The sequence below is a fragment of the Sphingobacterium yanglingense genome (assembly GCF_004363245.1).
In the GTDB taxonomy this organism is placed as follows: domain Bacteria; phylum Bacteroidota; class Bacteroidia; order Sphingobacteriales; family Sphingobacteriaceae; genus Sphingobacterium; species Sphingobacterium yanglingense.
In genome coordinates this window covers 57,672-115,342 of sequence record NZ_SNYV01000019.1, presented here as the reverse complement: position 1 = coordinate 115,342, position 57,671 = coordinate 57,672, and the positions used below count along the sequence as shown (strand labels likewise).

Sequence of the window (57,671 nt, the reverse complement as noted above, 5' to 3'; positions counted from 1 at the left end):
TCTAAGCCTACATCCGTTTTATTAGCGCGCTCCCAGGTGATATAAGGATTAGGTTCGGCGCGTTCTGAAACGATTTGTACGGCACTATTTCCCATAACATAGCCCGGTCCACTAACCGAATAGGTTCCTAAATACTGAAAAGGATTACCAGCCAACGCACCAACCTGTCCATATGACCCCCGTATTTTTAAGTTGGTCAACCAGTTCTTTGTAGACTCCATGAAAGACTCTTCTGAAATACGCCATCCAGCAGAAAATGCAGGAAAGAAGCCCCAACGTTTATCCGGTGCAAAATAATAATGGCCATCGTAGCGTCCACTGGCTTCAAGCATATACCTGCCTTGATAATCGTAAGATGCTCTATATACTAGTCCCACTTGTTTCGCCTCACTGGAAGTCCCGGAGTTTTTAAAGTCACTATTACTGGAACTACCCATAGATATTTCGTCCATCAAAAGATTGTAATTACGACGGTAGGCCCCTAAGTTGGATGCACGATTATCTTTTGCCTCGAATACCCCCAGTAGGTTGATACGATGTGCTCCGAAAGCACGATCGTACTTTAGATTGGCCTGATAGGTAAATTGCGCCAATTGCTCAACCGACTGATCCAAGAAAGGTTTCGCTTCACCGAATATTCCGTCTTTGATCACATAAGGTGTCTTGGTCACATCAATAGATGCCATATGTAGTGGTGTATTCCACACCTTATTGTTGACAATTGTTGGATCATACGCCACGAGTCCATTGAACTCTAGTCCGGGTACAGAAGGTATAGTCTGCCGTATGGCTATCTGTGAAAAAAGGGTCGTCGTATTTTTCTTACGGTACCCAGATCCGAAAATAGCCGCAGAAGCGTAAGTACCATACATACCATTACTAAAGAAGTTTGGGCCAGTACCGGCATGGCTATATTTGACTAATTCAAAAATACGCAAGGTGCCCCAGTCGGATAAATCTGATGGTGGCGCTATGGTCGAAATCACATTACCATTTACATTGACGCTAAGCTGGGTGGTTGGCGTAAGCTTAGCATCGACATTCAATGCTAGATTATAGCGTTTGGAGTTTGCCGTCTCCCACATCCCTTTTTGATACTGATAACCCAATGCACTGAAAAAACGGACATTCTCGCTACCTCCCGAAAAGTCTAAACTGTGATTTTGCAAAAAAGCATTGTTACTAACTAATCCATCCCATGGTGTACCTGTAGGATAGCGATCTGGGTCTGAACCATCTTTAAACTTCTGTAAAGCTTCATCCGAGTAAGGTTTCTTTCCTCCCTCGTTCTCCGCAGCTAGGTTCTTTAATAAGGCGTACTCATAACCGTTGACGAGATCAGGTAAGACTGTAGGGTTCTGAAATCCTAAATAGCCGTTATAATTCGTAGAAACTTTGCTTTCTTTACCTCGCTTTGTAGTCACGATAATTACCCCGTTTGCTCCAGCAACACCATAAGGGGCTACCGCAGCGGCATCTTTAAGGACAGTAAAGCTTTCGATTACATTGGGGTCTAATTTTTGAAAATTACGAGGCACACCATCCACAATCAACAATGGCTGGCTTGCTCCTGTGGTAGAAATACCGCGGATATATATATTGGAACCGTCCGAACCGGGCTCTCCGGAAGTCTGCTTGGTAATCACCCCCGCGACACGACCACCTAAATTATTACTTAGGTTTGTTGTAGGCAGGCTAGTCACTTCTTCTCCCTTCATGGTAGACACCGCAGCTGTCATCGATGTCTTTTTCTGCGTACCATAGCCGACCACGACAACTTCATCCATATCACTAACTGCCACCTCCATACGAATGGTGCTACCCTGATAACTTGCTAAAGGCAGATCGATAGGCTGATATCCCACCATACGAACAGTAAGCGTACCATTGGTGCTGCTCGTCTGAAGTGTAAACTGTCCCTCCGCATTCGTGGAGGTACTTTGATTTGTATTTTTAATTGTAACGGTCACACCCGGTAGCGGCTCCCCTTTTTCATTAACCACTGCCCCTTTAATAGTACGCTGAACTATCGGGACCTCAGTATTCTTTGTTTTATCCCCTACTGAAGTGGGCAAAGCAGTAATCATAACCGTTTTATCCTCGATAACAAAACTAAGGTTCTTACCCTTCAGCACTTCTTTCATAAACTGGTTTAAGGATAGGTTATTGGCGTGTACCGAAATCGGCCCATGTTGCTTTATATCGCTTTTTTTGTACATCACGACATAACTGCTCTCTTTCTCCAACCGTTTGAAGACCTCTTCAAGCCGAATTGAATTGGCTTTCATATTGACCATTTGTGGAAAAACTTCAGCATGGACCTGTATACAAAAGATAGCAAGAAATGCTAAAGTGATTTTTGTAACCATAATAAATCGAAATATAGTAGCGTATACAATTTCTCTGCTTTGCCTAAGCGCACGGTTAGGCAAATCCGATTTTTTTTTCATAACTTGGATTGAATTAGATTATATTTTAAATAATTGTTACCGACAATTTTAGGATAGGCTAATATCATTCGGAAAGGTGGTGGTGGTACACCTCCTTTCTTATTTTAATAGCCTAGACTGAGACTAAGGAGACGATGCCTGTGCAATTTCTTTCTTCATGTTTTAGTTTTTTATGATTAATACTCGATTATTGTTCAGTTCGCAGTGTAGTCCAAAGTTGGTTTTTAGATAATTGACAAAAGTGGACAACCGTACTCCTCGGCTCATACGTCCTCCCAACTCCACATCGGACACCCCTTTATCACACTTTATATCAATATCGTACCAACGGGCAATCTTTGCCAGATTCGCCTCAAAACTATCCCCTTCGAAATCAAAGTTTCCATTTTTCCAGGCCAGAGCCCCCGACACATCCACCTGCTTTATACTAGTCTGCTGAGTTTTACGAGAAAACGAAATCTCCTGATTAGGAATTAACCGCTTAGTTCCAGAGGAACTGGTAAATGCAATGGCTCCCTCCGCCAGTGTCGCTTTCGTCGAGACCGCATCTGAATAGTTAGATACATTAAACTTGGTGCCTAATACGGTGATTTTTTCCTGACCAAGATGTACATTAAATGGTTTTGTCTTAAGGTGTGCCACTTCAAAATACCCTTCTCCTTTTAAGAAGACTTCACGGCTTGATTTTCCTTCAAAAGGATAATAACTGAGCTCGGAGTCTGAATTGAGCCATACTCGAGTGCCATCTGAAAGAACCAAATGATACTGCCCTCCGCGAGGGATCTGAATAGTTATCTTTTGCCCTTGGGACAATACTCCTCCTTCAAGAGGAGATCCGTCATCATACCTCAATCCATCGCTACCGATGGTCAGCGCATTCTTATCAGAATCTAGATTGAGGGCTTCATCACCGATTTTTATGACTGCTTTATTGGACCCCGGCAGGATATGGTCAAGATCTGACGCTAAAGTCTGCTGAGGTGGCCCAATCTGCTCTAGCAGGTAATAACCAACTCCAAAGAAAAGGAGCAAGGCTGCCGCAATAGAACTCCAAGCCCAGGCATTCAACCTTACACGCTGTCCCTTCTTTTGTACCAGCGGGCTACTTTCCGCTTGTAAAGCATCCACTTTTCTGTTTAGCTCGTGCTGAACACGTTGCATACGCTGCTCACGAAATTCTATTTCGTCTTTTATCCTTATCGATTGAGTTTCTAGAAAATAACTTTGCACTGTATCATCATCTAAGTCGGCAACTAAATCGAGTAAATGGTGAAAATCGGCCTCTGTAATAGTGTTATTAGAAAAGGCCTGAACTAAGCTATGTATTTCGGATCTGCTATCCACGTTAAGATGTCTTAAGTCTATTTTTGATTACAATTAATGACCTATATACGAACGGAATCAAAAAACACACTAGTCAATCTTACATAGAATCAAATATTTTTAATAAGAAACACACTATCAGCGCTTTAATTTTTTCATCCGAATAAAATTTGTCCACATATAGTTTCACTTCTCTAACGGCTACCACGAGCTGATTACTGACGGTAGAAACAGAAATCCCCATGAGGTCGGCGACTTCCTTATAACTCTTGTCGTAGAGCTTGCACTGTATAAATATTTCTTTTTGTCTGGGAGGCAGGGTTTCAATAGCTTGGTCTAATATCTGTCGCTGCTCTAAATGCTCAAAATCCTCCTGCATTGCTGTCGACCGCAGACTAAGATGATACCACATGTCTTGCCTCATTTTCGCATCCCTCACTATCTTCCGGAATAGGTCTATCGCAAGATTATCGGCTATTTTAAGCAGAAATGTGGTAAAGCCACGCTCCGGGACAATCTCTTCATGTAGCACCCATAGCTTCATAAACACGTCTTGCAGGAGTTCTTCTGCTAGTTCAGGATTTTTAAGAAACTGAAGGAATCTACTGTATATAAAGGCAGAATACCGCCTATATATGTCGTTGAAAGCCTCACGATTCCCTTCTTTCAACTTTTGCAATACAGTCAATTCTTCTAAATCTGGCATGCGAGCTAATTCTGGTATATAATTTACGTGATCAAGTTAGGGTACTTTTTTTAATTTTTAAAATTTATAGGAGTACCCAGACAATTAAATGTAAAAAGAAATTATACCAGCTGGCAGAAAGAGACAATGTACTAAACCATTTTTTTAAGGTAGCTGAGCAAATCCGTCTCCGCATCAAGGTCAAATTTTTGTTTGAGGCGATAGCGTGCCATACGTACACTTTTGGGCTCTACGTGTAGCAGTTGCGCGATCTGCTTGGTCTCCATCCCCAAATACAGATAAGCACAATATTTTTGATCCATTGCGGTCAATTTTTGTTTAGCGTGCTCCCCTATATTCCTAAAAAAATTGGGATGCAGTTCTTGGATATGAAACTTCACCTTTTCAAAATCGTTATCCATCACGGATTCCTCTCTGAATAGCTGTCTAATATTCGCGGGCTCTTCTTTGATAAACTTTTCTTTGAGTTGATGCAGCACATTACTCTTGTGCTGCAACTGCAATTGACTGGCCATAATTTCGTCCTGCAACTTTTGTTGCTGCAAGGCCAAAAGCTCCTGTTCGGCTTTTAAACGAGCTTTTTCTTCTTTTTCATATTTAACCTGTAAAGCTGTCTCATTGTTTTCCGAAGCCAACTGCTTTTCTCTCGCCAAGGAATACCGCAGATTAAAATGATAGGAACGGAACATAAAGAAAGCACCTAAAAGACCGATTCCTATAAGCCCAATCAGAAGCGCTTTATGCCGCCGGTGGCTTTCTGCCTGATCAGTAAGGCGCTGTATCTCTTGCTCCTTTTTTTTGAAATCAAACTGTGCTTCCAATCTTTTGGTATTCGAGGCCGACTCTTCATTGAAAAGAAGGTTAGAATAGTGTGCAATCTCTTGTTGATAATGCAGAGCCTGCTGATAATTTCTTTTATTGATACTCACCTTGACCAGAGAATTCAACACATTGATCAATGTATAATAATATGGCTTTTTTTTCTGGACCATCATCGTATAGGCCAATAACAAGTTACTCTCTGCCCCCTGTAGATTATTTTCGTGTATATCAAGTTCACTTAATATTCCATATCCGCTGGCGAGCACACTTTCATTGCCCTCTATATTCTTTGATGCCTGCAGGGCCTCGGTTACCTCGCTCCGTATCTGTTGCCGAATCCCGGCGCGCTCGATATTGTAGTATTTGAGGTAGTAACTCGCTTTATTCACACGGAGTAACGAATAGGTATTCTGTAGAACCTGTCCTGGATACCTTTGATACAACACAATAGCTTCGTCCAACACATTCATTATTGTATCTAAGATCCCTTGCTCCTTGCGCTCTTCATACCGATAAGTATAGCATACAGCCCGAGCGCTGTAAGCGTTGGCCAAGAGATTCTTATTGCCCGAAAGTTTGGCATAGGCTATGGCCTTGTCCGCATAGGCCATGGCTTTGTCTGCTTCATTCCAGTCGACATATACCCCGTACAACAGATAATAAATGCGCGTCACAAGGGCTGCTTCTTGCTCCGGATGCTCAATCTTTGCCAACGCTTGGTGCAATAGTTTTACAGATATATCCGTATTAAATATAGTATTCTGCAACATCGCCTCAGCGTACAATGCATAAGCGAAAGACAAAGAATCGGACTGTGTCTCCGCCACGAAATAGGCCCTGTCCACGTAGGTTCTAGCCACCTCAAAGTCTTCCATATTGGTGTAGATATTGGACAATATCCAATACGCTTTCACTACCTCTAAATTATTTGACGAAATCTTGAGTGCGGTTTCTAAACTTTGTTTTGCTACTGTAACCGCTTCGGTATATTGCTCACTAGAGCGATACCAGTCCGCCATCTGCTGTTGTACCAAGATCTGCTCCTTTATATCAGTAGCCTGTCTTAAAACCTTACGTAAACTATCGATGTAGGTATTCTGCGCCTGCACAATAACAGAAAACAAAATCGCTACAGCCAAAGAAATACCTTTTCCCATACTGCAAATATAAGGAACCTCGTAGACGCTCAGCATCCTTTAGTCATTTTATGCAGCCTCACACAAACACAACAAATAGCTATAAAACAATAAGATACACTTTTTCGTAGACGCTTTGTAGTCGTTCTCATCTAGACCAATAGTCTTTCCGTAGGAGCGCTTTTCTTTGCCTTTTGAGAGAGAAGCTTCATTTTTGACCTTTATTACTAAACAACAAAAATCATGGACAACAAAACATTATCAATCGTATCGTACATCACCCTAATCGGATGGCTAATCGCTTATTTTTCTGGTAAAGAAAAGGCAAATGACTTACTTAAGTATCATCTAAAACAAGCGTTCGGTTTACTCATTGTCAGTATCATCGTCAATGTCATCCTTAGCATAGTTTTAACATTTATTCCGGCACTTTCAGCGTTGAGTTATATCGGAATCCTGTTTTTCGTACTTATGATTCTCGGGATCATCAATGCAGCAAATGAAGTGAAAAAGCCATTGCCTATAATCGGTAAAGCATTCGAAAATCAATTTTCATTTATCGGATAATAAGTAACCTCCAGGGAACTGGATGTTCAGCACAGATGATTTACATTATGAAGAAACATTTTTTATTTTATCTCTTTATTGCTTTTGTATTCCTTATGACTTCCTGTGGATTGGGCGAGAAAAGCTACCCCGAACAGGTATTTGACAAGGTGGCAGTAGCAGCCAATAAGGTTCCTAATGGCTTCAAAGTTCATTTTAGAGAAATACGGGGGCAACTCAAAGCCGGTAGCCTCGTTATAGTCACCCCAGAAAATGAAGTCAAAAAAGTCAATGCCACGGAATATGTTACCAATCACTATGTCGCTATGTTTGAGAAAGACATGCTGGCCATAAAGGAAATGAAAACGGATGAAGAGACGAAACCGATCTTTGCTGCGACGCTGGATCTATTCCAATATGTAGATAATATCTACAAAACTGATATGCTACGGATTGCCAAAATGATTGATGAGGGACAACCGAATGAAGACATCGATACAGCCATTGATGAGCTGGAGGCCAGTAAGAGCAAACTAATCGACGAGCGTTTCAATAAAGTCTATGATCTGATTATGCCCTATGCAGACAAACATGGTGTAGACTATAAAATAATGGATACACCCAATTTTTCAAAATAGATCCATATGACAAACTTCATCAAAGAGGAAAATCTATACACTTTAAAAAGACAATATGGTCTGATTGTTCCCTTATTGGGAACCTTCTTCGGACTAGCATTGGTCGGCTTTGTAAAGATTCCAGAATCATCATTTAAATGGTGGATGCTAGGAATTGGTATCTTATTGGCAATCGCCTATGCCAGAAGATCCTTGGTCATTGACATGGATAAGAGGGAAATTCAAGTGGTAATGGGACTTTTTCACCCCGTTCGAACGATTCCTTTAGAAAATCTCCAGGGATTCACTGTACATCGTTTAAAATACATGGGATTCATTACTATTAATGTCTCTTTAATTGCTAATTATTACAACGAAGAAGGTAAATCTAAAGAACTGGGACTGGCGGAGAGTTTCTTTAAGAGACCAATCCAAAGTATACTGAATGATCTGCATGAAGTAATATATGATGAGAATAAAGGAACAATTGAGGTTTGAAAATAGCCCAAAAGGCATCACATTGCAGCCCAACCGTAAACTTGCTTCTAGTATATGTTGGGCTGCGATTGCTATTGCTTTAACAGGAGCCATCCTGTTAATTTTCAGTACAGAGATTGGTATTGGCGGTAGAATCATATGCATCGCCATTATGGCGGTCTTTGCCATACAGGGATTGACCGATTTTTTGTTTAGAATCCACGTCCGCTACTTTTTTGATCTCAGAACCCAGTCTATATACCGTCAGAATCTTCTTTTGGGTAGACAGCGATTAATGAAACTGGACGAAGCAGTTATCTTTCGTAGTGCAACATGTGGTATTTGGCACTATAGCCTAGGAGAGAAGCGTAAGCAGTTTTTGAAAAATTACAAAATTAGTCCTGACTTTGGAACTGGAAACGAACAGGAAAAATACATCGCTGCATATGAAGATGAAATACTATCCCCGATAATTGCATTATTAGAAAATAGCGCTTACAATGCTATGCACAAATAGCCCTTATTATGCATAGCTTAAAAGACTAATATCTGAATAAAAAACTGAAATCACTTTCGGGTATATACGGCTAATCCGTTCTTTTTTGTTACAAACGAGTCCTGTTTTCCAACCAATAATAGATTCAATATTTTTTATACGGGTGGAAACGCTGTAATATTGTCTATCTCTTCCCAATCGTTGAATTTAGGTGCTTTTAATTTTCAACATCTGCAATCAGATGTCTGAATAATAAGCTTAATATCCTCAAAATCAAACCCACCCCAAATTATTTTTTGTATATTAGTTTGTTATGGAATTAGCAAACATTACAAAACAAAGGCTTTTGGATGCTCAGAACAAAGGATACACAGCTATCATAACGACGTACAACTCCAATCCACTGGACCCCATCTGGACCTTTGAAAAAGTAAAAAGAGAACGATTAAAACAATTTTCGGAAGAGCTCACTGATACCTTTCAGCTTTGCTACCCTATTTCTGAAGCAATCAAAACTATAGATGAGTATGCCTTCATCGGAAAAGTAAAATTATTAGATTAAGATAAGTGGGTAATGCCCACTTATTTTCTTTTTTAAGGTGCCAGGGAATAACAAAAAAACAACATAAAGATAATATCAGTTATCCCTTTTGAAATTTATTTTGATATATCTTTGTCCAAAATTCAAAGTCATGTCAGATTTTTTGACCTCAACGCTCACATTAAAAAGACTAATCTTTATTGCCTTAACAATTGTGTCCGTAAGCCTTATAATTGATTTCCTCAATGGATGGAGGTAAATCACGATATTATATAAAAAGAAAACAGGGGCCAAATATATCATGCCCCCTGCCTTTCTTTTAAACTAGAATATGAACAAATAAATTACATGCAGTAATCCTGTTTTTCAGCGTATACCTACGCGTTTGGACCTCTCCAGTTGTCAATAGCATTCTCCGCCATTGCGAGTATAGCATTTGCCGTCGCCTTGATCAGTTTGCCGATAATTCCACCACCTTGGATTTCCAAAAGCTCTTTTTCTGTTAAATTTTCCATTAGAATATAAGTTATGTATTATTAAAATGACATCTGTAATTTTCTTCCCAAGATTTTGTCGAATGGATTAGGAATACAACCTCCTGGGCTATTGATACCATAATCACCACCTTGTCCATCATTTGGGTTCCAGACACCTCCGTCCAGTTGAATTGTTTCTTCTAAATTTAATTCTGCTAAGTTTTTGTTTTCTAAATTTTTCATAACGTTTATTTTTAATGTTTATTTCTATTTTATATATCAAATATCCTTTAGTACAATGCACAAAAAAAGCATTCAACTTTTTTTATTTTTTTTTAAGCCATTGAATAGCTTGCTCCATTTCCTCCTATAAATCCTAGTGCAGGCATCCCAAGAGGCATAGACGACAAACTCCCGGCATCATATAATCTAGTATCGACATCGGATAGCGGTTGCATACTGACTTGGATAAAAATGCGATAATCAAACTCATAAAAATAAGTCTGCAAAGCACGATCGTACTGGATCGGAGCCCCCGTCTCTCGCAGATATTCTATAATCCGGGCCAACCGGGATACTGAAAGGTCTAATCTTCTAGCCAAGGATTCTGGCTTACCGGTTCTTTTTTGCGATATCAACTTATCTAATAGATTAAGTCTATCAATTTGCTTAAATAGTTGCATAGGAATATTTTGTTTTTTATAAGGTTTCTTCAATAAAAAATTTAATCATTTTTGACACGAAAAGGCAATTGTACTTGGCCTGGAGCATCTCGCTTTCAGCTTTCAGCATATTGCTCCTGGAGCTATTCAAGTCATAAATAGAGCTTTTACCGGCATCGTAACTCTTACTGGTAAATGTGAGAGCTACACGTGCACTCTCAAGCATATCCTGAGCGGCTTCATGCTGATCCCGGTATCCCCAGTAATCGAAATAGAACTTTTCGATGTCTTGCTTTATCGCTAAATACTGCTGCTTGGTCTGAATATCGTTTTGTTGCAAATACAGATTGTTTTTTGCTATTGCATTTTTTACACGTCCTTTACTAAAGATGGGGATAGACAGGCTGATGGCAACCTGTTGTGAGAAGTTATCCCGCATCTGTGGGAAGAAGCCTTTGTCCCCCGCCACCACCAGACTATTAAAGTATAAACTCCCAAGCAAAGCACTTCCTCTAACTACAGGATACAAGTCAGACTTGATAATATCATGCTCCACCTCAGCGGCAGACCGCAGTAGACTCAGCTTCTTAAGCTCCGGATGGTTAGATGCCGCCTGCTCTATTGCTTCAGGCAAAGTGTAGGTCAGCTGAACCGCAGATGCCCCATCCTTTTCTTCGATAATATCAAAGCTACTATAATCATCCAGCTGCATCAGCTGTACCATTGCCAACTTAGCGCGGTCTACATCCAATTTGGCTTGCTTCAACTTTTGTCGCTCTCTCGCAAGGCTAGCCTGAGCTTCGTACTGTACGGTCAATGCCGTCGTACCCGCCTCTGTAGTCTTGACAGCCTTTTCATACTGCAGGTTTGCATAAAATACAGCACTATCTATAGATCGGGCTATTTCCTTACTCAGCTGGATTGCCAGATAATATTCGATCGCTTTAATGGCAATGTTCCGTTTGAACATTGCAATCTCTTCTTCACTGACACTAACCAAAAGAGTAGATTTCTTAATCTGATTCGTCATTTTACCATGGTTGTATATCGTAACATTCGCATCTATTCCCACTTCGCTATTGAGATTGTCATTCCTACGCGTATTCCCAAACACATCTTGCCCCTGCCCAAACTTCGAGAACAGGTTTGTAAAACCTTTGACTTCCAATAGCCTTTCATTCTTCGCGATGCGCAACTCCACATGCTTCACGTCATTATTGACCTTACTATTCTGAATTTCAAGATTATTCTCTTGCGCAAAATCAATACATTTTTGGAGGCCCCATTTTTCTTGTGCCTGTATCCTAAGGCTAAAAAAATGGCCAAACAAAATAATCATCGTAAGTATTATTCGTCTCATCTTACACCTCCAATGCTAAAGTTTGCTTATCCCACATGCCACGATAGATCCCGTCTAATGCGATCAATGCCTCATGATTTCCCTGTTCGACTACCTGTCCGGCTTTCAATACCAAAATATTGTCGGCATGTGCAATCGTGCTCAATCTATGGGCGATCACCACCATTGTCTTACCAGCATCTTTAAAATCTTGTAGTGTTTTCTGGATAATCTGTTCGGATTCAGTATCCAATGCCGAAGTAGCCTCGTCGAGGATAAGTATTTCTGGATCTTTGTACAAGGCACGTGCAATCGCAATACGCTGCTTTTGCCCTCCTGAAAGCATGGCACCGTTCTCTCCAAGATAGGTCTGGAAGCCGTTGGGCAGTTTCTCAATGAAAGGTAAAATTCCAAGACGCTCCGTTATCTCTAATATCCGCTGTACATTAGGAAAATCTTCTCCCAGCGCAATATTATCAATCACATTACCCGAGAAGAGATCAATCTGCTGTGGGACGACAGAAACTATTTGGCGGAGCGAATGATTGGAAATATAGTTAAGATCATATTGGCCGATTGTAATCTTACCTTTTTTCAATGGATAAAGATTCTGCATCAATCCAGCTATAGTTGTTTTCCCGGATCCGCTCTCCCCCACTATCGCTGTAGTCTCTCCTTTTCTAAACACGCAACTGAACCCCGTGAATACATCTACTCGCGAACCGTAACTAAATGCCACATCACTGAAGGCAACATGTCCAACGTGAGCCGGTGTAAGGTCTAACTTGTCTGTAGATTCTTCTCGTTCCAAGTCCATAATCTCAAAAAGACGATCTGAGGCAATCATTGCATTCTGAATAGTCTTATTCATACCAATCAACTGCGTAACAGGTCCTGTAAAATAACCGACCAATGCATAAAAAGAAAGGAGCTCGCCAGGAGTGATAATACGTTCGACTACATACTTAGATCCTACCCAAAGCAGGATAATCGTGAATATACGGGAGAGAAACTCTGCAGAATTTGTCGAAAAAAGGCTGTTCATAACGGACTTATAAACCGTTCTTAGCAAAGTACTGAAACGGTTATCAGTCTTGTTGTTGGCAAATGTTTCCACTCCAAACTGCTTGATGGTCCTGACTGCATTTAAGGATTCTACCAGATGGGACTCCAATTCGGCACCATCCTCCATCAGCTTTCGCTCCACTTTCTTATTCAATCTATTCGTAAGCCAATAAACAGCACAGTACAGTGGAATCACCAGCGCTAGTATCAAGGCCAATTTCCAGTAATAGCTGAACATCAATGCGAATGAAAAAATAACAATAAACACATTGACTACAATCTGTATGGATACATCATTGATAAAAGCCCTGATTTTGACCGCATCATTTACCCTAGAGATAATCTCCCCTACTTTCATGGTATCAAAAAAACGTTGCGGGAGAGTCAGGATATGCTTATAGTATCCCAAAATGAGGTATTTGTCTATACGTTGTCCTGTTTCTAATACCATAATGCTCTTCATAGCTGCAATGAAAATCTGAAACAAGAGAATCAACACCATAGCGATGGACAGAAGATTCAATAGTCTTGTGTTTCCATCAATGAGCACATAATCCGTTATTTTCTCAATGTACAACGACGTAGACAACCCTAATACCGTATATACCACAGCTCCGATCAATGCCTGAATAGCGACTGTTTTATGGGGCTTCACTAAATTCCAGAACCTACCATAGACACTGACTTTTTCATTGCGTTGCTCGAAGTACTCATTCGGTTCTAAAAGAATCAAAACACCGGTCCAAATCTTTTGAAAATCAGCCATACTATATTTTTCGATCTTGCCATATGCAGGATCCATGACCTGTACCTGATTCTTATCTATTTTATAAATGACAACGAAGTGGTGCAACTGTTCCATGACCACCACATGAGCAATAGCAGGTAACGGAACTTGAACTAAGGCATCTATATTCCCTTTAACTCCCTTGGCATTGAATCCCATATCATTCAGCCCTTGAGTCATTCCTAAAATATTGGTCCCCCGGGTATCAGTGTGACATAACTGTCTGATCTTGGCTATAGGGAGATTGAGCCCATAATATGCCGCAACCGAGGAAAGGCAGGCTGCGCCACAATCCTTGATATCCTGCTGTTTTACTAATGTTCCTTTTTTCATATGTAAATGATTACTTCGTGAGCTCGCAAGCTCGGTTTGTCTTTTAAAGACCATTTTGCTCCATGATCCCTCAACTGACGGATCGCAGTGGCTTTTAATCGTTTTTAACCGTTCCGAATTACCTTGTATTCTTATTTTTTTGACATGGCAATCCCATTAGAATAATACCTTATTCTTTACGATTAGCCTATTTCAATATGTTACGCCTAAATTAGATTTGGATTGAACCAGTCATCAACCCGATCAAACAACAGCTGCCATAGTGTTCGATCCAATAAATAAAATCGAGCAGTGTATGTACTTCCTTTCTGGATCTCCCCTTTATACCCATTCTTTAACTCGAGATGATTTTTTTCCATAGAGCATCTGACCTTAAAAAAGCTCTGCCCTCCCTCTGTGGCCATGATATTCTGATCAATATCCTCAACCTTACCGTCGATCATTCCCCATTGGTTGTAATTGTAGGTATCAATCTGAAAACGGACCTTTTGTCCCTTCTTTATTAATCCGATATCACTGGGAGACACCATACATTCGGCGACAAGGTCGTTATCCACAGAGATTTCAACAATCGGTTGCCCTTGTATTAAGAAATTACCCTCATTGACCCCCGATAGGTTGACCAATCGACCAGCTATTGGTGCACGGATAACATAATTCTCTCCTTCAATTTCTATTTGCGAAATATCATTGGTTACTGTAGTCAATTGACGCTGTATATCTCTTTTTTGAGCCTGCCACTGAGCCATTTGCTGCTCTTCTAGAGCTTTGACTTTACTTTTGATATTCTTGAAACTAAAGTAGGTTTTATCATACTCGGCCTGCGGGACGACCCCCTGTTCAAACAACACTTTTGCACGCGCAAGTTCCTTTTGAGCCAATTCCAGTTGCGCCCTCAGTTCTTCTGTTTTTTCCTGTAGCGTGCTTACTTCCTTCTGATACTGTCCTGTCAACAGATTGGAGAAATCACCTCTTACCAATTTGGACAAATCGTGCAGCTGCGCATTGTAATCACTACTCAACCCTACCTGAAGGTGTTTCTTAGACTCAAGGTGCTGAGATGTCACGACTAACAGTGTATCCCCCGCTGCAACCAATTGGTTATTGAACTTGAGATTAGATTTGATAATCTTTCCACTAACGACCGAGGCCAGCTTTGTATTTTCCGATACGGGCCGGACAATTCCTCTTGAAGAAGTTGAGATAGGAATTTTAACAAGGGGCATAATTGCTATCACGCAGACAAGCATAACTAGTATGGAAATATAGATCGTGTTTCTTTTCATTTTTTATGTTCTTTAAGTCAGGTTTTATACCCCTTTCCCTATTTCATCTTTTAGTTCAAGGCAGGTATACATTTACCCTATACCTCCTTTGATGCCCTAAAAGTAAAAGCAGTTTTGAGCAAATAAATAATTCGTTTATGATTCGCTCCTGTGGCTTTACAATCCGTATTCTGACTGATTTAAGAACAAGTGTTACAGCAAAAAAAAACCAAATAGCAACGTATACCTGTAATAAGCAACGAGATACCGTCAAAAATAAATTACAAAAAAACAACATTTAAACACTTGTTTAAATTAAACAAGTGTTTAAATTTGCATCGCTTTTTTTAAAAAATAACAGCACCGCTCTTATTCTATTTGATAATTCAAGTGTATATAAATGGGTTTTAACGAAAAACAAACAGACATTCTCCTTGCAGCAGAAAAACTTTTTACTACCCAAGGATTCGACAGTACCTCTGTTCGTGATATTGCGACCGAGGCGAATGTCAACGTCGCCATGATCAACTATTATTTTGGTTCCAAAGATGGTCTTTTAGACAGTTTTTTTGAATGGCGGATTCCTGATTTTATGATTGATACCGAAGAACTCTCTCTCATGGAATGTTCTTTAGAAAAAATCGATAAAATGATTGAAAAATACATTAAGGCGATGAATTCTCATCGGGAAATCTACCGTTTCATTGCTATTGAGAGTTCTTTAAAAAGGCGTATGCTGCTATCAGAACCCTTTAGTAAACTGAAGATTCATAATCTGAACACAATCTCAACTATCATCAATGAAGGTATTGCCAAAGGGGTATTCTCCGCTAACAACAACCCGACCTTGATACACTCGATGATGATGGGGACATTTATGAACTTCCAGATGAATCAGGTTTTCCTACAGGAACAGCTCGGTATTGAAAGCGACGATGACTATGGCATCTATATCGAAACAACATTAACTCATTTTATACAAACAACAATTAAAGCTTTATTGACATATGAAATATCCATGTAGCATAGACTGCTCAAAAACGAATGAACACAGTTTGGATATTCCATATGATAACTGGAAATCAAATTATATACATATGAAAACTAAGTTGGTCAATCTAGGAGTTTTACTCTTACTCGGTCCTCTAGGATTATCTGCTCAGCACCAACAACATTTGACTCTGGATGAAGTAATCCACATGGCTGCTACGCAGAGCAGCGAAGCAAAATTTTCCGATACAAAGGTGCTGGGACGACAGCTTGAAGTAGAACAGGCAAAATCAAAACAACTCCCAGATGCACAGGTAAATGGACAGTACATGTTCATGACTACTCCAAATTTAGATTTAAAACTGGCGCTGGGCGCTGGAGGAAAGCCCGCAGATATTGCAGCGAATCAGCTCTGGATAGGCCAAGCCTCAGTCCGTATGCCTATCTATACCGGAGGACAGATAAAAGGCGGAATCGATATCGCCAAAGATGCGCGGCAAGCAGAAGAATGGAATGCGGTTGTGACCAAAGAGAAACTCGCTTCGCACGCTATAAACATCTACCTAAACCTGTATAAGGCCCAGCAGACGAACCTCCTGGTAACGGAAAATATCAAACAGTCAGAACAGCGTGTTTCTGACTTCAAGGCGATGCTGGATAATGGACTGATAGCCCGAAACGACCTATTAAAAGCGGAGTTGCAGCTATCGAACTATCAAGTATCCCTTCAAGAGGCACAAAAGAATATCAAGATATTAAATTATCAACTTGCGAACCTTTTAAAAATCGACGAAGAGACCGCATTGGATCAGATTGATCTAACAGAAATCAAAGGTATCACTCCCCTGCAGCAGGCATCCTATACCGAGGCCAGTGTCAATAGATCAGATATCAAATCTCTCGAATCCCAACACCGAATAACTGAAGACCAATTAAAAGTCGCAAAGTCTTCCAATCTACCCAAAGTATTTGCTTCTGCGGGGTATAATGCATTTGGATTGCACAATATTGTCACCGTAACCAATGCTGCATCGCTGGGGATGGGAATCTCCTATGACATTGGATCGCTGTATAAAAGCAAACGAGAAATAAATGTCGCCAAAAACCGAATTAAGGAGATGGATGACCATCTCGAGATGTTAAAGGATAAAGTCAAAATCGAGGTACAACAGGCAAATGAAAATTACACATTGGCACAGAAGCAAAATCTAGTCTATCGACAAGCTGTAGAACAGGCCTCTGAAAACTACAGAATCACTAAAGACAAATATGAGAATGGTATTGCGGATACGGACGACCTGTTGACTGCTGATGTACAACAGCTACAAAGCAAAATTAATCTAGCGATTAGCCAAGCCAATACAATTGAAAAATACTATGACCTTATGTTATCAAACGGGGCATTAAACATTAAATAGCAATGCAGCAAGACATGGAAAATACAACGGAAAACATCGCCAAAAAAAAAGGCACCAACAAAAAATTCATAATTATCCTATCCGCATTAATCCTTTTTGGAGGTGGTTACGGCGGTTACAAATATGTACAAAGCTTATCCCACGAAACAACAGACGATGCTCAGGTTGAAAAAAACATGAGTCCCATTATCCCTCGTGTTGGAGGCTATATCGCTTCTGTATATGTAAAAGACAATGATTTTGTAAAAAAAGGAGACACCTTGTTTACTATTGAAAGTCAGGATTACCAGATCCGGGTAGAAGAGGCCGAAGCGGCAGTCGCTGCGGCAGAAAGTAGCTTTGATGTCTCCAAAGCGGATGTATCGGCCTCCTCTGCAAATGTCGCAATTTCTGATGCAACGATTCAATCCAACGCAGGTAGCATTGAAGCCGCAGTAATCCGGGCAAACCAAGCAAACAACGACTATATCCGCTACCAAAACCTATACAACAACCAGTCTATCACGAAGCAACAATATGAACAAGCGCTGACAGGCAAATTGGAAGCGGATAAGCAAGTTGAAATATTGCAGCAACAAAGAAACGCGAGTGCCTCTCAACGACATGCAATCGTAAGCAAGACTACTGTAGCTTCCAAACAAACCTCTGTCGCCGAGGCCAATGTAAAACGAGCCAAGGCTCAATTGGACGCCGCCAAGTTAAACCTTTCTTACACAGCAGTATTAGCTTCCGTCGATGGACAGGTCTCCAACATCAAAGTACAACAGGGTCAGATGATTAACCCCGGCCAATCTTTATTCTATATCGTTGACAATAGAGAGACATGGGTAGTCGCAAACTTTAAGGAAACCCAACTTCAGAAAATGAAGCCGGGACAAAAGGTTGGAATTAAAGTAAGCGCTTATCCCAATGTTGAATTTGAGGGAGAAGTAAACTCTTTTTCTCCAGCAACCGGGTCAAGATTTTCCTTATTGCCTCCAGACAATGCTACGGGCAATTTTGTCAAAACAGTACAGCGTCTGCCTGTTAAAATAAAACTGACCAATGAAAATACGGCGGAGCACATCGCATTACTACGCCCTGGTATGAACGCAGATGTAGACGTACTTGTTCGATAATTATGGAAAATTCAAATCAACAAGATAGCCTCGTTGAATATGGGTTCCGAAGAGTCATTATCACAATCACAGCCGTGCTCTGCGCACTCCTCGAAATTGTTGATACCACAATAGTCAATGTTGCCCTCAATGAAATGAAAGGTTCATTAGGAGCAACATTGACCGATGTCGCTTGGGTCATTACCGCTTATGCCATAGCCAACGTCATCGTGATCCCGATGACAAGCTGGCTATCGCAGCAGTTTGGCCGGCGGAATTACTTTGCTGCATCGATCATTCTATTTACAATAGCATCATTCTTATGCGGTAATGCAAACAATATATGGGAACTGGTAGCCTTCCGGTTCTTACAAGGAATGGGAGGAGGAGCCCTATTGGTAACAGCGCAAACAATTATCACAGAAAGTTATCCCAAAGAAAAGCGAAGTATGGCACAAGCCATATATGGAATGGGGGTAATTATAGGCCCAACACTAGGACCTCCCTTAGGTGGATATATCATCGATAACTTTTCGTGGCCTTATATTTTTTACATCAATGTACCACTAGGAATCATCGCTACCTTACTGACATTCTCTTTTGTACGCAGTCCAAAATACAGCCAAAAACAATCTGCAAAAGAGGTCGATTGGTTTGGAATGCTATTTCTTATTCTTTTTATCGGCTCTTTACAATTCGTTCTGGAACATGGACAACAAGACGATTGGTTTGATGACCCGCTAATACTAGGTCTTTCCATTCTATCTGTATTTGGGCTTTTATTCTTTATTTGGCGCGAATTGGTCTACGAAAAACCGATTGTGAACCTTCGGGTATTAAAAGACAAAAATCTGCAAGTAGGTGTCGTGATGAGCTTTATTCTGGGCTTTGGGCTATTTGGATCTACCTTTATCATTCCGATATACACTCAATCCATCCTGGGCTGGACCGCTACAGATGCTGGTCTGCTATTGCTCCCCAGTTCTATCATGACAGGAATGATGATGCCTTTCATAGGCAAGATGATTCAGAATGGTGTCCCCCAAAAATATATGGTAGCAGTCGGTCTCAGCATTTTCTTTGGATTCTGTCTCTGGATGTATAGCCTGATGACCAATGATACCGGAGCAGAGCATATGTTTTGGCCACTAATCTTTCGAGGGGTGGGCTTAGGTTTATTATTTGTACCGGTCATGACCCTCTCCTTGTCCACCCTACATGGGAAGTCTATTGGAGAAGGTGCCGCATTTACGGGGATGATGCGTCAATTGGGAGGCTCCTTTGGTATTGCTTTAATCACAACATTCATCGCTAGGGATTCCCAAAAACACCGGGTCGACCTGATATCCAATCTCGACCCAAGCAAGTTTGAAGTACAGCAACGCCTACAACAAATGCAAGCAACTTTCCAGGCTAAAGGTTTCTCGCCGAATGAAGCCCTAGCCAAGGCGCATCAGCTATTAGATCTGAGTGTTACCAAACAGGCAACAGTACTATCTTATATGGATGTGTTTTTATATCTGGGTTTAGCATTTTTAATATGTGTTCCCTTTGTACTGATGATAAAACAGGGAAAGAACAAAGTCGACATGTCTAATGTCCATTAATGACTTCCCACTAGGGGTATCTTTCGCACGGGATACCCCTTAATAATACCTCAGATACTAAATAGCGCTTCTAATAAAAAACATTCCACTCTGGATTGGTAAGGATTTTGCGATAGATGTGTTATAACAACAAATCGTTACTTTATGTCTGTATTAAATAATATTATCCTAGCAACATTATCCATACTTGCAATCACGAGTTGTAACCTCAAACCCACGGAAACAACTACACAAGAGAAAGAAATTATAGAGCGGTCAGTTGATGTCGAAGGGAACTACGTCGATACCGCATATGAAAAAAGAGCTGAAGGTTTTGATTGGGTAGGGATATCAGTACAGCAGCTATCCGATACCGTCATTAATATCAAAGTCCGCTCAAGAGCAGATATAAAAGGACCTACCTGCACTTTGGATGCGCAGGCATCAAAAACGCGTACCAACGTATACCGCACAATGCTGGAGGGGAAGCCTGTTCTTCTATCATTTGATGACGAGAGTGTCAGTATAAAATCAGAACTCGTTAATGACTCTACCATACTTAACTTTTATTGCTCTGGAGGTGCATCTTTGGGAGGACGCTACAAAAAAATCAAGGAAGACCTAGACAGTACACAGGTAGACCGAACCTCATTCATCAAGAACCTCAAATTTAATGGCATTTCTTTTTCAATCCGTAGTAAGCATGATGGAGATAAAGAGCAATTAACAATTACTCCCACAGGGTTGTCCATAGACAACGACATACACAGCCACGATATCACCGGAGAGACAGTACTAGACGCGCAGATTGGAGACATGAACAAAGACGGCTATCCCGAGGTACTGGTATATACGCAATCTCATGGCAGCGGAAGCTATGGAAGCATCATTGGCTACTCTGTAAATAAAGGGAAATCATTAAGTCAGATTTATTTCCCTCCCACTGCAGATAATCCCAAGATCAACAAAGGGTACCTTGGGCATGATAGCTTTAGTTTAGCCGATGGCTATTTGATCCAAAAATTCCCTGTGTACCAAGAAGGCGATACAAATGCAAACCCCACAGGCAAACACCGAGTAATAAAATATGAGTTAACAGATGGAGAAAGCACCCGGGTATTAGTTGTCAGCTCTGTAGAAGAAGTATAGACTTTTAGTCTACAACCTTAACCGTAGCTTCAGACTTAAGGGCTTTTTCAGGCTCATTACCGATCAATTCCGCAATTGTCTCTTCAATCATATTGCCCATACTGTTCAAGGCCAAATCATTTGGCTCTTGTCCAAATGGCTCTTCTATCTCATCTGCTATGGCTTCGAACGCCACGAAAGTATAAGCAATGAAAACCACAAGAAATGGAGTAAACCAACTCAGGCTATCCACTAACCCAAAAGGCAATAATAGACAGTAAATATAAACGGTACGATGGAGCAACACCTGATAACTATATGGAATAGGTGTAGACAGAATACGCTCGCAACCTCCCAAAATATCCGAAAGCCGATCTAAATTCTCATCAAACCGTGCCTGCTGAATCGAGTCTATATTTCCCTGCTCCTTTGAACGTTGTACCCATTGTCCCAGTAGCTTTAGAATGACGGCAGGCTTATATTTCGATTTCGATACGATGTCACAATCGGACTCTGATAGTCGAGACCGCAAATCCTCAAGAGCATCCGTAGAGCGCAATTGATGTTTAAGAGACACAATAAAGGCTCCTATAAGATTTACAAAATAACGCGTAGACTCTTTATCCAATCCCTTCCCTAAGGTCAGTGCTTGCCGTGTCAGAGAACGGGATACATTCAATAATGCTCCCCATAACTTTCTGCCCTCCCAAAAACGCTCATAGCTCACATTATTTCTAAACCCTAGAAAAAGGGCCAATACAAACCCAAATAATGTAAAAGGCACTGGATTCAGAGGTACCTTATAAGAAAACAGGGTACCGTGGAAATAAACAATTCCTAATGATAAAATAAAAAGTAGAGACAGGCGTGGTAATAAGCGAGGCAAAACCGATCCTTGCCAGATGAACAACATCCTAAACCAATTTTCTTTTTTTCTTATGATCATTATAATGTAGCGAATTAATCCGCTACAAAAATACATAGATATTTTAGTTTTAATAAACTGTAGCAATACCTACATGAAATTTAGCACTACGGCCACAATGTCTATCAGGCGAGATATTTTTCCTCTTCATTGTCCAGAATAGCAGGTCGCTCGAAAACAATAAACTTCTGGTATATAGCATGTTTACTCAACTCAGGAGACAATAGATACCCTCCGATATGCAGTTCCAGACCATTAAGCCGAATCTCAGCCAGCCGTGCTGCATCCACTAAAATAAAAAGCTCACGGGCTCTCGCTTCTGTGGAAGCTGCCGTGAAAAACAGTCGATTGAACTGTCTCAAACGAACTTCCTTCCTTCTGAGAAAGCCTATCTCCTCTACACATATGCCCTTATATTGAGGCGAGAGGAACAAAAGTTCTAAACGTAACTTGACCATAGCACTTCCAGCATCAGAAACCTCATTATCCATAGCATAACAGACCGAAAGACGTAAGTCCACAGCGTCCTGAAAGAGAAAAATTCTCCCCGTCCTATTGCTTTGTACATAGGCCAAAAAACCCAAAAGGATTATTACCAAGGTTAATAACACTTCATAAATCATAGATAGTTTTGGGTTTGCCTGGGAGCAAGCCCTACACGAATTTAAGAAACTTTCGTTCGTAAAAGAAATTTCCTATAAAAAAAAATTATGTTTAATAGTTGCCAGTAACCATTACACAGGATCAAACAGTCGTATAAAGTTAATTTTTCTGGCCAAACCGCTTGATATCAACCTTTTTACCCTTCACCAACAGTTGAAAAGATTTTAGTTCTAGTTCCTTCCCTACGACAACCGTTATCGTATATGCCGACTGATTCATGTATACATTTTCAGGAAAATGATTGGCATCTGGAGATATAGTATACTCTCCCTCAGGAAGATGAAATTCGAACCGTCCATGTACATCCGCCTTTATCGTAAATTCCTTCCCCTCCGGACTACGCGCGATGATATGGTATATATCCAATCGGGTATTGGTGGCTAGACTTAATGCAGGATCATAATCCAAAAGTAATTGTCCTTTCACTACTCCGACCTTGTGCAATGCCACCTCCAAACGTGTCGTCTTCCTATCAATCTCGACGACACGGGAGCTTCCCTGATATTGGTTCTTCAGTGGGAAAAACAACATATAGCTCCCATAGGACATTTTCTTAAAAGTCGCCTCCCCTTTTTTGTCAGTCACAAAGAGAATGTTGCGTACCGTAAATTCATAGTCTACCGCCTTCTCATCACCCGCATCAAAAACAGAATTACCATTGTTGTCATAGTAACAGAACACTTGCATATCTCCCGTTTTAATAGCGGGCCGATCCAAATCCTGTCCTTTGAATTGCTGCCTTACCCCTATCTGCAGGTTCGTGTAATCGTATTTATAGTTCGTTACCCCCACATTATATATATACTGGAATACAGCCTGTAGTTGCGTCAATTTAGCAATACGATATTGCCCCTGGAGATTACTGTTAAAAGAATGTCCCCACCCCTGATTAACCTGTCCGCTGACACTTCCGGTCCAATTTATCCGCCGCTGTAATAGATCTCCCTGATAACGCGCGCCCAGCAAATACCGCTTACCGATTTCCTGCCCCATCAGTTGGCTGCTCATCATATCATAAATCTGGAATGCTCCACTCTGATAATTTCCAAAAATTCCCAGTCGCTCATAATTATACGAGAAATCTGTACGCACCACAAAGCGTGTGGACGACAATCCTTTGAGCGATGTTCCTCCCCCCTCGACGGTCAAAAAGAGACTATGCTTCAAATCCTTAGAACGGAGATTTGCACTAGCCAACAGTAGCGCATAACGGGCCGAAAGCTTAACAATATCCTGCTGCAACATATAATCAGCATATTCGTTGCTATAGCTTGGCACAATACTAAGCTGTCCACGGGAAGATAACGGTAACGAAAGTTGCATATCCCATTTAGATGTACCGCTTTTGAAAGACTGAAAATAAGGGTTGAGATGCAACGGACTATAATCGATATAGGAATATCCAAGCCCTACCCCAAGTTGTTTTAACCGACGGTTGACCCGCTGTACCAACTGTATTGTCCCACGCCGATTGCCCGGAAAATATCCACTGCTGTAATAATTATCACTGCTCAGGTCCCAGCCACGAGCCCGTTTATTCATCTTTACCCCCGCCGCAAAAGAAGGCATACTCTGCTCCTTATAGTAGATACCATGGTATTGTTGTACTCCCGCTCCCAAAAAGCCTTCTAGTCTGACCGATTCAGGGTCCGCAGACCGAAGAATATCAAAACGATTGGTCCAGAGAATAGCACTGACACTATCCATTCGATTGTTATCGTATATGACCTGTCCTTCATATCGCTTTCCATCCGTACGTTCTTCTGCTAATTGTAGCCGAGCGAACGCAGTAAATCCGGGATTATCATTCCCATAGCCTCCCAACAGATTAGGCGTCCGCTGTAGAACCCCGAACGACACACGTTGATCTAGCGCAGTATCTCGGTAGGCATAGGTACCACCACGTCCATAGAAGGGAGCTTCTAAGCTCTCTTGTATATTTCCCACAGCAACACTATGTCCCCTTTTTTCATATTCTAAAAAGGTATTATTGACATTCCACCGTGCATCTCCTCCCCAACGATTTATAGCGGCTCCATAACGGATACGTCCTCCCATAAGTCGATATGCTCCCTCGGAGAATAGATTGTAGGACTGTTGCTCATCCAGGATATTGGATACCCGGAACTCGACATAATTGGGCGTATAACCTGAAAAAGAACGATCAGGGGCAAACATTTGCTGGAAGTTGCGGCTGGAAGTAATATTAGCATAAAGTACACTAAGATTACCAAACACATCATTATTATCATAGATACCTGCGACCCGTACCGTATACTGAGATAGCGTCATCATATAACGCTCTACCGGGAAGGTATGTCTCAATAGGGTATCTTGTCCCGAGCGGATCGATACATCAAGTTGCTGAAAGACCACCTTGCCGACACGGTCTGGAGAAGACAAGAGAATCTTTACTGCTTCATCCGTCGTCCCTGTATTGATCACCCGCAAAAGCATCTCAATAGAATCACCAATATTACGCAGATACTGAACGCTAGAATTATCCTGAAGCTGAACGGAGCGTTTATCGGCAACCTCTAGCTGTACTTTTTTTAAAGCAATCTGTGTTCCCGCCTGTTCGTGAAGCAATACGTTGAAGCTCTTACCCTTCAATGCTCCTAGCGCTTGCGCACGCAGTTTGAGCGACAGGAAACGCTTCTTCCCTGGGGCAATACGCACAGCTATACGAGCTGTACTCAGACTCACCAAATCAGAAGGCAGTTCTAAGGTTACGTAGCCTTCAAATGCAGTGGCACTATTATTCTGCAATTCCACTTCAAGACTATTAACCCCCGCCTGTAATGACATACTCGTTGTAATCCCCCATTGTATGGGCTTATCTTCTTGAGCGAAGCCAGACAGCGAAGTGAAGCAAATGAGCAGAAGCACCATTAGCCACTCCGGAGAACACGTATAAGGAAGCCTAAATCGGGGAAACATCTTTACTATTTGGGCATTAAGAGATAGAGCAGAGACACCGTATAATTACCGGGCCGGGCAGTGAGTGACTGTGAGCGTGTCAGATTCGCCTCATACTGTATATTAAAAGTACGGGTCACATTTTTATCCTTCGACTGCCCGGAATAAGCTACCTGCTCTGTAGTAGACAATTGTATCTTAGGATTAGCGGTCGTATTTCCCGCACCTACATTTGGTATTACCTGCAATGACAGTAAAGACAGGGGAAGTCCCTCTCCTGACGACCTTCGTATTTCAGGATCTAAGGACTTAACACGTAATTCGTAATCTGTGTTCGAGTTGACACGGATAGCATTATCTACCATCAGCTTAACCCCATCAATGTAATGCTGCCGCGTAAAAAACTGCAACGATGCATCTATCGCCCCTGCGTCGACCTGTAAGCTATAATCCGGGACAACCTCCACGGCTCCCCCGTTCGTAAGTGTTGGAGGAATATGCAACTTATAATTAAGAACTTGAGTACCTATCACTTTACCATTCACCTCATACAGCGTAAACTTCAGCGGAATATCGTATTCAATATGTGTATTCACGCTTACCCCACTCACAAAGTCTTCAAGATACTTGCCCTGTGCTATTTTGACCATCCCGAATAATAATGCTGAAGAATAAAAATTCTTCTCCGCCCGTAGTGCTTGGTTTGATCTTTCGATCAAATAAATTTCACCACTATTTGCCAAGAAAATATCATTGCGGCTAGCTCCTATTTCATTAAGATTCAAGATCGATTTATTATCGTCCTCTGTCCAGCGAAAGCTAATCTTATCTGCGGGAAAAGGCTTACCACTCTTATTCGGCCCTCCAGAGCTGGGCTGTATCGGTCGTAACAATTGTACAGACAAGGACCAATTAGGGTAATTGATATTGCTCTGGCTCCCCATCTGAAACTGAAATGTATTAAACCTAGCATGGGTACTTTGACCAAGATAGGAAGTAAGCTCGATATAATTATTAGACCAAAGACCAAAAGTTATCTGTGCTGTACCGGGCAACGAAGCGGTAAGCAACACAAACAACAGAATATAAAACCTAAGTCTTTGGAACATAATCAAACTCAATCTCTGCTATCTTAACATCATTGTCCTCTCCATAAAACAACATTGTTGTGGCCAAATAGTTTCCTGCGGTTAATTCTTTGGGAAGTAATATATATTGCTTCCTTTGATCCCCAGGTAAACTATAAAACTGAATATCATCCACCTTATAACGATTTCCGGTATCTTGATTTAAAAACTCTGTACGTAATTGTCCTTCCATCCATGTGTTGCCTTTGGTATCAAAACTCAATTCGAGGTACTGCCCAATACTATCGACCGAATGGTATTCCAAGTTGCTGATTTCCAGATCTGCGCGGGATCGTCCGTTGAACCGCTGATAGACTTTGATACCTGACCGTACAGCCAAGCGAATATTCGCTCCTTCACGCTCTTCACTAACACGGGGATTAAGCTGTGTGACGAACAACATGGTCGTATGCACCGGCAAGGCATCACTATAGCTCTTGTTGGCAGGGACACTCATCTGCAACTGTAAGCGCTTGGTTTCTCCTGGTTTTAAGGAGAAGAACGGTTCTGACACTGTCAACCAATCCGCACAACTTGTTTTTAAGCTGCCCTTTGGGCTGAGGACATTATCACCAATCGCCGAGTAGGCCCAATCTTCAAACGAAACAGCGAGATCTAATGGATAATCTTTACTCGGATTTGTCACATCTACATACTGCGTCTGATTCTGACCGGCATCCGCGACGAAGTATATACGGGGAGGACCGACAGTAAGCCCTGTCTGTGCATAGCCAAGAGGAATTGTAAATAGACTCAACAAGAGAATAAACAGGTAATGTCGCATAGGATGTAGATTTTGTATGGAAAATTAAGAAAAATTTTTCATAGCACTATAAAACTTTCATGATTCCTTTGATTCAACAACAGACATGAAAGCTCTTGATGTCCATTGAATTCATACACTTTCAGAAAAAAAAAGGCAAGCGTTCTACACTTGCCTTTTTCATCGACTATAGGAGTTATCTCAATTTAGTTGACAGCAATCGTGTATACCACATCGATTGAATATTTAACTTGTGTTTTTTGATTTCCAAAAAGAGCACTTACTGCTGTTCCATCTAATTTTTTACCGAAGTATTTAACATCTAAGAACTCATCCAATACAGAGGACTCTCCTATACTCGTAGTTCCCATAGGACCGAAATCCATATTTGCTGAAGCTTGTTTACCTGCTGTCAATCCATTTAGAGTTCCCGTCTTACCAATTGCTACCTCCAATAGTTGAGAAGCATCTACAGTCTCCGAACCACCGCCTTGGATTTTCTTAAATGCTCCTGTACTTCCTCCGTTAAAACCTAAAGCTGCACTAACTCTATAGCCAGACCCCACTGAAGAAACTTTCAATTGCTTATTAACTAACTGGCTTACACCATTTTTATAGTCATTAACCGTATTATATGTCAATGTTACCTCATCACCATATCCTGCTCCAGGGTTAGTGGATCCCGGTGTACCAATTTCAATAGATTGAAATGGGTTAAGCACGACATTCACTTTTACTTTAGCTGATTTTGAAGCCTCTTGTGCATTTGCTCCTACTACTGTTGCGAAAACTACTGCTAACGCTAAAACTACTTTTTTCATATTTCTTTTAGATAAACTTTTCTTTTACTTTTTATGTTCTATCTCATTGAGAACAGGACAAAAGTAGTCACGGAAAAAGGCCATAAAATATGATTTTAGGCGCAAAAGGTATGAAAAAATGCAGTAGTTATTTTTTGTAGTTTTCAATCTACAAGATGTAGTATTAACACTACAAAATGGAGCCTAAAAACACCTATCGAGTCTCGATACTGTAGAGCACATCGTTTGTAAAAACGACGGTTTTATTTTTTTCGGCATAGCGAATCAGTTCTTCTCCGCCAGGTCCTTGATAAGTCACGTCATAGATGGCATCAAATGCAGGCTTGTCCGAGGAGATAATACGTCCCCCTGCTGCACTCAATTCACCCGTTGTCAATACGACTTGTTGATCTGCAATAACAGGCCTCGCCTTTATTTTTATTTGCGGCATCAGCAACCTATCAGTCGGCTGTCCGCCAAGCTTAACAAACTCTTCATTGGCAAGTTTGACCTTGACCTCATACGCCCCCGTACTAAATACTGTCAAGTGTGAATTCTTGACTACTTCTACCCCCCTTCTATAGTCCTCCAAATCATTATAGGTCAATGTGACGGCATTCTGATCTGGATGTATAGTAAGATTCTGTACATGATTAAGAACAATATTAAGACGTACATTGGTCTGTGCATTAACAGTCCAAGAGGCCATTATCAGAAGTAATAATGTGGTCAATAACGCTTTCATAGTATAGCTGTTTCTGTAAAAATAACGCTAAAATCAGATCAAAAAGAATTTTTAAAACATTATTTTACAGACTGTGACGCATATCATAAAATTAAATATACTTCACTACTTTTTCCAGTTATTGCGATACATTTTAGGACTCTCGCCTGCTTCCTTAGAAAAAAAAGCACTGAAATTATTTTCGTCAGTATACCCCAGTTGCCAGGCAATCTGCTTAATGCTAAGTTTCGAATTGGCGAGCAAACGTTTCGCCACCCGAACCAATCCCTCTACAATCAACTCTTTTGGAGTTTCACCCGTTACCTCTTTAGTATATACCGACAACTTTCTAGGGCTGACCTTGAGACGGTCAGCATAATAGGACACATGTTTTTCCTGAGAAACATGCTCGCTAATAAGTTGCTGAAAACGATTCACAACTAAAGCAGACTCGCTCTCTTCCATAAACCTTGCACTATCCCGGTCTCCCAGATAGACTTCCCCCAACAACAAAATCTGTTTGATGATATTAAAGGCTAAAACATGTTGTATAGACTCGGGACTTTGCTTTCTCGCCATTTCCAAATGGGCACGCACAAACTCATAATAGAACAGGTACTCTTCAGGTACCCCTAATACTCGGTAAGTCGAACTATCTACCGATGCACTGAAAAACTTGTGCAGAAAAGTACAATCCCAATCACTACGACAAAAGAAAGACTCCGTAAAATAAATAAGTACAAATTCCCTGGACTCTTCGGGGTTACTTTTAAGCAGTGTACCAAAAGGAACGAATATTAAACTATTGGCTGGAAAATCCAGAAGGACCTGATTGAAATAAAGACTGCAGCCTGCATCTTTAATAAACAATAATGTATAATGTTCTTTTTTTAATGCAAGATCATTAGCACTGGGGCTCAAATCTGCCCCAACAACATATCGTATGCCGTATTCCATTCAAAAATGCTTTTATAGGTAGTGTAAAGCAATTACTTGGAATAAATGTAAAAAAGATATTTAAGTTTGACGAAAAAGAGCTGCAAAATGACAAAAATAAAACGGAAAAAGAGCTGCCTAAAGACGGGCATCTACAATCGTACGGTCGAGCACAGATTTACAATCAAAAACCACCGCTTTGTCCGCGAGTAGCGATCGGATATCCAATTGTAAAAATTCAGCATGTGCCACGGCAAGGATAACAGCATCATAAGGCCCTTCAGGCTTCGCTTGAAGATCAATCAAATACTCACGTCTTACCTCATCTGGGTCAGCCCAAGGGTCACAGAGCACCGGCACTGCCCCATACTCCTTTAGCTCCTCGTAGATATCCAGCACTTTAGTATTACGCACGTCGGGACAGTTCTCTTTAAACGTAAGTCCTAGAATCAACACCTTCGAATCCTTCACAGCTATACGCTTTTGGGACATCAGTTTGACTACTTTCGACGCCACAAACTCGGCCATGCGGTTATTGACCCGGCGCCCCGAAAGAATAACCTCGGGATGATATCCCAACTGCGAGGACTTATGTGCCAAGTAATAAGGATCGACAGAGATACAATGTCCTCCTACCAAACCAGGCTTATATTTAAGAAAATTAAACTTTGTCGCTGCCGCATCCAATACATCATGCGTATCAATTCCGATCCGATCAAAAATCAAAGCAAGTTCGTTCACGAAAGAAATATTGACATCTCGTTGCGCATTCTCTATAGCCTTGGCAGCTTCTGCAACCTTGATCGATGGCGCCTTATAGGTCCCTGCTTTAATAATAGTAGCGTAGAGTGCATCTATTTTTTCTGCGGCTTCCGGAGTAGACCCTGAAGTCACTTTTACAATCTGCTCTAAGGTATTGACCTTATCCCCGGGATTAATCCGCTCTGGCGAGTAGCCTACAAAAAAATCTATATTAAAACGAAGATTGGATGTCTGTGCAAGAATAGGCACACACTCTTCCTCTGTACATCCTGGATAAACAGTCGACTCGTAGATAACGATATCGCCTGGTTGCAGCACCTGACCAATCTCAAACGATGCCTCTTGTAAAAAACTAAGGTCTGGTGCATTAAACTCATCTATAGGCGTGGGCACTGTCACAATATATATTTGTGCATCTGCGATATCGCTTAACTCGCTAGTAGCCCGATATCCCCGGCGCTGGGGTTGCTCAATGCCTAATGCCAGCATCTCCTGCAACCGCTCCTCTTCAACCTCTAACGTGCGATCCCTCCCCTGATTGAGCGCATCTACCCTACTGGCAGAAACATCGTATCCCAATACGGAATAGTGAGCCGCAAAAGCCAATGCAAGCGGAAGCCCTACATACCCCTGCCCTATAACGGCTATAGTATTTGGATACGACATCTAAACTATAACAATGGTGATGCTCCGTGTTCCAACTCTTCGTATAAATGCTTGACATCCTGAGAGGCCTGCTTTTTGACCACCAGTAGAGCATCTTCTGTATGAACGAGTATGGTATCCTGTACGCCCACAAACGAAACATACTTGTCCGTCCCGATTACCATATTTCCTGCAGGATCCACAGCATGCCCTTTGCCTTTTAGATAGTCATACAGGGAATCATAAGATCCCATATCCGACCATACAAACTGCGAAGGGATAACCTTAATCCGCTCACTACGTTCCATGACAGCATAATCTATACTTTTGGAAGGAATCTTAGCAGAAAGCTCCTCTGATAGCAGCCCATGATGTGAGGCTTCAAACACTTCTTTAGAGGCGCGGAATACCTTCGGTTCGAAACGGAACAGCTCCTCCAAGTAAATAGAAGCCTTAAAACAAAATATTCCTGAATTCCATAGGAAATTACCCCTTTTTAAAAACTCTTTTGCCGTTTCCAAATTAGGCTTCTCCCTAAAAGAAAGCACATAATTATCTTCGTATTCAATATACCCATAACCGGTCTCTGGTCGATTTGGCTGTATACCAAATGTGACCAAATAATCCTGCTTTGCCATCTCAATCCCTTGCTTCAACACCGCTTCATACTGCATTTGATTTTCGATCAGGTGATCTGAAGGTGTCACGATCAATATGTCATCTGGCTCACAGGCAAAGGCTGCAAAAGCAATTGCAGCAGCTGTATTACGAGGTGTAGCTTCTACAATTGTCTGACTTTTATGCTCCGGCAAGTACGGTTTAGCAAGGTCTACATTCTGTATACTACCAACCATTATTGTCCGATCCACGACTCCTTGATTCCGAGAGACAGTTAATTCAAATAATGACTGACCCTCAAATAATGGGATATACTGTTTGGGCCTTGACTTACGAGACAGCGGCCATAACCGAGAACCAACTCCTCCTGATAATATAACGTTAATAATACTTGCCATAATAATTAATACATGCTAACCTCGCAGACTACTTTAGTAGTGCTGCAGGAATATGATCTTGTTTTAGATAAAGTAAAGCGGACGCTCGAGCATCGGAAAGTGCGTCATGGTGTTCTAAGGGAATCCCCATCAACTCACAACAAATACTCAGTTTTGTTTTAATAAAACCTTTCTCACGGTATATATTACTGGTACAAGCCCAAGTTTCTGGCAGTTGAAGCACTTTATAATCTAGACCATAAAACTTCATCGTACGCTGAAGCACAGCCCGGTCAAAGGATTCGTTGTGCGCCACCATAAATTGACCTGTCAGTAATGGTGCCAGTACCGGGTACAATTCTTCAAACGTAGGCGCTCCTGCTGTGTCTTTCGGCTTTATACCATGCACACGTGTCGTTTGCCACATGTACTTATTCTGCGGGGGCTTGACGAGACTATAAAACTCATTGCTAATCTGTCCATCAATCACATTGACAATACCTACAGCACACACACTCGTATAGTCGGATGTCGCTAACTCAAAATCTATCGCTGTAAATGTATCCATCTATGACAAAAGTATGAAGTAATATGTTAAAATGAAACATTGGCCTGTCCAAAAAAAAATGACATTTCTACATTCCATATAAACATGGACAGTGTTTAGCCTAATTACGAAGCACTGCAAACTAAGCATAAACTAAACAAATGACTGACTATAAAACTAATAGCCGTATTTTCCTTTCCATTTTTCCCGCAAGGAAAGCCGCAACTTATCTTCGGCCGCATTAGCCCCTGGCTCATACAACTTATTTCCTTGTATCTGCTCGGGCATAAATTCTTGCACGACAAAATTCCCCGGGTAAGCGTGAGAATACTTATACTCCGTTCCGTAATCCAGTTCTTTCATTAATTTGGTGGGCGCATTACGCAAATGTAATGGGACTGACAGGTCACCTGTCTGACGCACTAAAGCTTGTGCATTATTGATTGCTTCATACGAAGCATTACTTTTTGCAGACGATGCCAAATAGGTAACAGTCTGCCCTAATATAATACGCGACTCCGGCCAGCCGATTACATTCACAGCTTGAAAGCAGCTATTTGCCAGCAAAAGGGCATTGGGATTTGCATTTCCAATATCCTCAGACGCCAATATCAACAGTCGTCTCGCTATAAACGAAGGATCTTCCCCTCCTTCTATCATACGTGCCAACCAATACACAGCAGCATTCGGATCAGAACCACGAATCGATTTGATGAATGCAGATATAATATCATAATGCTGCTCCCCTGTTTTATCATAACGGGCCATATTCTGTTGCACCTGTTTCAGCACAAAGTCATTGGTAATAGGTGTATTATAGGGCACAGCAGCATCTACGACCAACTCAAATACATTCAGCAACTTCCGGGCATCTCCCCCTGACAAGCGCAATAAAGCATCATATTCTTTGATGACAATCGTGTCATTTTTTAGAAATTCATCCTCCTTGATTGCCTTCTGAAGTAGCCCGATTAAATCCTCTGCCTCTAAATTTTCTAACACATAGACCTGGCACCGACTCAATAGAGCGGAAATCACCTCAAACGAAGGATTTTCAGTAGTAGCCCCGATCAGCGTTACCAAACCGCGCTCCACAGCCCCTAAGAGGGAATCCTGTTGACTTTTCGAAAAGCGATGAATCTCATCGATAAATAAAATCGGTTGCTCCTGATTGAAATTCATCAATTGATCCGCCTTATCGATTACCTCACGAACTTCTTTTACGCCAGACTTGATCGCACTGAGACTAAAGAAAGGTCGTCCCAACTCTTTTGCAATCAGATTGGCAAGACTTGTCTTTCCCACTCCAGGAGGCCCCCAGAGAATCATCGAGGGAATATTTTTGCGCTGCAGGGCATGGTACAGCACAGCATCTTCACCAATGATATGCTGCTGACCTACATAATCTTGTAATTTTCGGGGTCTAAGCCGTTCTGCTAGAGGTACTCGTGTTGCCATAATCACTCCATTTAATCCACAAAGGTACGGATTTTGTAGAAAGGCATAATCATTGCCCTGCTTTTAAGGGTTAACTGTTTTACAATTCGAAGAATTTAATTACGTTTGAATAATGACAAGAACATATAACGCTATAAAATTGACTTTTCTGTCCATATCCCTATTCGGGACTTTCATAGCGGCTCCAGTATTGGCCCAACAAAAAACTCTAGATCCTTCTGGCTACATACTCAAATACGACACCCAATTTGAAGGGATTGGACCAAAAGTATACCTCTTACCACCGCCTCGTAGTAGAGCAGAACAACTACAGGACAGCTACATGGAGATTGTGGGGTTTCAAGATTCTATTCAGCGCGCGCTACAATACCTAAGATTGGTTGAAGCTTGGAAAAACACCTCCAATAATGCAAACGTTCTACAGCTCCTCACACCTGCTCCCAAAACCACTGCAGACTGGAACAGTCTAGTCGCCGACTACACCGATCAGAAAAACTACACTATGACTACTGGAATTCTGAACGAATACGCCAAGATGAGAATACTCCGTAAAGAAACCAGCCAGGCGGTAGGCATTCTAGAATCTGCACTACAGCAGGCCACACTACAGCAGCATACACAAGACGTCGGAGTGATACAATCTAACCTATCTTCTCTACTTGTATACAACAAGAACTATATTGAAGCCGGGACATATGAAGAAGCCTACTATAATCAAGCTGTAACGAACAAAAGCATTGTAGATCAAGCAAGCTCGCTGGTCAAAATCGCTTTGATACAAGCATACGACAAAGATTACAAGTCAGCCGAGAACACGATTATCCGAAAGGCGGTTCCTCTGTTCAACAAAGCAAAATCATATGAAGGCAAAACCATCGCTTGGCTCATCCTAGCGGAGATTTACCAAATGCAGAACAAACATACGGAGGCCCAATGGTTTTTAATCCAAGCCAGAGATTTAGCGATGGACAAAGACTTTAAAAATGACTTGGCGGAAATAGAATATATGCTCGCTTCTTCAAAATATATTCAAAATAATCTGAGCATCTCTAAGAAGGAACTGAATAACGCTCTTGAACTCGCAAAGAAGGAAGACAACCGCTATTTACAGTTAGCAATCGTAGAAAAACTAGGCCGAATCAACTTACATGAAAACAAAATTGACGAAGCGGAAAAACAATTGGCAACCTATTGGACAATCAGGAAAGAGTTGTTTTAGAAAAGTTACACTCTTTTTGCACTGTTTCTGAATTTATTACAGCAAAGGGATGTCTGCTTGTGTATTTTTTTAACTAATTTTAGCCTTCGCAAAACATTTAGCAATTTTTGCGTTATTTTTTGGACAATGAATATTAATAAAACAGTCTATATGTTTAGAAACTTAATAATTGGATTAGCATTGATTTCGGTCGTCGCCTGTGGTTCAAAACCACGCGTACAGCTCGAAGAGGGGGGAATCAAGATCAAACCGACCTTACAGCATGAGGTAATCGCAAAAGAGGTAGTCGGTATATTAGAAAACTTCAGTTATAAAAAAGTTGCGCCGAGTGACTCACTCTCTAACATCGTTTTTAACAACCTGATAAAAATGGTTGACCAGGGGAAAAATTACCTGCTCCAATCAGATATCGACGATATCAACAAATACAAGAACAACATCAGCCAAGATATGAAAAATGGGGACCTTTCTGCTCCTTTTTATATCTTCAACATCTACTCGCAACGCTATCTCGAAGCAATGGAGTATGCACTCACGCAAGTCGATGTTGCGCACGATTTTAACAAAGATGAGAACTACACTAATAACCGCGAAAAGCTGAATTGGTTCAAGTCCGAAAACGAGCTTAAAGACCAATGGCGTAAAAGAGTGAAGCTCGATTTGCTGAACCTTAAAATGACAACTGCAGAAGGCAAAAACGAAGATGATAAACACAAAGAGACACTTCGCAAACGCTACAACAATTTGATTTCCCAAGCCAAGAAAACAAATGCCAATGATGCGTTTCAGCTGATCATGACTTCTTTTACGGATGCTATTGATCCGCATACGACGTATTACAACCCTTCGTTTGCGCAAGCATTCAACGAAGGCATGTCCAATACCCTAGAAGGAATAGGAGCCCGCTTACAGATGGAGAACGAAATGGTCACCATCAAAGAAATCATCGCAGGAGGACCAGCTTTCAAAGAGAAAACACTAAAGATGGACGACCGTATCATTGCAGTTGCACAAGGCAATGATGGTGAATTTGAAGATATCGTAGGCTGGAGACTTGATGCCGCAGTAGCCAAAATAAAAGGATCAAAAGGTACGATTGTACGCTTAAAAATCCTACCTGCAGGACAAGATATCTCCGCTCAACCAACAATTGTAAAGTTGACTAGAGAAAAAATTGTACTTGAAGAGGAGTCGGCAAAAAAAGTAATTAAAACGGTAAAAGGAGATGATGGTAAAGATTATCGTATCGGTGTCATCAATCTACCAAAATTCTATATCGATTTTGAAGGCTATCGCAAAGGTGACCCGAACTACAAAAGTACCACACGCGATGTACGATTGATTTTAGATTCACTAAGCAAAGAAAATGTAGATGCTGTAGTGCTAGATTTGCGTAACAATGGTGGAGGTTCACTACAGGAAGCAATCGAGCTCACTGGACTATTTATCGACAAAGGCCCTGTAGTACAGGTGCGCAGTACAAACAACCGTGTAGAAGTAGAGCAAGATAAAGACGCAGGCGCAATATGGACAGGTCCTTTTGGTGTTATCATTAACGGCTTCTCGGCCTCAGCCTCTGAGATTTTTGCAGGAGCAATTCAAGACTATGGCCGCGGCGTAATACTAGGCTCAAAATCCTATGGAAAAGGAACGGTACAATCTGCAGTTCAAATGTCACGTTTTATCAGTCCTACAAACAAATTGTTATTAAAAGCTGCTGGCGCAGATAAGGATGCAGACACACCTACAGGAGCACCTGAGTTTGGACAGATAAATGTCACCATTGGTAAATTCTATCGCGTAACAGGAAGCAGCACGCAGCATAAAGGGGTCGATGCTGACATCACGTTCCCTACACAATATGTATCTGAAAAATTCGGTGAAAGTTCTGAACCGGCTGCGCTTCCTTGGGATCAAATTAAAGGAACTGCATTCAATAAGATCGCAGACCTTAAAACTACCACCAAGCAACTTCAGGATATTCACATGAAGCGAATGGAAAAATCTCCAGAATACAAATTCTTACTAGAGGACATAGAGGAGTTCAAAAAATCTGATTCCATAGCTCAAATCAGCTTAAATCAGGATAAATTGAAAAAAGAACGTGATATCAATAAGGCTAAAAACAGAGCGCGTATCAATAAACTACTCGAGCTGAACAATATGCCGCTTTGGAAAGAAGGACAACCGCAACCAAAAGTTGAATTTGATTTCATCTTGGATGAAAGTATGAAAGTCATGAAAGATTACGTACAACTGGTAAAAAAATAAAAACCTGTTATAAAAAAATACGCTAAAAAAGGCGGCATTTCTTTGAAATGCCGCCTTTTTTTATTGACTATCAAACCATTGTTTGACACTATAAAATTGAATCTAACAGAAAAAAAAACAAAATATATTGTAAAAACTACAATTCAATATTTCATTTCCTAAAGAATAATTAATAATTTTGAAATGGGAATTAAGTTATAGAAGTCAAGGGTAACAATATTTCCAACCTATTTGAAAAACGAATTTTAGTAATTAACCGCTTCATTTATTTTTTTGGAGAGCGCTATGCAAAGAATGCTCACATATAATAGTTACATTATTATGCTTGTCTTGCTTTTTTGCCTGACGCAGGTGGGGTATGGGCAGGCGCCAATGAAACGGATTTATGCAACATCCCAGAAGACTGGAGGTGCCTTGCTTCATTTCGCCAATAGTCCAAATGATGCCGTGGACGGGAAGCCTTATACATATTCTACAATTGGGATAACTTTAATTGGAGATGTCTGGCAAAGATTACAGTTTCCTACAAACCTACCTGCAGGCACCACGGTTCGCATAAAAATAGGAACTACTGGAGACATTCTCGGCTTATTGGGAAACATACTAATCCAAGCTTATCAGAATGACACCTCGATAGGCAATCCAATTTCAATAGGCAACCTTATTACCCTTTTAGCAGGTGAAGATCAGGCCGAAATCGTTTTTATTCCAACCTTGAGTTTTAATAGTATTCGAATATACTCTTCAGGCATTAAACTAGGAGGAGGACTCAAGATTTACGAAGCTTATTATTTAGCTCCTAGTTCTCCAACTCCTACAGATTGTGATACTCCTACCGATATACTGTATGGTTCCACTGGTAACATCGCCGGCGGATTAAACGCCATTGAAAGCCCTTACAATGCAATTGATGGAAATCCCATTACATATACAACCATGAGAGCAAACGTAAGTGCTGTTGGCAACCGCACACACTTAACAGCCTTGTACAACACAACCTCGCATGCAAACGATTCTGTGCGAATAATTCTCCAAAGACCTGGCGCACTATTAGATGCTACTATTTTATCGAACAACTTTCGAATCCGCTCTCTCTTAGATAATACTGACAACGGATATCTTTTGTTAAACCCTTCATTATTATCTTTGAGACTACTTACTCCAGGATCAGATATACAGGTGCTGACCTACCCAATTGCCTCCCCATTTAATCGCTTAGAAATTTCCCTTGGAGGAGGCTTAGTTAATGCACTTAGTACGTTACATGTGCATGAAATCCAACGAATCATGGCTAAACCAAAAGTAACAGCATTAAATATAGAAAACAATAGTCTTATCGTGTGTGAGGGAGAGACAACGACCTTATTAATAGAAAACCCAGAGTCTACTCATGAATACCGTTGGTATACAGACTTAACAGAAAGTCTTCCGATACACACTGGAACACAATACATACTACCCCAGGCCATAGGCACATTTACTTACTACGTCTCAAAGTCCTATAAAGGTTGTACTGAAGAATCGGATAGAACACAATTGTTAATAACAGTAATCTCCAAACCGGGGAGCCCCCATGTAACCATAACAAATACAAACAACTAAAATATTATCAAACTTCAAAAAATAACCCTATGAAAACAACAATGAAAAGGATAAAAAAAGGTCTATTGGCTTTGTTTTTATCACTGGCATTCAACAACGTGGCGCAAGCTCAAACCTTGATCTCACCAACAGATCAAAGTGCACTGAGACCACCGATAAGTGGCTTGAACACAGATCCAATTTTTGCGCATGAAAAAAATAAATTCAAATTAACCGCATCGATAACTAGTACTAGTACGGGGGGGCAAGCTGGGGTAACCTTTTCAAGTATCAAATGGTATTTTAAAAACGCTGCAGGTGGATTTGGCGACCTTCCTGATTTGACCGAAACCACAACATCAATATCAGGACCTGCAAACAGCGAACTAACAGTTAATGGAGGGCTGAAACCAGGATTTTACACCTTCATGGCGGTAGGAGAGACTACCGGTGAGATCTGTTCGACCGTACCCGAAGAATTCACCGTCTTCATTCTACCTCCGCTCACAGTCAGCGTAACAAGCAATCTTTCTAACAATGCGTATTGTGCTGACACACCTCCTGCTTCAAATAACACGCTGACGGCAAACGTAGTGTTTGACGCATCAAAACCATTCAATACAGCTACACCATACAGCTCCGAAAATCCTACTTTAGGAGAATTCGAACTTCGCTACCGTTGGTACAAAGTAGAAAATGGCCAACCGCTAGATATTTCAACCGCTACAGCACTTGCTACCACAACACCTTCAACAAGCTCTACAACAAATACCTATAATATTGTAGAAACCGAAGTGGGAAGTTGGAATTATTATGTGGTAGTAGACTATACGGTTAAAACATCAGGTCCTTACCAAACTGTACTGAAAGGAGAAAACGCCGTGACGGTTATACAAGTTACAGCTAAACCAGGTAAACCAACAATTAGCATCGAAGCTATTGATTAGAAACTACTGCTAAGTATAATATGCATCGTCTGTCCTTAATCCTAAGCATCTTGGTGCTGCTATTATTAGCAGTACCTAGATCTCTTATGGCCCAACAAGGACAGACCTTGCGTATTATAAAAGGCAAAAAAGTAACCCTTCGGGCTGATGCCACACATGCTGTATCCTTCATCTGGTTCAAAAATGGTGAACCCATAAATGGTTTGCATGACCAACGCATCATCGTGACCGATGCTGCCATATATACCGTTATTGCACTTGGTGATGGCTGTAACTCCGATGTCTCCGATCCGGTTGAGATTATCTTCGATCCTACGGAGGAAGAAAAGCTAGTCGATATCGAGATCCGTAATCTTCCTGACAAAACGACTATATGGAAAGACCAATCCTTCAACCAACAGCTACTGGTGCTTAACAATAGCGACAACACCGCCAATGAGCTGATTGTCGAATTTAAAATACCACAACAGCTAGCTTATGTGAATGCCATCTCCGGCCCCGGCACCTCCATTTCTTTTGACAATCAAAGCGGTCGATTAATTTGGAAAATCGATGAGCTCAAAGCGCATGCAGCTCTTAGCCAATGGATACAGCTAAAAGGCGTGCAGACAGGTGAAGCCGTGACAATAACGAAGGTAAGCGCCAAACAAAAGGAAAGCAACCTCAACAACAACCAATCACAAGCTACAATAAAAATAGTCAATTTCTTTATTCCCAACGTTTTCACGCCGAATGGTGACAGCAAAAATGACACCTTCGAAATTATAGGTCTTGAACTGTTCAAAACAGCTGAATTACGGGTTTTCAACCGCTTCGGTTTCGAAGTGTACCACTCGCAAAACTACCGAAATGACTGGAATGGACAGGGATTGAATGATGGAACCTATTTCTATTACCTAAAATTCGAGGATGAAACAGGGCAAACCCACATCAATAAAGGATATGTAACTATACTTCGCAGTCAATACTATTAACCAATCACCTTCGATAGCTAATCCTTCCTTCTCTCTAATTCCTTAGTCTCACAGTATCTGTTGTACCTCTTATCTACCGGCTCAACCTTACAGCAACTATCGCCAACTCTTATACTGGTTGATCAGCCCATTGGTCGAACTATCGTGGCTACTGATTGCCTCTTCTGATTTGAGCTCAGGCAAAATAGTACTAGCAAGCTGTTTGCCCAATTCTACCCCCCACTGATCAAAGCTATATATATTCCAAATAATGCCCTGTACAAAAATCTTATGTTCATAGAGCGCAATGAGAGTCCCTAACGAACGTGGGGTAATTTTTTTCAACAAAAAGGAATTGGTGGGTCTATTTCCTTCAAAAACCTTATAGTTTTTTAGGGCATCTATCTCCGATTTACTTTTTCCAGATTTTTCAAGCTCCGCGACGACCTCTGCCTCCGACTTACCATTCATTAATGCCTCCGTCTGTGCAAAAAAGTTAGACATTAACAATTGATGATGGTTACCGATTGGGTTATGTGATGTTGCCGGAGCGATAAAATCACAAGGTATCAGCTTCGTGCCCTGATGAATCAATTGATAAAAAGCGTGCTGCCCATTTGTCCCTGGCTCTCCCCAAATAATAGGTCCCGTTTGATATTCAACACGGTCACCATTACGGTCGACATACTTACCATTACTCTCCATATCTCCCTGCTGAAAATAAGCAGCAAAACGGTGCAAGTATTGATCATACGGAAGTATAGCGTGACTTTCGGCATCGAAAAAATTATTATACCATACCCCCAGCAGCCCTAATACGACAGGAATATTCTGTTCAAACTCTGTGTTTTTAAAATGCTCGTCGGCAACATATGCGCCTTCCAACAGCTGTTCAAAATTATCATAACCTATGCCCAGTGCAATCGACAGACCGATTGCAGACCACAACGAGTAGCGTCCTCCAACCCAATCCCAAAACTCAAACATATTGGCAGTATCGATACCAAAAGCGGCTACCCCTTCTCCATTGGTACTCAAAGCGGCAAAATGCTTTGCCACATCAGACTGTAACGCACCAGACTGCAGGAACCAGTCCTTAGCTGATGTTGCATTTGCCATCGTCTCCTGTGTAGTGAAAGTCTTGGAGGCAATAAGAAACAATGTTGTTTCTGGGTCTAAGCCTTTTAAGGTTTCGGCTATATGTGTTCCATCGACATTAGACACAAAATGCAGATTAAGCCTTGTCTTATATGCCTTCAGCGCTTCAGTGACCATAACCGGCCCCAAATCCGAGCCGCCTATACCAATATTGACTACATCTGTAATCTCACGTCCTGTATAACCTTTCCATTCACCAGAAAGAATCCGATTGGTAAAATCTTTCATATGTGCCAAAACAGCCTTCACCTTGGGCATGACATCTTCGCCATCCACCAAAACAGGCGCTCCGGATCGATTCCTCAATGCGGTATGCAGCACTTCACGTCCTTCAGTCACATTTATCTTTTCGCCCCCAAACATGGACTTTATAGCATCATCTAACTTGCATTCCCTTGCCAATTGCATTAGCAGCGCTATCGTCTGCTCGTCCATCCTATTCTTCGAATAGTCTAAAAGAATATCCTCTAACTGAACAGAAAACTTCTCAAATCGCGATGGGTCTGCTGCAAAAAGGTCTTTTAGTGTATGCGCATTGATAGAGATATAATGATCTGCTAGATATTTGTATGCTTGTGTCTGGGTAAAGTTAATCTGTGGCAACATAAGTCTGTTTTTTTTGTTACTTCCAAACTTAGATAAAATGGCTCAAATTCTCGAATACAGAATCGTTTTTTTTAATCAGTAGCGAACCATTAATCCTCAACCATTAACAATTAATCCTTACCTTTGAAACCATGACCAGAGAACAAATTCAGGACTTGAGGGATAGAGTAACTTCCCTGAGGAGGCATCTTTGACATCGATGCAAAAAAAGCGGAGATAGCAAACGATACAGAAATCACATTACAACCCACATTTTGGGATAGACCGAAAGACGCAGAAAAAGTACTTCACGGCATTAAAAACCTAAAAGTATGGACCGACCATTTTGACCAAGTTGCGGCTTCTGTCGAAGACCTAGGCATTATGTTTGAGTTTTTTCAGGCAGGCGATGCCAGCGAGCAAGATGTCGAAGAACAATATCAGATCGCGCAGACGAATGTCGAAGAGCTGGAGTTCAAAAATATGCTCAGCGCTGAAGAAGATCAACTGGATGCAATCCTACAGATAACCGCCGGGGCCGGAGGAACAGAATCCTGTGACTGGGCAGCAATGTTGATGCGAATGTATATCATGTGGGGCGAGAAGCACGGCTATAAGGTATCCGAACAAGATTACCAAGAGGGTGAAGTCGCGGGAATAAAAACCGTCACCTTACAGTTTTCAGGTAATTTTGGCTATGGCTACCTAAAAGGGGAAAATGGTGTGCACCGTTTAGTCCGTATCTCACCTTTCGACTCCAATGCAAAGCGCCACACGTCCTTTGCTTCTGTATATGTGTACCCTCTTGTAGACGATAACATTGAAATCGACATAAAAGATTCCGAGATAGAATGGGACACTTTCCGAGCTGGTGGTGCTGGAGGACAAAACGTGAATAAAGTAGAAACTGCCGTACGCTTACATCACAAACCAACGGGTATTATTATCAAAAACCAGGAGTCTAGATCACAACTGCAGAATAAAGAAAATGCATTCCGTTTGTTAAAATCCCAGCTCTATGAAATCGAGATGCGCAAGCGCCAAGAGGCGACCGCTGCAATAGAAGGATCAAAGAAAAAGATAGAATGGGGTTCGCAAATACGTAATTATGTCCTCCATCCTTATAAACTAATTAAAGATTTACGGACAAATATGGAAACCTCCAATACACAAGCCGTATTAGATGGAGACCTAGATGAATTCCTAAAAGCTTACCTAATGGAGTTTGGAGGATAGGGAAGAATGCTAAAAAGCATTCTTCCACATCATACTTTCGACAGGACGAATCGTCTTGTTATTATATTTTGCATTTCCCTTGCTGTTGTAGAATGTCTGTATATCACCTTCTACGACAAAATAAATCAGCTGTCCAATAGGCATACCTGCATACACCCTTACAGGCTGAGCAACAGAAATCTCCAACGTCCAGGTATTACAAAACCCGACATCCCCTTTACCCGCTGTTGCATGTATATCAATACCTAAACGCCCTGTGCTGGATTTTCCTTCCAAAAAAGGAACATGCCCATGAGTTTCTGTATACTCTAAGGTAACTCCTAGGTACAATGTTCCTGGCTCCAAAACATATCCTTCCTCTGGAATTTCGAAATGAACAATTTCATTATGTTTTTTAGCATCCAGCTGCGCATCCTTATACGTAGCCAAGTACTTACCCAAGTGTACATCGTAAGAGTTTGTCCCTAAACATTTACGATCAAACGGTTCAATAACAATCGATCCGTTCTCGATTTCCTCTAATATTCTTGTATCCGATAATATCATATAGAATTTTCAAACCGCTGCTGCCACCAGCCGGATGTCAAAAATACAGTATTGCCTGACATCTAGCAAGTTTTTTGCAAAGATAACCCAGGCTGCACGAAAATTACTTTTTACTTTTTACTTTTTACTTTTTACTTTTTACTTTTTACTTTTGACCTATGGCCTTAGTATACCTCCGAGAATTAGACAGTAGCACTAAATTTGCAATCTGGAAGATTGAAGAATCAGCTGAAGAGCTGTTGAGCAAATTGCAGCTCGATAAAGCCGAGCAAGACCGCCTACGGAATCTTAGCAAAGGTAAGCGAACATTACACTGGCTAGCGACACGTGTATTATTACGATACCTCTTACAGACAGAAGAATACATACATTGTCCTTCGGATAGCAATGGTAAGCCTTATCTCCCGGATTATCCCTACAAACTCTCGCTCACACACTCATTTGACTATGCAGGAGTCATGCTGAGTACAAAAGGTGAATGTGGTATGGACCTCGAAATTGTCAAGGACAAAGTACGTCGTATCAAAGAAAAGTTTTTGAAACCAGAGGAATTGGCCTTTATTAATCCTGACCACGAAATTCTACAGCTATATGCTTGCTGGTGCGCCAAAGAAGCCGTTTATAAATTACAGGGCAATAAAGGCGTATCTTTTCTACATGACATGACCATACGTCCCTTCAATTACAAACCCCAAGGCGTGATGACTCTCGCCCTGCACAAAGATGGAATGGACTTATCCTTTCAGGTATACTACGAACAGTTTCAAGACTACATGCTAGGCTATGCCGTAGGATAGCTTTATTCAAGCTTTCCTTCTAACAGCTTTTTTTGAAGTGACAGCCGTTTATTCGCCTTATAGATCTTTACGGCAATCAAAAAATAAGCCAGCAACAAAGGTCCATAAACTAAGCCCATGATTCCGAATAAGGGGATACCGATAATAACACCGACTATCGTAATAATGGGATGAATATCCCCGACTTTCTTGGCAATAACCAGACGCAATACATTATCAATATTGATAACCAAACCGAAACCCCAGATCAACATTCCTATCCCTTGCCATGTTGCACCCTGGGATAAGAGAATCGCTGCTGCCGGAACAAAGATCAGCGGGGGACCTAACAAAGGAATAAAGGATAAGATAGCACAGATAACACCCCAAAACAATCCATCCTTAACCCCAAAAATATAAAAACCAATAGCCAGACAGATTCCCTGTACGATAGCGATAAAAGTTTGTCCAATAATATTCGAATAAGTAATATTCTTCAATTCTTCTCCAAACACAGTCGCATTCGCGTCATCGAATGGCAGGTAGTGTATCAGACTACTCTCAAATCCTTTGTAATTTACAAACAGAAAATAGAGCAAGAAGTACATGACCGAAATCGCCAAAAAGGCATTCGCTGCCCCTCCAATGATAACGGTCAACATTCCTCCAAAATAGGCTGCACTCGCCTGGATCTGTTCTTTGAGAAAATCAGGTTTACCAAATTTATCTCCCGCAAATGTATTGATTGCATTGATGATATCATTGATCCATGCCGGATTTCGCTGTAACTCTAATGCCTTATTGACCAACATGGTTCCTATCCCAACAAATGGGAGCACAATGATAAAGATAGAAATAATGATGACCACTACAGAAGACAGCGCTTTGGGCCACTTCCATCGCTCGATCAAAAAGATATTCAGATTACGAAATAGTGTATACATCACCATTGTGCCCAGTATCGCTCCAAAAATACCCTTCATCGCATACAGAATAATCGCACCCAATACGAGTATGATTATTAAAATAATAATATTCCTTTCCTTCTGCGAAAAAACGTCTTTACCAATCATAAATCATCATTTACCTCCCAACAAATGGGTAGTTACTCTAAAAATTAGGTTTCCTTTTCTCCAAAAATGCTTCAATTCCTTCCTTGGCTTCATCCGTATCGAAAGATGCTCCAAAAAGTGAAATCTCCTGTTGAAAACCAGTTTTCGAATCCACGAAACCGGCATTTACAGCACTGATTACTTTGGCAATCGCCTTAGGAGACCGTAAATAAATTCGCCCTAAAAGTTCCATACACTTACCAAGAAGACCTGCCCCCTCAACCACATGGTTCACTAACCCATAGCCTAACGCTTCCTCCGCACCAATCATATCACCTGTCATGATCATTTCAAAAGCCTTGCCTTTACCCACAAGTTGTGGCAGGCGCTGCGTACCTCCATATCCAGGGATTAGTCCCAAAGAAACCTCTGGCAGACCTAGCTTAGCCGTTGAGCTAGCAACCCGTATATGAGCCGACAAAGCCAATTCAAGCCCACCTCCCAGTGCAAAACCATTTATCGCGGCTATCACTGGCTTCGGATAGTTTTCTATCTTATCCATTACATCACGTTGTCCTCTTGCTGCCAGTTGCGCTGCATCCTCCCCATTCATCCCGACAAATTCCTGAATATCCGCTCCAGCAATAAAAGCCTTGCTCCCCGTTCCTGTGATTATGATGCCACGTACGGAAGAGTCCTTTGCCAAAACGTCCAATGCATGACTTAACTCAGAAAGAGTCTCTGTACTCAGCGCATTCAGCTTCGACTCCCTGTTTATTTTTAAAACTGCAGTACTTGCGTCCCGATCTACTAAAATTGTACTATACACTTCCATAATATTAAAAATCAAAGTTTAAGGATAGTTTAAATCGTTCGTTACTAATGTTAGGGTGATACCGATAGTTAAATCGATAATAATATTGCACACGAAATATACTTAGAATATTATCCAGTCCCACATAACCTTCCAAATAAGGGCTTTTCTGTAACGCATGAGTAATAGTATATCCCTCTTTATGTTTATCAAAATAGACCACTTTATCACTGAGCATAGGGTCATTATTAGCACTTAACTGACCATAAAACATGCGTGCCCCGAATATCTCCCGAAAACGCAACTTTTTAATCAAAGGAAGTTTATTTAAAATAAAACCGTTCAGCTCGTGATCATAGGATAACTTCACAAACTTATCCGACACAAATTCCATCGAATTGGTCATATCGTAAGAGATCGTATGCCTATCTTTTGTTTCCTGTATATTAGGCATCTCCAATAATGGATAAGGTAGCGTACCCCATATACGACCAGCTGTAGCCTTCAAGTCACCGAAACCGAGCTGATTCATAAAGAAACGCTTAGACACCGAAAAACGCAAAGCATCATAATTATATTGCCCCTCAAATATTCCACTTATTCCTTTATTATATTGCAAGCTAAATACAGGATAGCTTTCTATAATCGTACGCCGTTGTAAATTACGATAATAGAATTTTTCAAAAGGTGCCCATCGCAAGGTTACCTGTACATCATTGGTATTGATACTAGACAGGGACTGCGTACTATCTGCTGTTAAAGCAAATCGAAGATCACCTATCGCATTACGTCGCTGATGGGTAAAACTACTTGATACACTGAAATGATTCCCAAACTCATACACGTGCCCTAACCTATACGCTTCCGTATCCAACCATTTGGTAGGCTTATTGGAAACAAAGCTTCTAAAGAAGCTATCCCCTTTTAAATACCCTATGGCTTTTCCTGGTTCGAATATATCTCGCTGCACGGATGCCTCCATATAATGAGCAGGGAATGTAGCAACAGATTTTCCGTTCAATGCGACAGCCGTTTTTAGATAATATTTAAACCGATCATCCCTAAAGCCATAAGCAAGATACCCCTCCATATACACCTTCTCAGACAAAGCAGCGGTAGTCCTTCCTCCAAAGCGGAGTCGCTGCCCTTCCATCTCATTCATGTGATACAGGTACTCCAGTGGCCCCAACTCAAACTTTCCTACCGAAAAATAACCTTGAGCCAGAAGATAACCCACAGCTAATAATGATTTAAAAGACTTTAAGTCGTTAAGGCTATCTACATTGCTATATATTCGCTGTTCATAAGTACTCAACGGTACCGGTCGCACATCGCCAAGTTCTTCTTCAGCAGATAGCCGTACCTCTACAGGAGCTCCAGAAAAAACATCATCGGCAGTTGTACGATGCGTATCATATCGATATTGCACACTGCTCCGTTCCCCAAAAAGTGCATCTACTTTTCCCCGACCAAAAACGACAAAAATATTGGAACTATCCTGTAGCATAATTCCTTCCGAATTCTTAAAATAAGAAAGGGACATTTTAAAATCATTCACCCAGGAGATATTTGTCCTTTTATCGACCTTCAATTCAGCATTTTTCACAGCATAACGCCCATCTAAAGACACTAAAAGCTGCCCATGAAACAGCAAGTCATTGCTATTGCGGGGCTCGAACCGCAACCGTACAAAGATATCCTTGCCAGTCCTTAAACTATCGACTATAAAATATTTATAATAAAGCTTCGCATTGTCCGCTATAGGACTCAAAAACAACTTATTTAGAAAAAAAACACTCTCATCATATATATCCACAGGTTGAAAAAGATAGTTTAAATAGGAGCTGATATTAGGATTATTTACATAGCGGGGATCGAATTCTGTTTTGCTTTGGTTACGGATGATTTTCTTTTTCCTGGCCGGCTGTTGTCTAATATAGTTGTCTGATATATCCTCCTGCAGATACAATGTTAACAACTCATGCCCCTGCAACGAAGTTGTATCCACGTCCTTAAAGAAAAAGCTCATATCTCCTAGCCTGGTCTTAAATCCAGGTTTGGGGTCGACCATCCCGAATTTGATTTTATCATACTGTTGAAAATATAGACTATCCTTTTGGACAAGTCGATTTTTACGCTTGTGCTGTATGACGAGATCAATAAGCTCTGTAGCAGGATTATTATTTTTATAACGGCCTTTTTTGACGATATCGACCGTCTCTATCACTTGGTCCTGCTTCTCTAAATATACAAGCAGCGCACTATCTGTTGGAGTTACAGTATAACGCTTACTTTGGTATCCCACGGCAGAGAATACAAGCTCCTGTACAGTGGAGTCCAATTTGATGAGAAAGATTCCATTTGCATTGGTTGAGGTCCCTTCGGGGTGCTGTATACACTGTACGCTCGCTCCAACAATCACCCGTTTACTACTTGCATCACGTACCTCTCCCCGTAACAAGGTCTGCGCCAGAGCCGGTACGATCGACAGCAGCATTACAATATAAAGCGCAACATGTCTGCTAAATAGCATTACCGCTCTTCTCATAAATATCTATGGTCCTTTATAAAGATACAACTTGTGCCCAAAGTTCAAAGCACATAGCACAAAAAAACACATCCTCTGCTATACCTTTTCCCTAGAAAAACAAAAAGCCCTTAAAAAAAGGGCTTTAATCATAAATTTATAAAACAACTATAATAGTCCAATAATACAATCGGGATAAAGACCGATCAAAAGCGTAAGCATTACTGTTGCACCCAATACAACTTTGAAACTTAGTGGAAGCAGAATAGCACCACCTTCTTCTTCCGCTGTTTTGAAGTACATGTGAACCACCACGCGTAGGTAATAGAAAACACCGATTGCCGCATTCACCACCGCCAAAAGAAGTAAAACAATATGGTAGTCCTGCATTACAGTATTGAACATCATGAACTTACCTATAAACCCTGCGGTCAGGGGAATTCCAGCCAAAGACAACATAGCGACAGTAATCACAAAAGCCAAGAACGGATTCGTTTTTCCTAGTCCATTGAATGCGACAAACTGATCTGAGCCTTTAGCCCGTTTTACCAGGATAAGCCCTGCAAAAGCAGCTACCGAAGATAAGGAGTATGCTATGGCGTAAGTAAAAATACTGGATGTAGAAGTCGCTCCCAAAGCAACAATGGCAAAAAGCATATAACCCGCATGCGAAATACTAGAGTAAGCCAACATACGCTTGAAACTAGCCTGCATCATCGCCGTGATATTACCAATAAACAAAGTGATAATAATAACAACCAGAAGGACAGGCGTCCAAAAATCATGTAATGGTACAAATACATAGCTGAACAGACGTAAGAACGCTGCAAAAGAAGCTACTTTAACCACTGTACTCATATAGCTCGTAATCAATATTGGTGCTCCTTCATAAACGTCAGGTGTCCAAAAATGAAATGGAGCGGCACCAACTTTAAAGCAAAGTCCGACCAGCAACAATAAAACGCCCCCATAAAAATAAGGAGAAATCTGTTGAGGGTTGGCTATTAGATACTCCCGTACCCCTGTAATATCAAAAGTACCTGTAGCACCGTAGAGCAAAGTGATGCCAAACAGTAAAAAACCGGTGGAAAAAGCCCCCATCAAGAAATATTTCAACGCGGCTTCGTTGGATCCAAAATCAGTTTTCCTAATTCCAACCAAAATATACAATGCTACCGACATCACTTCAATACCGATAAAAAGCATCGCAAAATTATGATAGGCACTTACCATTAATGCTCCCGTCAAAGAGAAGAGGATCAAACAGTAGTACTCCGCAACGTTGTTACTAATGGAACTGAAGTAAGCTTTGGAAAGCAACAATATCAAACCTGTCGTCACGATACACAATATCGAAAATGCGAGTGCAAAATTGTCAAAGACGACCATTCCACTATATATAGGCTTTGCATCCCCACCCCACAAAGCAAGCTCACATCCCAATGCGACTAATAAACCTATAAGCGTAACAGGTAGTAAAGCTGATTTAGCTTTGAACAACCCCAAATACAATACTAAAATCCCTAATAACGAAAGCGTAATAATCGCAGCCATAATCTATTTACTTATACTTGCTTTAAAATTTAACTTGCTCTAACAGCTGTGTCACAGACGCCTCTGATAAATGCAATAACCCATTCGGGAACACCCCTAAATACAATACAACGGCGGCTACAATAAACAGCACCACAATTTCATGTCCTTTGATATCTGATATAGCACTATTCGACTCCGAGCCCGTCCCCAACATTGTACGCTGAAATAATCGAAGCATGTACACCGCACCAAAAATCAACGTCAATCCACCAAATACAGCATACAACAGGCCTACACCATAAACACCTTTAAGGAGCAAGAACTCTCCAATAAAACCGTTCGTTAGAGGTAATCCTACGGCTCCCATGATAATGATCAAGAAGAATATAGCCAGTTTGGGCATACGCTCAGCCAGACCTCCAAGCTCTTTCAATGTGCGCGTACCGGTACGCTGTGCAATAATATCCAACACAAAAAACAAGCCTATCACACTGATACCGTGATTCACCATCTGCATCAATGCGCCCTGCAAACCTTCTTGATTCCAAGCAAAGATACCTGCACCGATCAATCCTACGTGCGCAATTGAAGAATAAGCGATAAGACGTTTTGTATCCTGTTGCTTAAAAGCAATAAGAGAAGCGTAAACAACACCTATAACACATAATATCAAGGCCAACTGTCCATAAGCCGCAACCCCTAGTGGAGCAATCGGAATCAACCAACGAATCAGACCGAATGTCCCCATCTTGAGCATGATCCCTGCAAGCAGCATCGTACCCGCTGTAGGCGCGTTTGTGTAGGTATCAGGTTGCCATGTATGAAAAGGAAAAATAGGAATCTTCACAGCAAAAGCAATAAAGAAAGCCCAGAAAATCCATCGTTGCGTTCCATTGTGCAAGTCAAGCGCAGCAAAGGAGCTCCATTCAAAATCTTTTGTTGCCGTCTGTTGATACAGATAAAGGATGGCAATCAGCATCAACAGCGATCCGAAAAAAGTATAGATAAAGAATTTCAGATTCACTCGGATTCGATCCCCCTCGCCCCAAAGTGCACAGATAAAATAAATCGGAATCAATGCTACTTCCCATCCTACATAAAAGGAAAAAGCGTCTAGTGCAACAAAGACCAAGAGTAAACCCGCCTGCATAAAAGACACCAAAGCGTAGAAATTCCCTTTAAGCGTTTTACCAAAGGTCGACAAGATAATCAATGGTATCAATCCATTAGTCAAGAGAACCAAAGGAAGACTAATACCATCCAAACCAATATGAAATTTTATTCCTAAGCGAGGAATCCAATCGAACGATTGTTCAAACTGAATACTAGCATCGGGAACGAATTGACATAAAAAAGGAACGGTCAGTGCCAATTGGAGCACAGACAATCCTAAAGCAGCCCACTTGGCAGAAGATGAAGACTTCATAAATGCTAAAACTAGAGCACTTACAAGAGGGAGTAACAGCAGTATAAATAGGTTATTCATGGATTACTTCGATTACAAATAGCTATACATTTAAAAAACCGTACAAAAGGATAGCGATAACCCCAATGACCATCATAAAGATATAAAAACCAACATGCCCTGTCTGCAGTTGACGAATTCCTCGACCAGAAGACATAAAAAAGCCCCCGATACCATTCACAAAACCGTCTATTCCTGCTCTATCTACAACACGGTATAAAAACTTCGAAAATGCATTTAAAGGGCGAACAATCAGCGCATCGTACAGCTCATCTACATAAAGCTTGTGATAGGATAGTTTGTACAAGAGTCCTTGTTCTTGCCCATCTGGACCAGGAATACTTTTTTTGTTAACATAAGTTGAATAGGCTATACCAGCCATAACTAAAGCAGCTACAGCAGATGCCCCCATCAAGATATATTCCGTATTATGGTCAATATGGATTGCTGCCACTCGACTGTTACTATAAGCAAATATCGGACTCAGGAAATTAGCAAGCCAATTACTACCTCCTAGCGCCTCAGGCACATTCAATAATCCTCCACCAGCAGCAAGCACCGCTAATACGACCAAAGGGAGCAACATCGACATAGGAGATTCATGCAAATGACTCTTTTGATCCTCAGTTCCTCTAAATTCTCCAAAAAATGTCAGATACAACAGTCTGAACATATAGAAGGCAGTAAACAATGCCCCTACAAAACCAAGCCCCCATAATAACGGATTAGCAAGAAAGGCATGAGCCAAAATCTCATCCTTCGAGAAAAAACCTGACAAAGGCGGTATTCCCGAAATAGCAATAGTACCGACCAACATTGTTAGATAAGTTACAGGAAGACTCTTTTTAAGCCCCCCCATCTGGCGCATATCCTGCTCATCACTCATCGCATGGATCACAGATCCTGCTCCTAAGAAAAGTAATGCTTTAAAGAAAGCGTGTGTCAGTACATGGAAAAAAGCCCCTGTAAATGCACCTACACCCAATCCCAAGAACATGTATCCCAATTGAGAAACCGTGGAATAAGCCAACACCTTCTTAATATCATTCTGGGTAATTGCAATAAAAGCAGCAACCAAGGCGGTACACACACCTATCGCAGCGATAATCTGCATCGTGACCGGAGACAATGTAAACAAAATATTGGATCGTACAATCATATAGATACCTGCCGTAACCATCGTTGCGGCGTGAATCAATGCAGAAACTGGAGTCGGTCCCGCCATCGCATCGGGCAACCATGTAAATAAAGGAATCTGTGCCGATTTTCCAGTTGCTGCAACAAACAATAATAATGTTATCAACAGTAAGGTGGCATCACCAACCGGGAAACTGGACGCTTGCTGAAAAACGACATCAAACTCCAGAGAGCCAAATGTAGCGATGATAGCAAAAACAGCAATCAAAAATCCTAAATCGCCGATTCTATTCATTACAAATGCTTTCTTAGCTGCACTCGCGTAGCTTGAATTTTTATACCAAAAACCGATCAATAAATAAGAACATAGGCCGACTCCCTCCCATCCGATGAACATAATCAAATAGTTAGAGCCTAGAACCAACAGCAACATAAAGAATATAAATAGATTCAGATAAGCAAAGAATTTACCGAATCCAGCATCGTGACTCATATATCCAATCGAGTATAAGTGAATCAAGAAACCTATTCCAGTAATAATAAGCAACATTAATGCGCTCAACGGATCCACCAAGAAAGAAAAACTAATATCCAGATTACCCAATCGAATCCAATCGAATAAGTGATAAGCAAAAGCCGCTTCTTGTCCTGCGCTGCGAGCAGCCAGCACTTCACCAAATACAAGGCAGCTCAATATAAAAGACCCCAACACTACTCCGCTTCCAAGAGTTCCGACAGCACTTTTAGGGAGAAAATTCCGCCCTATTCCATTAACTACAAATCCAATCAGGGGTAGTAAAGGTATTAACCAAATTAGTTCGATCATATAGCTAGTTCTACTTAATTTTTACCAACGCAACTTACTTAACGACTCAATATCTACTGATTTTGTATTCCGATAGACCATAATAACAATAGCCAGTCCCACAGCGACTTCAGCTGCAGCCAAGGCCATGATAAAGAACACAAACACCTGTCCACTGGCATCTCCCCGATATGCGGAGAATGCGGCCAATAACAAGTTAACGGAATTGAGCATAAGCTCTATCGACATCATAATGATAATCACATTACGACGGATCAATACACCAATGACACCGATTGAAAAAATGATACTACAAAAAATCACGTAGTGATTTAACGGTATCCCTTGTATATTTTGAATAAGATTGTCCATTACGCTTCTTTTGTTTCTTTTTTAGCCAATAATATAGCGCCGACCATCGCAGTCAACAACAAAATTGAGGACAGTTCAAAAGGCAAAAGGAATTCATCAAATAAAACTTTACCTAGATTTTTTACCAGTCCCACATCGGTATTCCCCGTCACAAACTCATTATTACTCTCTAAAACCTTAAAAGCGCCTAAAAATGTGGCCAACATACACATCCCTGCCACGGCCCCCATAATCTTTACCACATTGGACCTCATCGGCTCTATCTCCTTATTGAGATTGAGCAGCATCAGGACAAATAAAAATAAGACCATGATTGCTCCCATATAGACGATGAAATTGACAACGGCCAAAAATTGAGCATTCAGCAAAATGTAGTGCACTGTAAAAGTGAAAAAGGTAATTACCAAATAAAGTACACTATGCACAGGGTTCTTCGTGAAGATGGTCATCAACGCAAAGAAAATAGACAAAAAGGCAACAAAATAGAATATAGTCATCTGCTTAAGCGTTTTCTCTGTTTAGTTTTGTAATATCAAATTTAGGCTCCACCAATTTATCTTTGCCATAAATAAAATCTCGACGCAGATATTCCGCAGTAACATGTGGGCCATCAAGATAGATCGCCTCCTTAGGGCAGGCCTCCTCACAGAGTCCACAAAAAATACAACGGAGCATATTGATTTCATAAACAGCGGCGTACTTTTCTTCCCGATATAGGTTCTCCTCTCCTTTTTGACGCTCTGCGGCAGTCATCGTAATAGCTTCAGCAGGACAAGATAAAGCACAGAGTCCACAGGCTGTACAACGCTCCCGTCCTTGCTCATCACGTTTCAAAGAATGCTGCCCCCTAAAGTTCTTCGAGTAAGGACGTATTTCCTCCGGATATTTAATCGTCGGTATCTTTTTGAAAAAGTGTTTTAGGGTGATAGATAGCCCCTTAGCAATAGCCGGCAAATACATGCGCTCCCATATATTCATTGGCTTCTGCTCAATTACTTTCTTCCTATTGCTTAATGATTGCATAACTTTTGCTTTGTTATCAAGTAATCCTGTGATCCTGTTATCAGGTTACCTTGACTTGATAACTTGATAACTCGTTCACCGGATAACTCGTCTTAAAAATAAGTATCCTTTACTAATGTAATTACTCCTGTCAGCACGATATTAGCAATGGCTAAAGGAATCAATATCTTCCAGCCAAGATTCATCAACTGATCATAGCGGAAGCGTGGCAAGGTCCAACGTATCCACATGAAGAAAAAGATGAAGCCGAATATCTTTAAAAAGAAAACGATCACGCCAATAATGGTTATCCAATTTTGCGATAGACCAAGCTCATACATAAATGGAAAATTATAACCTCCAAAGTAGAGCGCTGCCATCAATGCCGAAGACACAAACATGTTAATGTACTCCGAGAACATATAGAGCCCGAGTTTCATTGAAGAATATTCGGTATGGTATCCGCCCACCAGTTCAGTCTCACACTCCGGCAAGTCAAACGGTACACGGTTACACTCTGCAAATGCACAGGTGATGAAAATCAAAAAACCAAGCGGTTGTACCCATATGTTCCAATTGACAAAGCCTGATTGTTGTGCCACGATATCTTCCAGCTGTAATGTACCCGTCACCATCAATAACGCGATAAGCGACAAGCCCATTCCGATTTCATAACTAATACTCTGCGAAGCCGCGCGGATAGCCCCCATCAAAGAGAACTTATTGTTAGAAGCCCAGCCTCCAAGCATAATTCCGTACACCCCTAAAGCAATAACACCGAACATGTAGAGTACACCAATGTTAATTCCAGAAGCCACTTGCAACGAGATCTGCTTGCCATTAATCGTAAGTTCCTGTCCCCAAGGAATAACAGCCGAACTGATACAGGCTGTAATAATGGCGATAACCGGCCCTAGGATAAATAATGGCTTATGAGCACCTGAAGGAATAATTTCTTCCTTGAAGAAGAACTTCCCGCCATCGCACAAAGGCTGTAAAAGTCCGAAAATACCTGCTCTATCTGGCCCATGTCGATCTTGCATAAAACCAGCAATCTTACGCTCCGCAAGAGTAGAATACATCGCGATTACCAACGTGATAGTAAACACAATAACTACTAAAATCAATTTTTCTAAAATAAAAGCTGTTTCCATTGCTGATTTAC

General features: G+C 41.1%; 52 protein-coding genes (2 of these 52 cut by a window edge). 17 read left to right on the top strand and 35 right to left on the bottom strand.

Going from position 1 to position 57,671, the window contains the following annotated elements:
- From CLV99_RS21645 to CLV99_RS21630, 4 genes are all read right to left on the bottom strand, one after another.
- Positions 1 to 2,450, bottom strand: partial view of a TonB-dependent receptor gene (locus tag CLV99_RS21645; RefSeq protein WP_133586605.1) — the 5' portion only. Its footprint begins 973 nt before the window's first position; the window shows 2,450 of its 3,423 coding nt (coding positions 1-2,450); its start codon is at positions 2,448 to 2,450; the stop codon falls past the left edge of the window.
- A gap of 162 nt (positions 2,451 to 2,612) precedes the next feature.
- On the bottom strand, positions 2,613 to 3,794 hold the full coding sequence (locus CLV99_RS21640; protein WP_133586604.1) for a FecR family protein: 1,182 nt from the start codon (positions 3,792 to 3,794) through the stop codon (positions 2,613 to 2,615).
- 79 nt (positions 3,795 to 3,873) lie between these two features.
- The gene (locus CLV99_RS21635; RefSeq protein ID WP_133586603.1) at positions 3,874 to 4,479 is read right to left on the bottom strand and encodes an RNA polymerase sigma factor; all 606 of its coding nucleotides are present in this window, start codon (positions 4,477 to 4,479) and stop codon (positions 3,874 to 3,876) included.
- Positions 4,480 to 4,610: 131 nt separating this feature from the next.
- A complete protein-coding gene (locus tag CLV99_RS21630; protein WP_246032830.1) occupies positions 4,611 to 6,458 on the bottom strand; it encodes a hypothetical protein in 1,848 nt (615 codons plus the stop codon).
- Positions 6,459 to 6,680: 222 nt separating this feature from the next.
- Between CLV99_RS21630 and CLV99_RS21625 the strand changes: the two genes are divergently transcribed.
- The 5 genes from CLV99_RS21625 (at position 6,681) to CLV99_RS21605 (ending at position 9,135) form a co-directional block, all read left to right on the top strand.
- Positions 6,681 to 7,004, top strand: a complete 324-nt coding sequence (locus CLV99_RS21625; protein WP_133586602.1) for a DUF4870 domain-containing protein — start codon at positions 6,681 to 6,683, stop codon at positions 7,002 to 7,004.
- Positions 7,005 to 7,051: 47 nt separating this feature from the next.
- Positions 7,052 to 7,621 (top strand): hypothetical protein, encoded by a 570-nt coding sequence (locus CLV99_RS21620; protein ID WP_246032829.1) that lies wholly within the window; start codon positions 7,052 to 7,054, stop codon positions 7,619 to 7,621.
- Positions 7,622 to 7,627: 6 nt separating this feature from the next.
- The gene (locus CLV99_RS21615) at positions 7,628 to 8,098 is read left to right on the top strand and encodes a hypothetical protein (RefSeq protein ID WP_133586601.1); all 471 of its coding nucleotides are present in this window, start codon (positions 7,628 to 7,630) and stop codon (positions 8,096 to 8,098) included.
- Entirely contained in the window at positions 8,067 to 8,594 is a 528-nt protein-coding gene (locus CLV99_RS21610) for a hypothetical protein (protein WP_246032828.1), read from the top strand. The genes CLV99_RS21615 and CLV99_RS21610 overlap by 32 nt, the downstream gene beginning before the upstream one ends.
- Positions 8,595 to 8,886: 292 nt before the next feature.
- Complete coding sequence (locus CLV99_RS21605; protein ID WP_133586600.1) at positions 8,887 to 9,135, top strand: hypothetical protein; 249 nt, start codon at positions 8,887 to 8,889, stop codon at positions 9,133 to 9,135.
- 356 nt (positions 9,136 to 9,491) lie between these two features.
- Here the strand turns inward: CLV99_RS21605 and CLV99_RS23270 are convergent, their stop codons facing one another.
- The 6 genes from CLV99_RS23270 to CLV99_RS21580 form a co-directional block, all read right to left on the bottom strand.
- Positions 9,492 to 9,629 (bottom strand): hypothetical protein, encoded by a 138-nt coding sequence (locus tag CLV99_RS23270; protein WP_162850183.1) that lies wholly within the window; start codon positions 9,627 to 9,629, stop codon positions 9,492 to 9,494.
- Positions 9,630 to 9,650: 21 nt separating this feature from the next.
- Complete coding sequence (locus CLV99_RS21600; protein WP_133586599.1) at positions 9,651 to 9,833, bottom strand: hypothetical protein; 183 nt, start codon at positions 9,831 to 9,833, stop codon at positions 9,651 to 9,653.
- A 92-nt stretch (positions 9,834 to 9,925) separates the two neighbouring features.
- Complete coding sequence (locus tag CLV99_RS21595) at positions 9,926 to 10,273, bottom strand: hypothetical protein (protein WP_133586598.1); 348 nt, start codon at positions 10,271 to 10,273, stop codon at positions 9,926 to 9,928.
- Positions 10,274 to 10,289: 16 nt separating this feature from the next.
- Positions 10,290 to 11,612 carry a TolC family protein gene (locus CLV99_RS21590; RefSeq protein WP_133586597.1) on the bottom strand — a complete coding sequence of 441 codons (1,323 nt, stop codon included), beginning with the start codon at positions 11,610 to 11,612 and terminating at the stop codon, positions 10,290 to 10,292.
- Position 11,613: 1 nt separating this feature from the next.
- Positions 11,614 to 13,776, bottom strand: a complete 2,163-nt coding sequence (locus CLV99_RS21585) for a peptidase domain-containing ABC transporter (protein WP_133586596.1) — start codon at positions 13,774 to 13,776, stop codon at positions 11,614 to 11,616.
- Positions 13,777 to 13,982: 206 nt separating this feature from the next.
- Complete coding sequence (locus CLV99_RS21580) at positions 13,983 to 15,062, bottom strand: HlyD family secretion protein (RefSeq protein ID WP_133586595.1); 1,080 nt, start codon at positions 15,060 to 15,062, stop codon at positions 13,983 to 13,985.
- A 379-nt stretch (positions 15,063 to 15,441) separates the two neighbouring features.
- Between CLV99_RS21580 and CLV99_RS21575 the strand changes: the two genes are divergently transcribed.
- From CLV99_RS21575 to CLV99_RS21555, 5 genes are all read left to right on the top strand, one after another.
- Positions 15,442 to 16,065 (top strand): TetR family transcriptional regulator, encoded by a 624-nt coding sequence (locus CLV99_RS21575; protein WP_133586594.1) that lies wholly within the window; start codon positions 15,442 to 15,444, stop codon positions 16,063 to 16,065.
- A 73-nt stretch (positions 16,066 to 16,138) separates the two neighbouring features.
- Positions 16,139 to 17,449 (top strand): TolC family protein, encoded by a 1,311-nt coding sequence (locus tag CLV99_RS21570; protein ID WP_133586593.1) that lies wholly within the window; start codon positions 16,139 to 16,141, stop codon positions 17,447 to 17,449.
- Positions 17,450 to 17,463: 14 nt separating this feature from the next.
- Entirely contained in the window at positions 17,464 to 18,567 is a 1,104-nt protein-coding gene (locus CLV99_RS21565) for an HlyD family secretion protein (protein ID WP_133586592.1), read from the top strand.
- Positions 18,568 to 18,569: 2 nt separating this feature from the next.
- A complete protein-coding gene (locus CLV99_RS21560) occupies positions 18,570 to 20,153 on the top strand; it encodes an MDR family MFS transporter (protein WP_133586591.1) in 1,584 nt (527 codons plus the stop codon).
- Positions 20,154 to 20,297: 144 nt separating this feature from the next.
- Positions 20,298 to 21,281 (top strand): PliI family lysozyme inhibitor of I-type lysozyme, encoded by a 984-nt coding sequence (locus CLV99_RS21555; protein WP_133586590.1) that lies wholly within the window; start codon positions 20,298 to 20,300, stop codon positions 21,279 to 21,281.
- A gap of 4 nt (positions 21,282 to 21,285) precedes the next feature.
- Here CLV99_RS21555 and CLV99_RS21550 read toward each other — a convergent pair whose 3' ends face one another.
- The 12 genes from CLV99_RS21550 to CLV99_RS21495 all read right to left on the bottom strand — a co-directional run bounded on the left by CLV99_RS21550 (position 21,286) and on the right by CLV99_RS21495 (position 34,524).
- Positions 21,286 to 22,206 carry a bestrophin family protein gene (locus CLV99_RS21550; RefSeq protein WP_133586589.1) on the bottom strand — a complete coding sequence of 307 codons (921 nt, stop codon included), beginning with the start codon at positions 22,204 to 22,206 and terminating at the stop codon, positions 21,286 to 21,288.
- 104 nt (positions 22,207 to 22,310) lie between these two features.
- Positions 22,311 to 22,808: a hypothetical protein gene (locus tag CLV99_RS21545; protein WP_133586588.1), complete on the bottom strand. Its 498-nt coding sequence runs from the start codon at positions 22,806 to 22,808 to the stop codon at positions 22,311 to 22,313.
- A gap of 139 nt (positions 22,809 to 22,947) precedes the next feature.
- Complete coding sequence (locus CLV99_RS21540) at positions 22,948 to 25,788, bottom strand: mitochondrial porin family protein (RefSeq protein WP_133586587.1); 2,841 nt, start codon at positions 25,786 to 25,788, stop codon at positions 22,948 to 22,950.
- A 5-nt stretch (positions 25,789 to 25,793) separates the two neighbouring features.
- Positions 25,794 to 26,876, bottom strand: coding sequence for a hypothetical protein (locus CLV99_RS21535; RefSeq protein WP_133586586.1), 1,083 nt, complete (start codon positions 26,874 to 26,876; stop codon positions 25,794 to 25,796).
- A complete protein-coding gene (locus CLV99_RS21530; RefSeq protein WP_133586585.1) occupies positions 26,860 to 27,678 on the bottom strand; it encodes a fimbrial biogenesis chaperone in 819 nt (272 codons plus the stop codon). The genes CLV99_RS21535 and CLV99_RS21530 overlap by 17 nt, the downstream gene beginning before the upstream one ends.
- A gap of 185 nt (positions 27,679 to 27,863) precedes the next feature.
- A complete protein-coding gene (locus tag CLV99_RS21525) occupies positions 27,864 to 28,478 on the bottom strand; it encodes a hypothetical protein (protein WP_133586584.1) in 615 nt (204 codons plus the stop codon).
- Positions 28,479 to 28,671: 193 nt separating this feature from the next.
- Positions 28,672 to 29,202, bottom strand: coding sequence for a hypothetical protein (locus CLV99_RS21520; RefSeq protein ID WP_133586583.1), 531 nt, complete (start codon positions 29,200 to 29,202; stop codon positions 28,672 to 28,674).
- A 105-nt stretch (positions 29,203 to 29,307) separates the two neighbouring features.
- Positions 29,308 to 30,138, bottom strand: a complete 831-nt coding sequence (locus CLV99_RS21515; protein WP_133586582.1) for a helix-turn-helix domain-containing protein — start codon at positions 30,136 to 30,138, stop codon at positions 29,308 to 29,310.
- A 117-nt stretch (positions 30,139 to 30,255) separates the two neighbouring features.
- Positions 30,256 to 31,545 carry a nucleotide sugar dehydrogenase gene (locus tag CLV99_RS21510; RefSeq protein ID WP_133586581.1) on the bottom strand — a complete coding sequence of 430 codons (1,290 nt, stop codon included), beginning with the start codon at positions 31,543 to 31,545 and terminating at the stop codon, positions 30,256 to 30,258.
- A 5-nt stretch (positions 31,546 to 31,550) separates the two neighbouring features.
- Complete coding sequence (locus tag CLV99_RS21505; RefSeq protein WP_133586580.1) at positions 31,551 to 32,540, bottom strand: mannose-1-phosphate guanylyltransferase; 990 nt, start codon at positions 32,538 to 32,540, stop codon at positions 31,551 to 31,553.
- Between the two features lie 28 nt (positions 32,541 to 32,568).
- On the bottom strand, positions 32,569 to 33,087 hold the full coding sequence (locus tag CLV99_RS21500) for a 3'-5' exonuclease (protein WP_133586579.1): 519 nt from the start codon (positions 33,085 to 33,087) through the stop codon (positions 32,569 to 32,571).
- Between the two features lie 156 nt (positions 33,088 to 33,243).
- Positions 33,244 to 34,524, bottom strand: coding sequence for a replication-associated recombination protein A (locus CLV99_RS21495; protein WP_133586578.1), 1,281 nt, complete (start codon positions 34,522 to 34,524; stop codon positions 33,244 to 33,246).
- A gap of 112 nt (positions 34,525 to 34,636) precedes the next feature.
- Between CLV99_RS21495 and CLV99_RS21490 the strand changes: the two genes are divergently transcribed.
- From CLV99_RS21490 to CLV99_RS21470, 5 genes are all read left to right on the top strand, one after another.
- Positions 34,637 to 35,743 carry a tetratricopeptide repeat protein gene (locus tag CLV99_RS21490; RefSeq protein ID WP_133586577.1) on the top strand — a complete coding sequence of 369 codons (1,107 nt, stop codon included), beginning with the start codon at positions 34,637 to 34,639 and terminating at the stop codon, positions 35,741 to 35,743.
- 150 nt (positions 35,744 to 35,893) lie between these two features.
- Positions 35,894 to 38,014: a carboxy terminal-processing peptidase gene (locus tag CLV99_RS21485; protein ID WP_133586576.1), complete on the top strand. Its 2,121-nt coding sequence runs from the start codon at positions 35,894 to 35,896 to the stop codon at positions 38,012 to 38,014.
- Positions 38,015 to 38,308: 294 nt separating this feature from the next.
- Positions 38,309 to 39,616 carry an immunoglobulin domain-containing protein gene (locus tag CLV99_RS21480; protein WP_133586575.1) on the top strand — a complete coding sequence of 436 codons (1,308 nt, stop codon included), beginning with the start codon at positions 38,309 to 38,311 and terminating at the stop codon, positions 39,614 to 39,616.
- A gap of 29 nt (positions 39,617 to 39,645) precedes the next feature.
- Positions 39,646 to 40,542, top strand: coding sequence for a hypothetical protein (locus tag CLV99_RS21475; protein WP_133586574.1), 897 nt, complete (start codon positions 39,646 to 39,648; stop codon positions 40,540 to 40,542).
- An 86-nt stretch (positions 40,543 to 40,628) separates the two neighbouring features.
- The gene (locus CLV99_RS21470; protein WP_211348619.1) at positions 40,629 to 41,516 is read left to right on the top strand and encodes a T9SS type B sorting domain-containing protein; all 888 of its coding nucleotides are present in this window, start codon (positions 40,629 to 40,631) and stop codon (positions 41,514 to 41,516) included.
- Positions 41,517 to 41,612: 96 nt separating this feature from the next.
- Here CLV99_RS21470 and pgi read toward each other — a convergent pair whose 3' ends face one another.
- Positions 41,613 to 43,259 carry a glucose-6-phosphate isomerase gene (gene pgi, locus CLV99_RS21465; RefSeq protein WP_133586572.1) on the bottom strand — a complete coding sequence of 549 codons (1,647 nt, stop codon included), beginning with the start codon at positions 43,257 to 43,259 and terminating at the stop codon, positions 41,613 to 41,615.
- Positions 43,260 to 43,390: 131 nt separating this feature from the next.
- On the opposite strand from pgi, the gene prfB reads away from it, so the two are divergent.
- Positions 43,391 to 44,474, top strand: a protein-coding gene (gene prfB / locus CLV99_RS21460; protein WP_133586571.1) for a peptide chain release factor 2 whose coding sequence is annotated in 2 segments (ribosomal slippage) — positions 43,391 to 43,450 and positions 43,452 to 44,474 — 1,083 coding nt in all. Because the reading frame shifts where the segments join, the coding sequence is not laid out codon by codon here.
- A 9-nt stretch (positions 44,475 to 44,483) separates the two neighbouring features.
- Here the strand turns inward: prfB and dcd are convergent.
- Positions 44,484 to 45,020 carry a dCTP deaminase gene (gene dcd, locus CLV99_RS21455; RefSeq protein ID WP_133586570.1) on the bottom strand — a complete coding sequence of 179 codons (537 nt, stop codon included), beginning with the start codon at positions 45,018 to 45,020 and terminating at the stop codon, positions 44,484 to 44,486.
- 158 nt (positions 45,021 to 45,178) lie between these two features.
- Between dcd and CLV99_RS21450 the strand changes: the two genes are divergently transcribed.
- Entirely contained in the window at positions 45,179 to 45,817 is a 639-nt protein-coding gene (locus CLV99_RS21450) for a 4'-phosphopantetheinyl transferase family protein (protein WP_133586569.1), read from the top strand.
- Positions 45,818 to 45,819: 2 nt separating this feature from the next.
- Here CLV99_RS21450 and CLV99_RS21445 read toward each other — a convergent pair whose 3' ends face one another.
- From CLV99_RS21445 to CLV99_RS21395, 11 genes are all read right to left on the bottom strand, one after another.
- Positions 45,820 to 46,869, bottom strand: coding sequence for an AI-2E family transporter (locus CLV99_RS21445; protein ID WP_246032827.1), 1,050 nt, complete (start codon positions 46,867 to 46,869; stop codon positions 45,820 to 45,822).
- Between the two features lie 37 nt (positions 46,870 to 46,906).
- Entirely contained in the window at positions 46,907 to 47,683 is a 777-nt protein-coding gene (locus CLV99_RS21440) for an enoyl-CoA hydratase-related protein (protein WP_133586568.1), read from the bottom strand.
- Between the two features lie 4 nt (positions 47,684 to 47,687).
- On the bottom strand, positions 47,688 to 50,210 hold the full coding sequence (locus CLV99_RS21435; protein WP_133586567.1) for a DUF5686 family protein: 2,523 nt from the start codon (positions 50,208 to 50,210) through the stop codon (positions 47,688 to 47,690).
- Positions 50,211 to 50,357: 147 nt separating this feature from the next.
- Positions 50,358 to 51,743, bottom strand: a complete 1,386-nt coding sequence (locus CLV99_RS21430) for an NADH-quinone oxidoreductase subunit N (protein ID WP_133586566.1) — start codon at positions 51,741 to 51,743, stop codon at positions 50,358 to 50,360.
- Between the two features lie 22 nt (positions 51,744 to 51,765).
- Positions 51,766 to 53,211, bottom strand: coding sequence for a complex I subunit 4 family protein (locus CLV99_RS21425; protein ID WP_133586565.1), 1,446 nt, complete (start codon positions 53,209 to 53,211; stop codon positions 51,766 to 51,768).
- Positions 53,212 to 53,233: 22 nt separating this feature from the next.
- Positions 53,234 to 55,153: an NADH-quinone oxidoreductase subunit L gene (gene nuoL / locus CLV99_RS21420; RefSeq protein WP_133586564.1), complete on the bottom strand. Its 1,920-nt coding sequence runs from the start codon at positions 55,151 to 55,153 to the stop codon at positions 53,234 to 53,236.
- 21 nt (positions 55,154 to 55,174) lie between these two features.
- Positions 55,175 to 55,504 (bottom strand): NADH-quinone oxidoreductase subunit NuoK, encoded by a 330-nt coding sequence (nuoK, locus tag CLV99_RS21415; RefSeq protein ID WP_133586563.1) that lies wholly within the window; start codon positions 55,502 to 55,504, stop codon positions 55,175 to 55,177.
- Positions 55,504 to 56,001 (bottom strand): NADH-quinone oxidoreductase subunit J family protein, encoded by a 498-nt coding sequence (locus CLV99_RS21410; protein WP_133586562.1) that lies wholly within the window; start codon positions 55,999 to 56,001, stop codon positions 55,504 to 55,506. The genes nuoK and CLV99_RS21410 overlap by 1 nt, the downstream gene beginning before the upstream one ends.
- 4 nt (positions 56,002 to 56,005) lie before the next feature.
- Positions 56,006 to 56,527, bottom strand: coding sequence for a NuoI/complex I 23 kDa subunit family protein (locus tag CLV99_RS21405; RefSeq protein WP_133586561.1), 522 nt, complete (start codon positions 56,525 to 56,527; stop codon positions 56,006 to 56,008).
- Positions 56,528 to 56,619: 92 nt separating this feature from the next.
- The gene (gene nuoH, locus CLV99_RS21400) at positions 56,620 to 57,660 is read right to left on the bottom strand and encodes an NADH-quinone oxidoreductase subunit NuoH (protein ID WP_133586560.1); all 1,041 of its coding nucleotides are present in this window, start codon (positions 57,658 to 57,660) and stop codon (positions 56,620 to 56,622) included.
- Positions 57,661 to 57,667: 7 nt separating this feature from the next.
- A protein-coding gene (locus CLV99_RS21395) for a 2Fe-2S iron-sulfur cluster-binding protein (RefSeq protein ID WP_133586559.1) crosses the window boundary here: on the bottom strand, positions 57,668 to 57,671 show its final stretch. The gene runs 1,013 nt beyond the window's last position; only the last 4 of its 1,017 coding nucleotides appear in the window; its start codon lies off the right edge, out of view; it ends in the stop codon at positions 57,668 to 57,670.

What these genes read in the sequence shown, in the direction of transcription:
- CLV99_RS21635 (WP_133586603.1), bottom strand. Translation starts at nt 4,479, where the DNA reads ATGCCAGATTTAGAAGAATTGACTGTATTGCAAAAGTTGAAAGAAGGG.
- CLV99_RS21630 (WP_246032830.1), bottom strand. Translation starts at nt 6,458, where the DNA reads ATGGGAAAAGGTATTTCTTTGGCTGTAGCGATTTTGTTTTCTGTTATT.
- CLV99_RS21625 (WP_133586602.1), top strand. Translation starts at nt 6,681, where the DNA reads ATGGACAACAAAACATTATCAATCGTATCGTACATCACCCTAATCGGA.
- CLV99_RS21620 (WP_246032829.1), top strand. Translation starts at nt 7,052, where the DNA reads ATGAAGAAACATTTTTTATTTTATCTCTTTATTGCTTTTGTATTCCTT.
- CLV99_RS21615 (WP_133586601.1), top strand. Translation starts at nt 7,628, where the DNA reads ATGACAAACTTCATCAAAGAGGAAAATCTATACACTTTAAAAAGACAA.
- CLV99_RS21610 (WP_246032828.1), top strand. Translation starts at nt 8,067, where the DNA reads ATGATGAGAATAAAGGAACAATTGAGGTTTGAAAATAGCCCAAAAGGC.
- CLV99_RS21605 (WP_133586600.1), top strand. Translation starts at nt 8,887, where the DNA reads ATGGAATTAGCAAACATTACAAAACAAAGGCTTTTGGATGCTCAGAAC.
- CLV99_RS23270 (WP_162850183.1), bottom strand. Translation starts at nt 9,629, where the DNA reads ATGGAAAATTTAACAGAAAAAGAGCTTTTGGAAATCCAAGGTGGTGGA.
- CLV99_RS21600 (WP_133586599.1), bottom strand. Translation starts at nt 9,833, where the DNA reads ATGAAAAATTTAGAAAACAAAAACTTAGCAGAATTAAATTTAGAAGAA.
- CLV99_RS21595 (WP_133586598.1), bottom strand. Translation starts at nt 10,273, where the DNA reads ATGCAACTATTTAAGCAAATTGATAGACTTAATCTATTAGATAAGTTG.
- CLV99_RS21590 (WP_133586597.1), bottom strand. Translation starts at nt 11,612, where the DNA reads ATGAGACGAATAATACTTACGATGATTATTTTGTTTGGCCATTTTTTT.
- CLV99_RS21585 (WP_133586596.1), bottom strand. Translation starts at nt 13,776, where the DNA reads ATGAAAAAAGGAACATTAGTAAAACAGCAGGATATCAAGGATTGTGGC.
- CLV99_RS21580 (WP_133586595.1), bottom strand. Translation starts at nt 15,062, where the DNA reads ATGAAAAGAAACACGATCTATATTTCCATACTAGTTATGCTTGTCTGC.
- CLV99_RS21575 (WP_133586594.1), top strand. Translation starts at nt 15,442, where the DNA reads ATGGGTTTTAACGAAAAACAAACAGACATTCTCCTTGCAGCAGAAAAA.
- CLV99_RS21570 (WP_133586593.1), top strand. Translation starts at nt 16,139, where the DNA reads ATGAAAACTAAGTTGGTCAATCTAGGAGTTTTACTCTTACTCGGTCCT.
- CLV99_RS21565 (WP_133586592.1), top strand. Translation starts at nt 17,464, where the DNA reads ATGGAAAATACAACGGAAAACATCGCCAAAAAAAAAGGCACCAACAAA.
- CLV99_RS21560 (WP_133586591.1), top strand. Translation starts at nt 18,570, where the DNA reads ATGGAAAATTCAAATCAACAAGATAGCCTCGTTGAATATGGGTTCCGA.
- CLV99_RS21555 (WP_133586590.1), top strand. Translation starts at nt 20,298, where the DNA reads ATGTCTGTATTAAATAATATTATCCTAGCAACATTATCCATACTTGCA.
- CLV99_RS21550 (WP_133586589.1), bottom strand. Translation starts at nt 22,206, where the DNA reads ATGATCATAAGAAAAAAAGAAAATTGGTTTAGGATGTTGTTCATCTGG.
- CLV99_RS21545 (WP_133586588.1), bottom strand. Translation starts at nt 22,808, where the DNA reads ATGATTTATGAAGTGTTATTAACCTTGGTAATAATCCTTTTGGGTTTT.
- CLV99_RS21540 (WP_133586587.1), bottom strand. Translation starts at nt 25,788, where the DNA reads ATGTTTCCCCGATTTAGGCTTCCTTATACGTGTTCTCCGGAGTGGCTA.
- CLV99_RS21535 (WP_133586586.1), bottom strand. Translation starts at nt 26,876, where the DNA reads ATGTTCCAAAGACTTAGGTTTTATATTCTGTTGTTTGTGTTGCTTACC.
- CLV99_RS21530 (WP_133586585.1), bottom strand. Translation starts at nt 27,678, where the DNA reads ATGCGACATTACCTGTTTATTCTCTTGTTGAGTCTATTTACAATTCCT.
- CLV99_RS21525 (WP_133586584.1), bottom strand. Translation starts at nt 28,478, where the DNA reads ATGAAAAAAGTAGTTTTAGCGTTAGCAGTAGTTTTCGCAACAGTAGTA.
- CLV99_RS21520 (WP_133586583.1), bottom strand. Translation starts at nt 29,202, where the DNA reads ATGAAAGCGTTATTGACCACATTATTACTTCTGATAATGGCCTCTTGG.
- CLV99_RS21515 (WP_133586582.1), bottom strand. Translation starts at nt 30,138, where the DNA reads ATGGAATACGGCATACGATATGTTGTTGGGGCAGATTTGAGCCCCAGT.
- CLV99_RS21510 (WP_133586581.1), bottom strand. Translation starts at nt 31,545, where the DNA reads ATGTCGTATCCAAATACTATAGCCGTTATAGGGCAGGGGTATGTAGGG.
- CLV99_RS21505 (WP_133586580.1), bottom strand. Translation starts at nt 32,540, where the DNA reads ATGGCAAGTATTATTAACGTTATATTATCAGGAGGAGTTGGTTCTCGG.
- CLV99_RS21500 (WP_133586579.1), bottom strand. Translation starts at nt 33,087, where the DNA reads ATGGATACATTTACAGCGATAGATTTTGAGTTAGCGACATCCGACTAT.
- CLV99_RS21495 (WP_133586578.1), bottom strand. Translation starts at nt 34,524, where the DNA reads ATGGCAACACGAGTACCTCTAGCAGAACGGCTTAGACCCCGAAAATTA.
- CLV99_RS21490 (WP_133586577.1), top strand. Translation starts at nt 34,637, where the DNA reads ATGACAAGAACATATAACGCTATAAAATTGACTTTTCTGTCCATATCC.
- CLV99_RS21485 (WP_133586576.1), top strand. Translation starts at nt 35,894, where the DNA reads ATGTTTAGAAACTTAATAATTGGATTAGCATTGATTTCGGTCGTCGCC.
- CLV99_RS21480 (WP_133586575.1), top strand. Translation starts at nt 38,309, where the DNA reads ATGCTCACATATAATAGTTACATTATTATGCTTGTCTTGCTTTTTTGC.
- CLV99_RS21475 (WP_133586574.1), top strand. Translation starts at nt 39,646, where the DNA reads ATGAAAACAACAATGAAAAGGATAAAAAAAGGTCTATTGGCTTTGTTT.
- CLV99_RS21470 (WP_211348619.1), top strand. Translation starts at nt 40,629, where the DNA reads ATGGCCCAACAAGGACAGACCTTGCGTATTATAAAAGGCAAAAAAGTA.
- pgi (WP_133586572.1), bottom strand. Translation starts at nt 43,259, where the DNA reads ATGTTGCCACAGATTAACTTTACCCAGACACAAGCATACAAATATCTA.
- dcd (WP_133586570.1), bottom strand. Translation starts at nt 45,020, where the DNA reads ATGATATTATCGGATACAAGAATATTAGAGGAAATCGAGAACGGATCG.
- CLV99_RS21450 (WP_133586569.1), top strand. Translation starts at nt 45,179, where the DNA reads ATGGCCTTAGTATACCTCCGAGAATTAGACAGTAGCACTAAATTTGCA.
- CLV99_RS21445 (WP_246032827.1), bottom strand. Translation starts at nt 46,869, where the DNA reads ATGATTGGTAAAGACGTTTTTTCGCAGAAGGAAAGGAATATTATTATT.
- CLV99_RS21440 (WP_133586568.1), bottom strand. Translation starts at nt 47,683, where the DNA reads ATGGAAGTGTATAGTACAATTTTAGTAGATCGGGACGCAAGTACTGCA.
- CLV99_RS21435 (WP_133586567.1), bottom strand. Translation starts at nt 50,210, where the DNA reads ATGAGAAGAGCGGTAATGCTATTTAGCAGACATGTTGCGCTTTATATT.
- CLV99_RS21430 (WP_133586566.1), bottom strand. Translation starts at nt 51,743, where the DNA reads ATGGCTGCGATTATTACGCTTTCGTTATTAGGGATTTTAGTATTGTAT.
- CLV99_RS21425 (WP_133586565.1), bottom strand. Translation starts at nt 53,211, where the DNA reads ATGAATAACCTATTTATACTGCTGTTACTCCCTCTTGTAAGTGCTCTA.
- nuoL (WP_133586564.1), bottom strand. Translation starts at nt 55,153, where the DNA reads ATGATCGAACTAATTTGGTTAATACCTTTACTACCCCTGATTGGATTT.
- nuoK (WP_133586563.1), bottom strand. Translation starts at nt 55,504, where the DNA reads ATGGACAATCTTATTCAAAATATACAAGGGATACCGTTAAATCACTAC.
- CLV99_RS21410 (WP_133586562.1), bottom strand. Translation starts at nt 56,001, where the DNA reads ATGACTATATTCTATTTTGTTGCCTTTTTGTCTATTTTCTTTGCGTTG.
- CLV99_RS21405 (WP_133586561.1), bottom strand. Translation starts at nt 56,527, where the DNA reads ATGCAATCATTAAGCAATAGGAAGAAAGTAATTGAGCAGAAGCCAATG.
- nuoH (WP_133586560.1), bottom strand. Translation starts at nt 57,660, where the DNA reads ATGGAAACAGCTTTTATTTTAGAAAAATTGATTTTAGTAGTTATTGTG.